General features: G+C 48.0%; 47 protein-coding genes (1 of these 47 running past the window's edge). 34 read left to right on the top strand and 13 right to left on the bottom strand.

Annotated elements, in window-relative coordinates; genetic code table 11:
- Nucleotides 1-201, top strand: the 3' end of a protein-coding gene (locus tag LRL21_RS38395) for a FapA family protein (protein ID WP_240421090.1). Its footprint begins 1,623 nt before the window's first position; the window shows 201 of its 1,824 coding nt (coding positions 1,624-1,824); its start codon lies off the left edge, out of view; its stop codon occupies nucleotides 199-201.
- Between the two features lie 196 nt (nucleotides 202-397).
- Nucleotides 398-1,312, top strand: coding sequence for an HD-GYP domain-containing protein (locus LRL21_RS38390; protein WP_240421089.1), 915 nt, complete (start codon nucleotides 398-400; stop codon nucleotides 1,310-1,312).
- Nucleotides 1,313-1,517: 205 nt separating this feature from the next.
- Here LRL21_RS38390 and LRL21_RS38385 read toward each other — a convergent pair whose 3' ends face one another.
- Nucleotides 1,518-3,776: an FAD-dependent oxidoreductase gene (locus LRL21_RS38385; RefSeq protein WP_240421131.1), complete on the bottom strand. Its 2,259-nt coding sequence runs from the start codon at nucleotides 3,774-3,776 to the stop codon at nucleotides 1,518-1,520.
- A gap of 173 nt (nucleotides 3,777-3,949) precedes the next feature.
- Between LRL21_RS38385 and LRL21_RS38380 the strand changes: the two genes are divergently transcribed.
- From LRL21_RS38380 to LRL21_RS38330, 11 genes are all read left to right on the top strand, one after another.
- Nucleotides 3,950-4,792: an AraC family transcriptional regulator gene (locus LRL21_RS38380; RefSeq protein WP_240421088.1), complete on the top strand. Its 843-nt coding sequence runs from the start codon at nucleotides 3,950-3,952 to the stop codon at nucleotides 4,790-4,792.
- A gap of 110 nt (nucleotides 4,793-4,902) precedes the next feature.
- Complete coding sequence (locus LRL21_RS38375; protein WP_240421087.1) at nucleotides 4,903-5,976, top strand: Gfo/Idh/MocA family protein; 1,074 nt, start codon at nucleotides 4,903-4,905, stop codon at nucleotides 5,974-5,976.
- Nucleotides 5,977-6,192: 216 nt separating this feature from the next.
- On the top strand, nucleotides 6,193-6,522 hold the full coding sequence (locus LRL21_RS38370) for a metal-sensitive transcriptional regulator (RefSeq protein ID WP_240421130.1): 330 nt from the start codon (nucleotides 6,193-6,195) through the stop codon (nucleotides 6,520-6,522).
- A 256-nt stretch (nucleotides 6,523-6,778) separates the two neighbouring features.
- Nucleotides 6,779-9,061 carry a helix-turn-helix domain-containing protein gene (locus tag LRL21_RS46505; RefSeq protein WP_240421086.1) on the top strand — a complete coding sequence of 761 codons (2,283 nt, stop codon included), beginning with the start codon at nucleotides 6,779-6,781 and terminating at the stop codon, nucleotides 9,059-9,061.
- A gap of 301 nt (nucleotides 9,062-9,362) precedes the next feature.
- Nucleotides 9,363-10,331 carry an ABC transporter permease gene (locus LRL21_RS38360; RefSeq protein WP_240421085.1) on the top strand — a complete coding sequence of 323 codons (969 nt, stop codon included), beginning with the start codon at nucleotides 9,363-9,365 and terminating at the stop codon, nucleotides 10,329-10,331.
- 12 nt (nucleotides 10,332-10,343) lie between these two features.
- Nucleotides 10,344-11,231, top strand: coding sequence for a carbohydrate ABC transporter permease (locus tag LRL21_RS38355; protein WP_240421084.1), 888 nt, complete (start codon nucleotides 10,344-10,346; stop codon nucleotides 11,229-11,231).
- 71 nt (nucleotides 11,232-11,302) lie between these two features.
- A complete protein-coding gene (locus LRL21_RS38350) occupies nucleotides 11,303-12,952 on the top strand; it encodes a type 2 periplasmic-binding domain-containing protein (protein ID WP_240421083.1) in 1,650 nt (549 codons plus the stop codon).
- Nucleotides 12,953-13,045: 93 nt separating this feature from the next.
- On the top strand, nucleotides 13,046-13,831 hold the full coding sequence (locus LRL21_RS38345) for a hypothetical protein (protein ID WP_240421082.1): 786 nt from the start codon (nucleotides 13,046-13,048) through the stop codon (nucleotides 13,829-13,831).
- A gap of 65 nt (nucleotides 13,832-13,896) precedes the next feature.
- Nucleotides 13,897-15,942 carry a CBM96 family carbohydrate-binding protein gene (locus tag LRL21_RS38340; RefSeq protein WP_240421081.1) on the top strand — a complete coding sequence of 682 codons (2,046 nt, stop codon included), beginning with the start codon at nucleotides 13,897-13,899 and terminating at the stop codon, nucleotides 15,940-15,942.
- Between the two features lie 117 nt (nucleotides 15,943-16,059).
- A complete protein-coding gene (locus LRL21_RS38335) occupies nucleotides 16,060-17,064 on the top strand; it encodes a zinc-dependent alcohol dehydrogenase family protein (RefSeq protein ID WP_240421080.1) in 1,005 nt (334 codons plus the stop codon).
- 40 nt (nucleotides 17,065-17,104) lie between these two features.
- Nucleotides 17,105-17,998, top strand: a complete 894-nt coding sequence (locus LRL21_RS38330) for an ROK family protein (RefSeq protein ID WP_275901103.1) — start codon at nucleotides 17,105-17,107, stop codon at nucleotides 17,996-17,998.
- Between the two features lie 11 nt (nucleotides 17,999-18,009).
- On the opposite strand, the gene LRL21_RS38325 is transcribed toward LRL21_RS38330, so the two are convergent.
- Nucleotides 18,010-18,705 (bottom strand): FadR/GntR family transcriptional regulator, encoded by a 696-nt coding sequence (locus LRL21_RS38325; protein WP_240421079.1) that lies wholly within the window; start codon nucleotides 18,703-18,705, stop codon nucleotides 18,010-18,012.
- A gap of 156 nt (nucleotides 18,706-18,861) precedes the next feature.
- Between LRL21_RS38325 and LRL21_RS38320 the strand changes: the two genes are divergently transcribed.
- The 3 genes from LRL21_RS38320 to LRL21_RS38310 all read left to right on the top strand — a co-directional run bounded on the left by LRL21_RS38320 (nucleotide 18,862) and on the right by LRL21_RS38310 (nucleotide 22,165).
- Nucleotides 18,862-20,373: an FAD-binding oxidoreductase gene (locus LRL21_RS38320; protein ID WP_240421078.1), complete on the top strand. Its 1,512-nt coding sequence runs from the start codon at nucleotides 18,862-18,864 to the stop codon at nucleotides 20,371-20,373.
- Between the two features lie 3 nt (nucleotides 20,374-20,376).
- A complete protein-coding gene (locus tag LRL21_RS38315; protein ID WP_240421077.1) occupies nucleotides 20,377-21,774 on the top strand; it encodes a (Fe-S)-binding protein in 1,398 nt (465 codons plus the stop codon).
- A gap of 187 nt (nucleotides 21,775-21,961) precedes the next feature.
- Nucleotides 21,962-22,165, top strand: a complete 204-nt coding sequence (locus tag LRL21_RS38310; protein ID WP_240421076.1) for a hypothetical protein — start codon at nucleotides 21,962-21,964, stop codon at nucleotides 22,163-22,165.
- A 104-nt stretch (nucleotides 22,166-22,269) separates the two neighbouring features.
- Here the strand turns inward: LRL21_RS38310 and LRL21_RS38305 are convergent, their stop codons facing one another.
- On the bottom strand, nucleotides 22,270-22,848 hold the full coding sequence (locus LRL21_RS38305) for a thymidine kinase (RefSeq protein ID WP_240421075.1): 579 nt from the start codon (nucleotides 22,846-22,848) through the stop codon (nucleotides 22,270-22,272).
- Between the two features lie 442 nt (nucleotides 22,849-23,290).
- Here LRL21_RS38305 and gltB point away from each other — a divergent pair, with 442 nt between their 5' ends.
- From gltB to LRL21_RS38280, 5 genes are all read left to right on the top strand, one after another.
- Nucleotides 23,291-27,883: a glutamate synthase large subunit gene (gene gltB, locus LRL21_RS38300; protein WP_240421074.1), complete on the top strand. Its 4,593-nt coding sequence runs from the start codon at nucleotides 23,291-23,293 to the stop codon at nucleotides 27,881-27,883.
- A 210-nt stretch (nucleotides 27,884-28,093) separates the two neighbouring features.
- Nucleotides 28,094-29,578 (top strand): glutamate synthase subunit beta, encoded by a 1,485-nt coding sequence (locus LRL21_RS38295; RefSeq protein ID WP_240421073.1) that lies wholly within the window; start codon nucleotides 28,094-28,096, stop codon nucleotides 29,576-29,578.
- Nucleotides 29,579-29,752: 174 nt separating this feature from the next.
- Nucleotides 29,753-30,076: a DUF4870 domain-containing protein gene (locus LRL21_RS38290; RefSeq protein WP_240421072.1), complete on the top strand. Its 324-nt coding sequence runs from the start codon at nucleotides 29,753-29,755 to the stop codon at nucleotides 30,074-30,076.
- 107 nt (nucleotides 30,077-30,183) lie between these two features.
- On the top strand, nucleotides 30,184-30,336 hold the full coding sequence (locus LRL21_RS38285) for an anti-repressor SinI family protein (RefSeq protein ID WP_240421071.1): 153 nt from the start codon (nucleotides 30,184-30,186) through the stop codon (nucleotides 30,334-30,336).
- Between the two features lie 150 nt (nucleotides 30,337-30,486).
- Nucleotides 30,487-30,813 carry a helix-turn-helix domain-containing protein gene (locus LRL21_RS38280; RefSeq protein WP_240421070.1) on the top strand — a complete coding sequence of 109 codons (327 nt, stop codon included), beginning with the start codon at nucleotides 30,487-30,489 and terminating at the stop codon, nucleotides 30,811-30,813.
- A 16-nt stretch (nucleotides 30,814-30,829) separates the two neighbouring features.
- Here LRL21_RS38280 and LRL21_RS38275 read toward each other — a convergent pair whose 3' ends face one another.
- Genes LRL21_RS38275 through LRL21_RS38260 form a run of 4 tightly spaced genes read right to left on the bottom strand, consistent with a single transcriptional unit; the run spans nucleotide 30,830 to nucleotide 36,571 of the window.
- Nucleotides 30,830-33,040: a glycoside hydrolase 5 family protein gene (locus tag LRL21_RS38275; protein ID WP_240421069.1), complete on the bottom strand. Its 2,211-nt coding sequence runs from the start codon at nucleotides 33,038-33,040 to the stop codon at nucleotides 30,830-30,832.
- Between the two features lie 23 nt (nucleotides 33,041-33,063).
- Complete coding sequence (locus LRL21_RS38270) at nucleotides 33,064-33,879, bottom strand: response regulator transcription factor (RefSeq protein WP_240421068.1); 816 nt, start codon at nucleotides 33,877-33,879, stop codon at nucleotides 33,064-33,066.
- Nucleotides 33,880-33,918: 39 nt separating this feature from the next.
- On the bottom strand, nucleotides 33,919-35,388 hold the full coding sequence (locus tag LRL21_RS38265; RefSeq protein ID WP_240421067.1) for a glycosyltransferase family 2 protein: 1,470 nt from the start codon (nucleotides 35,386-35,388) through the stop codon (nucleotides 33,919-33,921).
- A gap of 13 nt (nucleotides 35,389-35,401) precedes the next feature.
- Nucleotides 35,402-36,571 carry a HEAT repeat domain-containing protein gene (locus tag LRL21_RS38260; RefSeq protein WP_240421066.1) on the bottom strand — a complete coding sequence of 390 codons (1,170 nt, stop codon included), beginning with the start codon at nucleotides 36,569-36,571 and terminating at the stop codon, nucleotides 35,402-35,404.
- A 426-nt stretch (nucleotides 36,572-36,997) separates the two neighbouring features.
- On the opposite strand from LRL21_RS38260, the gene LRL21_RS38255 reads away from it, so the two are divergent.
- The 4 genes from LRL21_RS38255 to LRL21_RS38240 are packed head-to-tail and all read left to right on the top strand — an operon-like array spanning nucleotide 36,998 to nucleotide 40,385.
- The gene (locus LRL21_RS38255) at nucleotides 36,998-37,912 is read left to right on the top strand and encodes a decaprenyl-phosphate phosphoribosyltransferase (protein WP_275901101.1); all 915 of its coding nucleotides are present in this window, start codon (nucleotides 36,998-37,000) and stop codon (nucleotides 37,910-37,912) included.
- A gap of 20 nt (nucleotides 37,913-37,932) precedes the next feature.
- A complete protein-coding gene (locus LRL21_RS38250; RefSeq protein WP_240421065.1) occupies nucleotides 37,933-38,289 on the top strand; it encodes an SMR family transporter in 357 nt (118 codons plus the stop codon).
- A gap of 5 nt (nucleotides 38,290-38,294) precedes the next feature.
- Nucleotides 38,295-38,711, top strand: a complete 417-nt coding sequence (locus LRL21_RS38245; protein ID WP_240421064.1) for a divergent PAP2 family protein — start codon at nucleotides 38,295-38,297, stop codon at nucleotides 38,709-38,711.
- Nucleotides 38,712-38,735: 24 nt separating this feature from the next.
- The gene (locus tag LRL21_RS38240) at nucleotides 38,736-40,385 is read left to right on the top strand and encodes a hypothetical protein (RefSeq protein ID WP_240421063.1); all 1,650 of its coding nucleotides are present in this window, start codon (nucleotides 38,736-38,738) and stop codon (nucleotides 40,383-40,385) included.
- Between the two features lie 33 nt (nucleotides 40,386-40,418).
- On the opposite strand, the gene LRL21_RS38235 is transcribed toward LRL21_RS38240, so the two are convergent.
- The gene (locus LRL21_RS38235) at nucleotides 40,419-41,327 is read right to left on the bottom strand and encodes a hypothetical protein (RefSeq protein ID WP_240421062.1); all 909 of its coding nucleotides are present in this window, start codon (nucleotides 41,325-41,327) and stop codon (nucleotides 40,419-40,421) included.
- 167 nt (nucleotides 41,328-41,494) lie between these two features.
- A complete protein-coding gene (locus tag LRL21_RS38230; protein WP_240421061.1) occupies nucleotides 41,495-43,309 on the bottom strand; it encodes an ABC transporter substrate-binding protein in 1,815 nt (604 codons plus the stop codon).
- Nucleotides 43,310-43,504: 195 nt separating this feature from the next.
- Here LRL21_RS38230 and LRL21_RS38225 point away from each other — a divergent pair, with 195 nt between their 5' ends.
- Both LRL21_RS38225 and LRL21_RS38220 read left to right on the top strand, forming a co-directional pair.
- Nucleotides 43,505-43,960 carry a hypothetical protein gene (locus LRL21_RS38225; protein WP_240421060.1) on the top strand — a complete coding sequence of 152 codons (456 nt, stop codon included), beginning with the start codon at nucleotides 43,505-43,507 and terminating at the stop codon, nucleotides 43,958-43,960.
- A 24-nt stretch (nucleotides 43,961-43,984) separates the two neighbouring features.
- Nucleotides 43,985-45,589 carry a DUF4153 domain-containing protein gene (locus tag LRL21_RS38220; RefSeq protein ID WP_240421059.1) on the top strand — a complete coding sequence of 535 codons (1,605 nt, stop codon included), beginning with the start codon at nucleotides 43,985-43,987 and terminating at the stop codon, nucleotides 45,587-45,589.
- An 11-nt stretch (nucleotides 45,590-45,600) separates the two neighbouring features.
- Here the strand turns inward: LRL21_RS38220 and LRL21_RS38215 are convergent, their stop codons facing one another.
- The 4 genes from LRL21_RS38215 to LRL21_RS38200 form a co-directional block, all read right to left on the bottom strand.
- Nucleotides 45,601-46,350, bottom strand: a complete 750-nt coding sequence (locus tag LRL21_RS38215; protein WP_240421058.1) for an HAD family hydrolase — start codon at nucleotides 46,348-46,350, stop codon at nucleotides 45,601-45,603.
- A gap of 103 nt (nucleotides 46,351-46,453) precedes the next feature.
- Nucleotides 46,454-47,821, bottom strand: a complete 1,368-nt coding sequence (locus tag LRL21_RS38210) for a GerAB/ArcD/ProY family transporter (RefSeq protein ID WP_240421057.1) — start codon at nucleotides 47,819-47,821, stop codon at nucleotides 46,454-46,456.
- 269 nt (nucleotides 47,822-48,090) lie between these two features.
- Nucleotides 48,091-49,272: a Ger(x)C family spore germination protein gene (locus LRL21_RS38205; RefSeq protein ID WP_240421056.1), complete on the bottom strand. Its 1,182-nt coding sequence runs from the start codon at nucleotides 49,270-49,272 to the stop codon at nucleotides 48,091-48,093.
- Entirely contained in the window at nucleotides 49,269-50,876 is a 1,608-nt protein-coding gene (locus LRL21_RS38200; RefSeq protein WP_240421055.1) for a spore germination protein, read from the bottom strand. Before LRL21_RS38200 ends, LRL21_RS38205 begins: the two co-directional genes overlap by 4 nt.
- A gap of 216 nt (nucleotides 50,877-51,092) precedes the next feature.
- Here LRL21_RS38200 and cls point away from each other — a divergent pair, with 216 nt between their 5' ends.
- The 7 genes from cls (at nucleotide 51,093) to tsaD (ending at nucleotide 57,248) form a co-directional block, all read left to right on the top strand.
- The gene (cls, locus tag LRL21_RS38195; RefSeq protein WP_240421127.1) at nucleotides 51,093-52,547 is read left to right on the top strand and encodes a cardiolipin synthase; all 1,455 of its coding nucleotides are present in this window, start codon (nucleotides 51,093-51,095) and stop codon (nucleotides 52,545-52,547) included.
- Nucleotides 52,548-52,736: 189 nt separating this feature from the next.
- Nucleotides 52,737-53,024 (top strand): hypothetical protein, encoded by a 288-nt coding sequence (locus tag LRL21_RS38190; protein WP_240421054.1) that lies wholly within the window; start codon nucleotides 52,737-52,739, stop codon nucleotides 53,022-53,024.
- Between the two features lie 294 nt (nucleotides 53,025-53,318).
- Nucleotides 53,319-54,359 (top strand): thiamine-phosphate kinase, encoded by a 1,041-nt coding sequence (gene thiL, locus LRL21_RS38185; protein ID WP_240421053.1) that lies wholly within the window; start codon nucleotides 53,319-53,321, stop codon nucleotides 54,357-54,359.
- Nucleotides 54,360-54,365: 6 nt separating this feature from the next.
- Nucleotides 54,366-54,851 carry a tRNA (adenosine(37)-N6)-threonylcarbamoyltransferase complex ATPase subunit type 1 TsaE gene (gene tsaE, locus LRL21_RS38180; RefSeq protein WP_240421052.1) on the top strand — a complete coding sequence of 162 codons (486 nt, stop codon included), beginning with the start codon at nucleotides 54,366-54,368 and terminating at the stop codon, nucleotides 54,849-54,851.
- A complete protein-coding gene (gene tsaB / locus LRL21_RS38175; RefSeq protein WP_240421051.1) occupies nucleotides 54,848-55,666 on the top strand; it encodes a tRNA (adenosine(37)-N6)-threonylcarbamoyltransferase complex dimerization subunit type 1 TsaB in 819 nt (272 codons plus the stop codon). Before tsaE ends, tsaB begins: the two co-directional genes overlap by 4 nt.
- Before the next feature lie 21 nt (nucleotides 55,667-55,687).
- The gene (gene rimI, locus LRL21_RS38170) at nucleotides 55,688-56,191 is read left to right on the top strand and encodes a ribosomal protein S18-alanine N-acetyltransferase (protein ID WP_240421126.1); all 504 of its coding nucleotides are present in this window, start codon (nucleotides 55,688-55,690) and stop codon (nucleotides 56,189-56,191) included.
- Nucleotides 56,184-57,248: a tRNA (adenosine(37)-N6)-threonylcarbamoyltransferase complex transferase subunit TsaD gene (gene tsaD, locus LRL21_RS38165; protein ID WP_240421050.1), complete on the top strand. Its 1,065-nt coding sequence runs from the start codon at nucleotides 56,184-56,186 to the stop codon at nucleotides 57,246-57,248. The genes rimI and tsaD overlap by 8 nt, the downstream gene beginning before the upstream one ends.
- Nucleotides 57,249-57,671: the final 423 nt, after the last annotated feature.

Below are 57,671 nucleotides of genomic sequence, written 5' to 3'. Positions count from 1 at the left end.
GCGGACGGCATGATATCGGCATCAATTGTTGGAGGCGTCACAGGCTCCTTGTCACAATTAAAAGCGAAAGATAAAATCATGCTTCGCAAAATGTATGCGGGGCGCGTATGTGTCGATAACTTTTGTGTTGATGTAATCGATGTAATCGAGAATCAGACCATAGACAAGGTCTGGATCATGCGGCAGCTTCGAACTTCTTAAGTGATAGAGAAACAGTGAACGCGGAGCGAACGTTATTCTGACCTATGACGGTTAAAGAGGGGGAAAAGTCATATCTAAGAAGAAATCGAATCCATTCGATGAGTATAAGGGGCGGCGAATTAACAAAAATATTTATACCTCCCAAAGTGCCCTGCTGCTTCCCGCATCGACGCTGCTGAATGAGAAGTCAAGCCGTTTGCTGTCGCAACACTGTATTCATCTCAGCCCGGAGGATTTGGAGCCGGCATTGGATGAGATGGAGCAGATCATGGATCAGTCGGTCATGGAAGTGAAGCAGATATTTTCAGAAATTGAGCACAGTGGGTACATTCCATTTGAGAAAATCAAGCAAACCATACTGCCCACGCTTTGTGACCTGTCCAAGGATTTTGGAATTATCGGATTTATGCTTACGCTACAGCGAGTAGACGATTATACGTACCGACACAGTGCGGGCGTAGCGATGATGGCGGCGATGATTGGACGCTGGATGAAGCTGCCCGAGGAAGAAATCCCCCGCCTGGCGATGGCAGGGATGCTGCATGATGTGGGCAAGCTGTTTATTTCACAGGCAATTTTGCAAAAGCCTGGCCGCCTGCTGAGTGAGGAATATGAACAAATGAAGCTTCATCCGGAGCTTGGTTACGCGTGCTTGATGCGTCAGCCGGAAGTGGATGGACGAGCTGCTCTGGTCGCTTTACAGCATCATGAACGGGAAGATGGCAGTGGCTATCCGCTCGGTATCAAGGGCTCAGAGATGGATCCGTGGAGCAAAATTGTAGCTGTTGCGGACGTCTTTCATGCGATGACCTCGAAGAGGGCCTACAGGGAAGAGCTGCCTTTGTACGAGGTATTAAGAAACATGTGGGTACATGCCTATGGGGCCATGGATCCCCTTGTTGTGCACAGCTTTATGGAAAAGCTGATGATTTATTTAATAGGTTGCGAGGTTGTGCTATCGGATGGACAGCTCGGTAAAATCGTGATGTTAAATGATAAAAATCCGGTAAACCCGTTAGTTGAAGTGGAGGGAGGCTTTATTGATCTCAGTCAGGAGCCAACCTTATATATTGAGAAGCTTTTTAAGGTGGAAACAGAGAGCGAGGAGTAAGAGAAAGGATATGGTCAGGAACCAAACTGTGATTTAGACTAATGGTTGCTGATCTATGTATTGAAGAAAAGACTGTCCCCCGGCATTATTTGCAGGGAGGACAGCCTTTTGTGTGTACGGGCCTACTTGATGACTAAGTTGCTATTTGAACCCTCCACATCAGCGGTTACAATTCGCTGATTGCGCCACCGCTACGACTCTGTGGTTACCCGTAGACGCGTATTTCAATTACTTCTGCGTGGAGGCTTCCGTTCGTTGCTTCGATCACCAGGCGCAGCTGATCGGTGTTGACTGCTGCAGGCAGCCGGTGGATTTGCTTGCGTTTGTGATTGGCAGTTTCCTCATGAACCTTGACCCATTGTCCTTGCACATAGGCTTCCAGACGGTAGTCCCGAATCAGCTCTGGGATAACCGGAAACGGAGTATAGTGATGGTGAAGATTGATCAGATCTTCATTCACATCGTCATTGAAGGTCAGATGGATTTCACTAATTTGCACAGTCTCCTGCCACTGCAGCTCAAGGGAAGCGGGCTTAGACACAGCCGGGTCCCGAGCTTCCGACAGCCACATGTGCGGCTCGCCATAGGTTCGGACAAAGCCATCCGTGACATGCCCGACCTCGAAGGCGGTCGTTTCCGGGTACATGCGGAAGCAGAAGGGCTTACGCACCAGCTTCTTCATACTCCACAATATGACCGGTTGATCCGGGTCCTGATTGCTAAAATCAGCAGATACGGTCGCTGATGTGTTTTTCACGAATGAGAGCACACCGGTTTGCGGCTGATGGGATACATACAGCGTCACATGCTCATTGGCTTTGACAATAATAAAGCCATGCTGTGCCGTCGGCGGCTTCCAGGCTAGCGGAATGCTGACCCACTGGCGTTCGCCGGGTGCGAGAGCGGCCAGGCCGCTCACTTCCAGTCGATGCGGGATATAATTTTCCGCGCGGCCGGTGCTCCATACCTCCACCTCAAGCGTTGTTGCCGCCGCGGCGTCGAGCAGCAGCTCAATCCGCTGCAGCTCTGGCGCCACCGGCACCAGCAGGGCGACGTCCCCGCCCTGCAGAGCCACCGGCTCCGCGGCGTCTTCGACCGCCAGCCGTCGCAGTGTGCTCGACGCCGTGAGCTTCGCACGGCGTGCGAGATCCTCGTCATCGCTGCTGCGCAGGCCGATGACCGAGGCATCCTGACGCAGCAGCGTTTGCTGCAGCTGCGTCAGGTGCCGCTCATACACGGCGCGTGGCGTCACGCCGTGCTGCACAGCCAGGGCCGCGCCGGTACCCGCGGCCTCGCCAATGACCGCGCATGTCGCCATCACGCGCGTCGTGCCAAAGGCTACGTGCGAGGCGCTGATATTGCGCCCGGCGAACATCAGGTTCGATACATTAACCGAGTATAACGATCGGAAAGGGATGTGATAGATGCCGTCAGGATGCAGGTGCTTCGAGCCGCTCTCCGTTGCGTACATGCCTCCGGGAGGATGCAAATCAATGGACCATCCGCCGAAGGCGATTCGGTCCTCGAACTCCCGCTGCGCGAGAATATCGTTCTGGTTCAGCACGTAATCGCCGATAAAACGGCGGTATTCGCGTTTGCCGGGAATCGAGCCGACCCATTCCAGTGTCATCGTCTCGGCCTCGAATTTACCGGAGTTTTTGATATAATCCCAAATACCGTATACGACCGACCACAGCTCATCACGAATACGTTCGTTCTCATGCACGGTATCCAGCTCGCCGCCCCATTCGATCCACCAATAGCTGCAGCCGTTGTCGCCGCTACGGATCACCCTTTTAAGCGGGATCGTTGTGGCCGCAATATCCTTGGCAAAGCTGGGCGGTACATATCGAACCGGATGTCCGACATCCTTGGTATAAAATAATAGCGTGCTGCCCAGCGTGATGTTGTCAGCGGCCTCAGGCGCCCAATCCTCATTATATTCATCCTTGGCTTCACGACCGATCCGGTGCTGCGCTCCGGCAAGGAACCCTACCAGTCCATCGCCTGTGCAGTCCACAAACAGCTCACTTTCAAAACGAATCCGCCGCTCGGAGCCCATCATCCAGCCTGTAACTGAAGCAATCCGCCGATCGTCCTCCTCTCCATACGCTTCGACCTCATGCACATCCGTATTCAAAAACAATTGGATATTGGGCTCGGCCAGCACGGATTCCAGCACAACCATATCCCATAAATACGGATTGCCGTCGGGATTGCGGTATTGGTTCTCAACGAACATTTCACCCATAATGCCCGTTTCGCGCGCATAGCGGTTAACGCCATGCGAGGTGGCTCCACATACCCAGACACGGACCTCGCTGCTGGAATTGCCGCCTAGCATAGGGCGGTTCTGAATCAGAGCTACCTTTTGCCCCAAGCGGGCTGCCGCGATCGCCGCATTCACACCCGACAGGCCGCCGCCAACGACGGTAATATCGGTTTGCACAGTTTCATTTTTCATTAGGATCACCTCAGTAGTATAATAGTTGATATCTGTAATTTCATTATAAAATTGGTCATCTGCGATGAACATACACGGATGATACATCAGACATATCCTTTATTTCATTATTCGGGAATCAGGCCGCTGCTGCCTGATCAGACGGGAACAAGTGAATCCAGAGGAGGAGCCGTATGCACGCACCGTTATGGGAATGGAAGCCTTATTTTATTAGCTATGCTTATTGGTACAAGAAGGACAAATTCCAGTTCGTGCAGGACAGCTATGCGGAATGGGTGATGTTTGCTGTCGAGAATGGCTCCTTTCGCTACCGAATCGGAGAGGCGGCTGGAACTGCGATATTTGGCGATGCCATCCTGTGCCCGCCAGGTGTTGTGTTTGAACGGGAGGTGCTGGAGCCGGTTTCGTTCCATTTTATTAGGCTCGGCTGGCTGGCGGACACCTTCCCATCCATGCTGCCAAATGCAGCAACGTTTCGAAACGAGGGGACATCAACATCTGACTTCGCCCCGCCCGTTCACCTTACCTATATGGACCATAATCGGCTGTCTTCCACCTACTACTACATCCACCAATTAACACGTTTGCCGGATGAGCAGCGGCTGCTGCTGTGGGACCATTATTTGAATGATCTGTGGCAGCAGCATGTGGTCGAGAGCGGCTTTTCCCAACAGACGAACGAGCAGCAGGACAAGGACCCCAAAATTGTAGAAGCAACCAGATGGCTGCAGCAGCATGCTTTTGAGCCGGTCAGTCTGAAAGAGCTGAGTGCCAGTCAGGATTTAAGCCCAGTGCAATTTACGAGGAAGTTTTACGCGGCTCACGGGACAACGCCAATCGATTATTTGACGACCCTTCGCATGCAGAAAGCACAGACGCTGCTGCTTGAAACCGAAATGACTCTGGAGCAAATCGCCGAACGCTGCGGGTATGAGAGCGGTTTTTATTTGAGCCGCGTGTTTACGAGGAGGATGAAGGCAAGTCCCTCTCAATATCGTAAAATGCATCGGGTGTAGTCGCAATGTTGAAGCAGTATGTCATCTTTTCGCAGTAGGAAGCCTACCCGGAACATGATAGAATTTGGCTAATCATACAAGCTTGGTTACAAGTACAGGAGGCGACAAGGGTGGCACAGACAATAAAGATTGGTATTATCGGCAGTGGCAACATTGCAGGCGCGCATTTGAAGGCTTATCGACTTATGAATGATGTGGAAATTGTCGGGGTAGCCGATATTATTCCAGGTAAAGCTGAAGAATTTATCGCAAGGCATGAGTTGGAGAATGTGAAGGCGTTTGACGACCATAACAAGCTGCTGGAACTGGAGCTGGATGGAGTCAGTATTTGCACGCCCAACGTCTCGCACCACTCGATCAGCGTGGACTCTTTGCGTGCAGGTAAGCACGTCCTTGTGGAAAAACCGATGGCAGTCACGATGGAGCAGGCTGTAGAAATGGTGCAAACGTCCAAACAAACCGACAAAATGTTATCCATCGCCTTTCAGCCCCGCTACGATCCGAACATGCAAATGATCCGCGATATCGTTCGGTCCGGACAGCTTGGCAACGTATACTATGTACAAACAGGTGGCGGAAGGCGCAGAGGCATGCCGAAGGGCACCTTTATTTCCAAGCAGCTGGCTGGCGCCGGAGCATTGGCCGACATTGGCTGTTATTCACTCGATATGGTGCTTAATGCTCTTGGGTATCCGAAGCCGCTGACGGTTTCAGCGATGACGAGTAACCATTTTGGCACGAATCCTCACTATCATCCGCAGGCCAGCGCGTTCGAGGTCGAAGACTTCGGGATGGCGATGATCCGCTTTGAAGGAGATCTTGTCGTCAATTTCAAAATCGGCTGGGCTATGCATATGGATACGCTTGGACCTACTCTGTTCCTTGGCACTGACGCTGGCTTGAAGGTCACACCTTCCGGTAACGGGGCCTGGGATGGCGGCATTACTTCGGTATCGCTGTTTCATGATATTTTGGGTCACAACACGGAGAGCGCTTTTCCTGTCAAGCAGCACCAGATCAACATTTTTTATGAGAAGATCCGCGATTTTGTCACTGCGATCCAGGAGGGCCGTCCTGCTCCTATTCCAGGATCAGAAATTATTCGTAATCAGGCAATTATTGACGGTATATTGCGCTCGAGCGAGCTGAAGCGGGAAGTCGATATTTTTATTCCTGAACTGTAAGCTGCTTATTAATTTGGTTAACGTTACATCTATCGAGCCTTTCGCGTTATGCGAAAGGTTTTTTGCTGCGGCTGGATCAGGAAATATTGTATAATAAACATACAATTCTGCGGGCGCATGACCCGCATCGTGGAAAGCGAAGTGAGTAATATGAGTGGGAACACACCTGATGATCAGGCCGTTCAACAGCCTCAGGAAGTATCTGTGACCGCTGAGATGGATGTGAGCGATACAGAATCAGAAGCAGTTGGCTGTACAATCCATGGGACACGTCAAAGTCACCATTCCGATCAGGTCAAGAGCAGTCTGACAACGAGGCTGAACCGGATTGAGGGCCAGATTCGTGGCGTTAAGGGAATGATTGAGCGCGACACTTATTGTGATGATGTGCTCAACCAGATCGCAGCGATTCAATCCGCACTTAATGGCGTCGGCAAAATTTTGCTGGAGGGCCATATGAAAAGCTGTCTGGTCGAGCGGCTGGAGCAGGGAGATACGGATGTCATTGATGAGCTGTTGAAAACTATGGGCAAGCTGATGAAATAAGCTATCGATATCCGGTTATTGAACGCTATTAACTTTTAACGCTGTTAAACTATTAAGGGAACGCAAGGAGGAGCCGTCATTAAAGGCGGTTTTCTTTATCGGCCCATGTAGGGATATCGGTTTTGTGATATATTGGAAGTATTCATGATTCCACTTCATGTAAACGCTTTAAATGCGATAATGTTAAGTCTTTTCTGCTGCCTATAGACGTATGTGTTTGTACGGATTAGCAGGTAATAACCTAAGGGGGTGTTCCGTGTTTAATATACGAGCCAAGATAAATACAGTTTATTCACGGATCCTCATCTTCAACATCTTGCTCGTGATCATTATTTCCTTGGTTCCCCAGGTGCTGTATATTCATTACTTTTCAACGGCTTATAATGAGGAGATCATGAGACAAAGCACGCAAGATGTCAACAAGCTCAAGTACGCAGTGGATGAAACCATTCTCGATCGCGTCATCAGATTGGTCAATATTTATTTCTCCGATATACCAAGCAATGAAATTCTAGCCTACCCGCTTACACACGATATTAGTGGCAATGGCTTTAAGATTGCCGAGGTCAGCAACTATTTGACGGATATCCCGTATAAGCTGAACTTCCTGCAGTCCGTTGAAGTCTGGTATACAGCAGGAAATGTATATATTAATGATAAGTACAACTCCTACCTGGATTCCGCAAGCTCCAGAAAAAGTCTGGATGATGCATGGATCGACGTATTAAGGAACCAGGAAACGCCCAATCGTTGGTTGGCTCCACGAATATCGATGCCCTTGAATATGCCGGTTATTACATATTTGTCCAATATCCCGTTAATCGATAATATTTCCAATAGACAAGCAGTCGTTGCCATTAATATTAAAGAAAGTGCGATCCATAATTTGATTCAATCCTCACCTACAGACGGTGAAGTTTTATTTATTCTCGATGAAGCAGGCAATGTGCTCGTTCATAGCGATAAGCAGTGGATCGGCCATAATTTCAATCAAAAGGATTATATTCAAACTCTGCTGCAAACGGACGATGGTACCTTCGAGTCTTCAGTTGAAGGCGTCCAAAGCGTTGTATCCTATTCAAAATCCAAATACAATAATTGGAAATATGTTTCCGTTATTTCGATTGATAAGCTATATCAGAAGTCAAAGCAGCTGACTCATTATTTAATTATTACTACGATCATTCTGCTCACGGTAAGCCTGCTGCTGTCTGTCTACATAACGCATCGGGCGAATAAACCACTGCGCAGAGTCATTCAGACCATTCTCAATCTGGGAAATGCTGAAGGCCAGCTGGAGAAAGGGACGAAAAGCGAATACACGCTACTTCACAATGTAATCGATCGTGTGTCCAAAACCATACATGATTTGCATCATCAAATGGAAGCTAACAAGCCCATTATCCGTGATAAATTTATTATGAGGCTCCTGCAGGGGGATATGGATCAGAATGATCCACAGGTCGAACACATGGAGCAGATGCTAGACATCCAGTTCTGTCATAACAAAACAGCCTGCATGGCCTTAAAGATTTTCGATGTGGAGGGAACAGGTCTTGGGAATGAAATGATTGTTCCTTATAGTATGCTGCACAATTTCGAGGCTCAGGAGGATTACTGGCTCTGCTCAACCATTGATAATGCGGGCAACATAGTGGCCATGCTGAATTACTCCAAAGCTATCGATAAGGAGGAGATTTGCAGCAGTATCGGTGCTCAGATCAAAGGGAAGTTTGTGCTTGGCTTCGGTCAGGAATATGAGCATAGTTATGCCAATATTGCCCGGTCCTATGCGGAAGCCTGCGATTGCTTGAATTATGCCTTCATTATGCCTGACCAATCATTAATCGTATATGAAGAGCTGGCAATAACCAGCCGCAAGGAATACGGCAGTGGCTTGCAGATTATGGAGCAGCTGTCTGCAGCGGTTCGCAGCCGGAATAAAGAAATGGTTGGTTCCATTCTCGATATTTTGCTGAAGGGACTCATCTCCGGCAGGTATCATATTGACTTTTGCCGCAACACGGTGTTTGATGCTATTTCGGTTATACGCACAACGGCGATCGCCATGGACATTGATCTGGAGCGTTTTCTCGGCTACGACATCCGGGATTATGGCAGAAAATTGGATAATGTCGCAAGCTTAACGGATTGGCTGTCTGAAGTAGCGGTGCAAATCATGGACTATCACACAACGGATGTCAATAATGATCCCGGAACTGCGCTGGAACGGCAGATTATGGCCTATATCGAACAAAATATTTACAATGAAATATCGCTTTCCTCCTTAAGCGAGGGCATACATATGAATTCCAGCTATGTGAGCCGGATTTATAAATCCGTAATGGGGTCGAATTTTTCGGAGCACTTGGCTGGGATCAAGATGAAGCATGCGGAAAGTCTGCTCAGGGAATCGGATTTATCGATCAAAGACATTGCCGAGAAGCTTGGTTATACGAGCCCGAGATATTTTGCCAAGCTATTCAAAGAAAAGTTTGGTTTTACACCCAAAAGCTACCGGGATAGCCTGAGTGGTTAATCTTTTAGAACAATCACTATAAAGCTGTGGTGAGCAAGTCGCCGCGGCTTTTTGTTGTTTCAGCTAAGAAACCAGGAATATCAGGCGCTGGAGGTAGGGAGCGAGTGAAAAGTAAAAATAGCAGCACAGGTAAAAAAATTGACAGCTGCACGACTGGAGCAGGGAACAATGCGCTCTTGCAATCAAAGACGTAAAAAAAACAGCACCGGTGTAAAGTTATTGACGCTTGTCGATGGCAGACCCCAGAACGTACGATAAAGGCATCAGGCACAGACAACAGATTGGAACAGGAGGAATGGGCATGGAGAGCAATTCGGTCGCTCCCGCAGCAGAACTGAACAATCGCTTGCAGCGTCAGGCGAAGAGAGAAGGCTTCATCAAGCTGTATTGGAAACAAAAATATTTTTTCTTTATGCTGATTCCGGTCATCGCATATTACCTTATTTTCCACTATGCACCCTTATATGGAATCGTGATCGCTTTTCAAAATTATTACCCGCTCAAGGGGGTTGCGGAAAGCGAATGGGTCGGGCTGGATCATTTCAGGGAGCTGTTCACAGGGCTGTATTTCCTGCCTGTACTGAAGAATACGCTCATCATCAGCACTTATAAATTGATTTTTGGATTCCCCGCACCGATCATCCTGTGTTTGATTTTGAATGAGGTACGGATTGCTGTGTTCAAGAAAGCGGTGCAGACGATCACCTACCTGCCGCACTTCATTTCGTGGGTTATTCTCGGCGGCATTGTCATTGAATTCCTCTCCCCGACCCGAGGGTTGATCAATGCGATCATCATGTCACTCGGCTACAAATCGATTTTTTTCGTGACGAGCGAAGCCTGGTTTCGAACTATTCTCGTGCTCTCCTCGATTTGGAAGGAGGTCGGCTGGTCCACGATCATCTATTTGGCTGCTATTACAAGTGTCGATCCGGAGCTGTACGATGCAGCTGATATGGATGGGGCGGGCAGGCTGCGGAAAATCTGGAATATTACGATGCCATCGATCATGCCTGTGGTTACGATCATGTTTATTTTTGCGGTCGGCGGTATCATCAATGATGATTTTGACCAGGTATACAATTTGTTGAACGCTTCGGTTCTTTCGGTTGGGGACGTCATATCGACGTATACGTATCAGATTGGTTTGGTTAAGGGCGATTACAGCTTTGCGACGACTGTGGGACTATTTAAAAACATCATCGCCTTCCTGTTAATATTGCTAACGAATTATGTAGCCAAGAAAACCAACGACTATTCTCTATGGTAGGTGACGGAAGTAATGGACACAGTGCGTAAGAAAAGAAAACGAACAGTTGAAGATTTTATCGTGGATACGATTGTGTATGTCACGTTGATCCTGCTCAGTATAATGACGATCATCCCCTTCATGCAGGTGGTAACAGTTTCAATGAGTCCGCCGCATGTGGTCAGCAGCTATGGGGTTCATTTAATTCCGTTGGAATTTGACTTTGATGGCTACCGCAAGGTACTCGCCTATCAGCAAATCTGGACGGGATATATGAATACGATCCTGCGGGTGATCATTGGGATTATCATATCCATGACCTTGATGATCCTGGCGGCCTATCCTTTATCGAAGAAAACTCTGGTGCATCGCAAGTTCTGGACGATCTTCATGGTATTCACGATGTTTTTTAGTGGAGGATTAATCCCGACTTATTTGATTGTCAAAGGCATTGGGCTGTACAACAGCATCTGGGCGCTGGTATTGCCTGTAGCGATCAACACGTTTACGATGCTGATCATCCGCAACTACTTTATGTCGCTCCCTGAGGAAATTCAGGAATCAGCCAGAATTGACGGTGCCAACGAGTTCATCATTTTGACGCGGATCATCCTGCCGATTTCGATTCCGATTCTTGCCACAGTCGGCTTATGGACAATGGTCTACCACTGGAACGAATGGTTTAATGCGATGATTTATCTTAAGGATTCCAATAAGGCCGTGCTGCAGCTCGTGCTGCGCAAGATTTTATTCGAGGGCTCCGAGCCGCAGGCGGTTGAGGCTGCCAATACGATCTATGCCAACACCGACACAATGAAAATGGCTGCGCTCATGGTATCTCTGCTGCCCTTGCTGGTCGTGTACCCGTTCCTGCAAAAGTATTTCGTTAAGGGCGTTATGATCGGCTCATTAAAAGGTTAACCCCGTTCCTGTAGAAGTAGATAACTTTTATATCTGGACGGCTTATCATATCCATTATAGGAGGGTCTTAAATGAATCCAAAAATAGTTCGTCATGTAGGCAGTTGGGTGAGCGCTGCCTTGTTAGCAGGAACGATGGCTGCATGCAGCAGTGGTGGCAGCACATCAGCCCCGGCAGCGTCTCCAGCAGCAGCCCCCCCTGCGGCTGCAGATAAAGGAGCGACGGCACAGCCGAAGAATGAGGCACCTGTCACGATCGAATGGGCAGGCTATAACATCAATGACGTAGCTCCCGATCCCAATTCGGAAGTGCTGCAAGAAATCTCCAAACGGTTTAATGCCAAGCTTAATGTATGGACTGCGGATTCCCAGAAATATAGTGAAGTGTTCAATGTGCGAATGGCCTCTGGCGAAATACCGGACATTCTCAGACTGAAGGGCTTTGAGCTTTCCAAACTGGTAGATAGCGGAGTAGCGGCAGAGCTACCGGTTGATATGATCAAACAGAAGGCACCGAATTATTACAAGCTGATATTGGATAACGATACTTCAGGCTCAGCCTTCCGCTCCAGTATGTATAAAGGCAAAAACTACGGCTTATCGGCATTCCAGCTGGATGGCACTTATCCGACCAGTCTTGTATGGCGAATGGATTGGCTGAACAACGTAGGCATTACCAAAGTGCCGGAAACACTGGCCGAGTTTGAGGATGCGATTTACAAGTTCACGAACAATGACCCGGATAAAAATGGCAAAAAGGACACCTACGGTCTTTCAAGCACTGCGATGCAAACCGTTTTAGGTGCCTTCGGCCCAATCCCTACAGATGTGATCAAAGGGACCACACCTTATTCGGCTCTTTGGTATACCGTCAAGGATAACAAAGTGCTGATGGATGCCATTCAGCCGGAGATGAAGGAAGGCTTGAAGCTGCTGGCCAAATGGTATAAGGACGGTGTGATCGATCCTGAATTCGTCACGGGCGAGAATAAAGGCGGCTATTGGGCAACCTCTCATGCTTTTATTAACAACCGGATTGGCGTAACAGGCAATGTGATGTACTACCACTGGACGCCACCTCTTACGGAAGGAGACCTGGGTGGACCCGTCTATCAGGAATTTATGAAAGTCAAACCGGATGCCAAATATGGGGAAACGTGGGCGCTTGGCAAAGCGGTCAAGGGGCCGGACGGAAAAGCATTTGGGGCCAATATTTGGGGTTATAACAACGAAACGCTGGTAATTACCAAAAATGCAGCCAAAGATCCGAAAAAGCTGGATACGATTCTGAAAATGCTTGATACGCTGGTGACCGACAAAGACTACTATATGCTGGTCAATTATGGAGTCAAGGATAAGGATTATACGGTTAACAAGGATGGCTCCATTGCCTCCAAGCTGAAGAATCCGACTGAAACGGCCCAACGCGGCGTTAGTACCTTCGGCATGTACACGAACAACCCTCTGGTTGTTAAGGATATCTTCAAAGCCAAATATGAGCTTGCCGACAAAGTAAAGGGCACAGGTACGCCACCTTCTTACCTGCCAAGCGTAGAAGCCTCAGGGAAATACACGGCCGATATGCAGAAGCTGACCACCGAAAACTATATCAAGATCATTACAGGTGATCAGCCGATCGATTCCTTTGATGAATATGTGAAAAAAGCAAGGGCAGCGGGTGCCAACGAAATCGAGAAGCAATATACAGATGTCATCAAATAAATTCATTGTCCAACCAGGGGCTGTCACAATCGTAGATCAACTACCGATGGGGCAGTCTTTTGGTTCTGTGCCAACAACTATAGGAGGGAGCTCATGAGACCAGCAGGTGGCAGAATTTTGATTTGTGCAATTGCTATCCTTGTATCGGCAATTGCTTGCACTGGCTATATCTCCTGGCACCACACGGAGCTTGGAAATTCAGGCCATTCATCTAATTTATCTAGCCCAACGGTTGCTTATATCAATGGAGCAGTCATAGAGGAACGTGAATTCAATCTGTTTTTGTCCCAGGTAAAGGCCCAGGTTACCAGTTATTTTAAACAAAAATTCGATGCAGACGACTCTTCTACATTTTGGACTACGAGCTTTCAGGGGGAGGTACCTATCATAAAGGCCAAGCAGCTGGCCATGGAGCAAATTAAACAGGTAAAGGTGCAGCAGTTGTTGGCACAGCAATTCGGGCTGCTGGAGGATACCAGCTATTCTTCGTTTCTTGATAAATGGGCAAAGGAGAACCAAAGGAGACAGGAGGCTGTAGCTAACAATCGTGTGATTTATGGTCCACGGCAATACGAGGAATGGGGTTACTATACTTACGTGCAATCAACGATGGTCATCCAATTAAAGGCTGTTATGAGTGAGCGAGAAGAGGCCGTATCTGAACAAGAGCTGATCAATCTTTATGAGCAGCTGAAGGGCAAGCTTTATCAGCAGCCCGGAGAACGAAAAGCTGGTAGTTACATGCTGTACAGTGAGGTCAAGGATAGTGTAAAGCAGCGTCTGATTGACGCCAATTACGATGCTAAAGTGAAGCAGGAGCTAGAGGCAGCAAAGGTGGTGGTGATGGAATCAATTTATGAGCAAATCCAGATGCAATAAGAGAAGTTGTTGCAGCAGATGATTGTTGTAAGCGCTTATATTTTAATTGACGAGGAGAATGATTAATGAAGTTAACCAAGGCAATTCGTCTCTGTGGGTCGCTCGGCTTGATGTTCTTACTCATGTTGGCCTTTGTTGTGTCCATACCCGCCTGGACGACTACCACCTATGCCAACAATACAACCTATTATGTAGATTCTGCTGGCGGCAATGACAGCAACAATGGACTAAGCATGGGGGCACCCTGGAAAACTTTGACCCAAGTCAACGGCACAACCTTTCAGCCGGGTGATAAAATTCTTTTTAAGTCAGGCTCCACATGGTCCGGGCAATTGCATCCGCTGGGGTCTGGTTCTGCTGGCTCTCCGATTATCATAGACAAGTACGGTACGGGGAATAAGCCGATTTTTAACGGGAATGGTTTGACAGGGGCGACCGTCTACTTCTACAACCAGCAATATTGGGAAATTAACAATCTGGAGGTAACCAATACTGCAGCAGCGGAAGGGGACCGATACGGGGTTAAGGTCGAAGCGCACGATGTTGGAACCTATAATCATTTTTATATCAAAAACCTGTACATTCACGATATTAAGGGTACCAATACAGATGAGCTCAAGGTTACCGGAGGTATCTTTGTTACGGTGTCAGGGACTGCTGTGCGCACGAAATGGAACGATGTGCTGATCGACGGCAATACGGTGGAAAGGGCTGACCGTACCGGTATAAGCAATGGCAGCTCATGGGGCAACAATGACGGCAGCGGAAATTTCGAGCCTTATACCAATCTCGTCATCAGCAATAATACACTGAATGATATTGGCGGGGACGGCATTGTGATGCGTGCATCCATTAACGGCCTGATCCAATATAATGTCGTGAACACCGCACATGCGCGGGACACCCATTATAATGTTGCGATATGGGCTATTAACAGCACCAATCCGGTGATGCAATTTAATGAAGCCTATAATACGAAAACAACGAATGACGGCCAAGGCTTCGATTGCGACTATAATCTAACTGGATGCACAGTCCAATACAATTACAGCCATGACAATGAAGGCGGGTTTCTCCTGGTCATGGGTAACGGATCGATCCGCAACGATAATATAGTCGTTCGCTATAATATAAGCCAAAATGACCGCGCACGAATTTTTCAGTTTAACAGCGGCTACACACCGTTGAACGCGAACATTTATAACAACACCTTTTATATTCGCTCAGGATTGGGCACGAGTATTATGACTGGATTAAGCGGCAGCAATCCAATCTATTTCAAAAACAACATCGTATATAATTTGGGCAGTGGCGGGTATACGGTAAAAGCCAATGATGTTTATGATTATAACCTTTTTTACGGCAATCATCCTGCGAGTGAACCTGCCGATGCTCACAAGCTTACCACCGATCCTCTCTTGGCGGGCGCAGGCAGCGGAGGCACAGGCCTCAGCTCGGTTGATGGCTATAAGCTGGGATCGGGTTCACCTGCTATGGGGTCGGGTCTGCTTATAAGCAACAATGGTGGCAAGGACTACTGGGGGAACACCGTGTCTGCTTCGACTGCCCCTAATCGGGGTGCTTACAATGGAGCTGGCGTGACCCTTCCGAATGTATGGACTGCAGTGGATGATGCCACGGTTCGTGATGGAACCTATGCAGGAACCAATCAGGCGGGAACTACTGCAGTTACCATAGATACCAAAAATGATTTGACCAGCTATAAGCGTGACGGATATTTTAAATTTGATTTTGGCAGCTATAGCGGAACCGTATCGGCGGCATCGATTACACTCACTCCTACAGTTACGGCCTCAACCGGCATCCAGAACGAGGTGGCCTTGGTTAGCGACAACACCTGGACAGAAGGGGGCATTACATGGAACACCAAGCCAGCCTCCAGCACAGTTCTTGGTACGTATACCATTACTAGCGGGACACCGATCACGATTAATGTGACCTCTCAGGTGCAAGCGGCTATGACGAGCGGCAAAAAGCTTTCAATTCGGGTTTATAGTACATCACCTGTGAATTCCAACGGGAATGTTTCCTATGCTTCAAAAGAAAGCACCGATATCGGAGGACGGCCGCACCTGAATATCACACCTTAAAAGCGTTGAATAATCAGCCTCGCCATACTATGCAGTCAATGTGACTTGCTTTGTATTGTGGGGCTGTTGTTTTTTTGTTAAGATTTGAGAAGTATAAATTAAAGGAGAGATAGTGACATGCAGGCAGCGGTATTGCAAGGCAAGCATCAAATTGAAGTAGTGGCATGGGAGCCTGCCAAGCTTATGCCCGGAGAGGTCAGAATTCGTGTTCAGGGCTGTGGCATTTGCGGCACGGACCAGCATATTTATCATGGAAATCCGGGTTCGGCAGCCGTTACACCTCCAATCGTGCTGGGACATGAGCTTGCTGGTGAAGTTACGGAATGCGGGGAAGGTGTCACCCAGCTTAAAGTGGGGGATCGGGTATCAGTTGATCCGAATATTTACTGCGGCAGCTGCCGATATTGCCGCAATGGTCAGCTGAACCTGTGTGACCGTCTTCAGGCTGTTGGGGTCACGCGAGATGGTGGGATGGGTGAATATTGTGTAGCGCCTGCAGCCAATTGCTACCTGCTTCCCGATTCAATGAGCTTTGTGGAAGGAGCTATGGTTGAGCCTCTCGGTTGTGTGCTTCATGGTTTTAAGAAGCTCGACATTCGTCCGATTCATACCGTGCTCTTGATCGGTGGCGGATTTATCGGTCAGCTGTTTCTACAGTTGGTCAAGAAGCAGGGAGCAGCCCGAATCATCGTCAGTGACCCAGCAGCTGAGAAGCATGCCGCGCTGCTCGCGTTAGGAGCGGATGAGGTCGTAAGCCCGACAGCGGACGTTGTAGAGCAGTTGAAGAGCCAGGCTGATGTCGTCATTGAATGTGTAGGACGTCCGGAATCGATGGAGCTGGCTTTTGAGGCTGCGGGAAAAGGCGGTCAGGTGCTGCTGTTTGGCGTTGCTTCACCTGCTACTCAAATCAAGGTGTCGCCGTTCGCGATTTTTGCCAAGGAGCTGCGTGTATTAGGTTCATTTATTAATCCGCACACGCACGAGGAAGCCATTGCCCTTATTGAACAGGGAATCGTGAGCATAGAGCCGTTAATCAGCCACAAATTCAAGCTTGCAGATATTCCACAGGTGATGGGCGATTATCTTAAAATGAATGTGAACAAAGGTGTTATTGTATATTAAGAATTAATTCAATCGCTATTGATGAAGGAGACCTACGATTATGATTTTGGGAGCAATAGAAGCAGGAGGCACTAAATTTGTTTGCGGGTTTGGCAACGAGCACGGTGAAATCATGGATCGGATCAGCTTTCCGACAACCACACCGGAAGAGACCTTGGGTCAAGTGATTCGTTATTATGCAGACAAGCAGGTTGAAGCGATAGGAATCGGATCATTTGGTCCGATTGATCTGAACAAAGAAAGTGCTACCTACGGCAGCGTTACAACCACACCAAAGCCATATTGGAGTCAGTATCCGATCCTGAGTGAGCTTCGCAAGCATATTCATGTACCGATGGGGTTCGACACTGATGTGAATGCCGCAGCGCTTGGGGAAGCGGAGTGGGGAGCAGCCAAAGGTCTGGACAGCTGCGTATATGTGACCATTGGTACCGGAATCGGCGCAGGAGCCGTGGTAGAGGGCAAGCTGCTGCATGGCCTAATTCATCCGGAGATGGGACACATTCTGGTAAAACGTCATCCGGAGGATACGTTTGCAGGATCTTGTCCCTACCATAGTGATTGTCTGGAAGGTATGGCTGCAGGACCTGCCATCGAGAAGCGTTGGGGCCGCAAAGGGATTGATCTGGTGGAGAACCAGCAAGTATGGGAATTCGAAGCTTATTATTTAGCGCAGGCTGTAACGAACTTCATTTATATTCTTTCTCCTAAGAAAATCATCCTTGGCGGCGGTGTTATGAAGCAAAAGCAATTATTTCCGTTAATCCACCGTCATGTTATTAGCATATTGAACGGCTATGTCCAGAAGGAAGAGTTGACACCTGAGAAAATCGGCGAATATATTGTACCGCCCGCTTTGGGGGACAATGCCGGTTTGAGTGGTTCTTTAGTTCTGGCAAGGCAGGAGCTGGAGCGGAGCCGAGTTACAGTCTAGTGTTGTGGCTTTCATTCAGCTGGTGTTAAGCCGCTGAGCGTTTGCTCAACTTTGCGCAGATGGGAGGCCATACGGTTTTTGGCGAGTGTGGCAGAGCCTTGTTCTATCGCTTCAACCAGATGAAAATGCTCGTCGGATAGTCTGGACGCTTCGCTCTGCTCGGCGAACAGCCAGAGACGTCGGCTTTCACGCATAATGGGTCCCATGGAGGAAAACAAGGATTCCAGCGTTCCCGCAAGCAGCGGATTTCCTGAGGCTTGAGCAATTGCAACATGAAAGCGGATGTCAGCTTGATCGAGCTGGCTTTCCTCTTGGAGCGTCATCATCTCAAGGATGATTTGTTTGAGCTGGACGAGCTGCTCAGCTGAGCGGCGCCTGGCTGCCAGGCTTGCGCTTTCCGTTTCAAGTATATAACGCAGCTCAAGCCAGGCTTTGAGCTGTTTGATATCCTGAATTTCAGGAGCCTGCCAAATTCCAAGGGCAGGCTCTTTATCTTTGAGCACGAAGGTACCTCCGCCGTGGCGTACGTCCACCCAGCCTTGGGCTTTCAGCGAAGCCAATGCCTCGCGGATCGTAGAGCGGCCAACCTGAAAGAGCTCAGCCAGCTTTTCAACGGAAGGAAGCCGTGAGCCAACGGGCCAATCACCCTTCATCATTTGCTCGCGTAGAGCTTCTGAGACTACAGCAGAAGCTTTTGGAATCAGCATAGAATCGATCCTCTCATTCATAGGTTAATTCGATATTGACACAGGTAAAAGCAACCTCTTATAATTAAAGTCATCAGATGACCTGACTAATTATCACTAACTATTTATGATTGTAAATCAGAACGATTCAATATGCAACGGGGAGGCTTTATATCGATGATATCACCATCCGTACATGAAGAGCTGAAGGCTGCTGTAGGCCCAGGCTGGTACAAATACGATAATGAAACGCTCGTTTCCTACAGCTACGATGCAACCCCGCTTTACCAGGCGATGCCCGATGGCGTCGTATTTCCGGCTTCAACTGCAGAGGTATCGGCTGTGATGAAGATATGCGCCGCCAATCGGATTCCCGTGATTGGACGTGGTGCAGGCAGCAATCTGTGTGCAGGCACCGTTCCGATGCAGGGAGGCCTTGTGATAGTAATGACGCGGATGAACAAGCTGATTGAGATCGATCAGAACAATTTGACCGCTACCTTCCAAACCGGCTTGAATACGAAAAAATTCCATTTGGCGGTCGAAGAAACGGGCTTATTTTATCCACCAGACCCGAGCAGCATGATTATTTGCACGATGGGCGGCAATATTGCGCTGGGAGCAGGGGGCTTGCGCGGACTGAAATATGGAACGACCAAGGATTATGTAATCGGTCTGGAGGCTGTGCTGGCCAATGGCGAGATTTTACGTACGGGTGGCAAGCTGGTCAAGGATGTGGCGGGCTACGATCTGACGAGGCTGCTAGTTGGCTCTGGTGGTACGCTGGCCATCTTGACCGAGGCTACCGTGAAGCTTGTTCCGCGGCCGAACTTCCGACGTTCCATGATTGCAATCTTCAGTGATCTTCAATCGGCAGCCCGAACCGTATCACAGATTGTTGCCAGCCGGATTACACCCTGTACACTGGAATTTATGGATAAAGCGACAATTCGCGTCGTTGAAGACTTTTCCAAGATCGGCTTGCCGGTGGATGCCGAAGCGATTCTGGCCATTGAGCAGGATGGGGACGAAGCCATGGTCGAGCGCGATTTGCTAAAAATCGCCGACATTTGCAAGCAGCAGGGAGCGATCCAGGTTAAGGTTGCAGCTACTCCTGAGGAAGGTGCTAAGGTTATGGAGGCCCGCAGGACGGCGCTTGCCGCGTTGTCCCGCTTGCGTCCGACAACAATTCTCGAGGATGCGACCGTACCGCGTTCAAGGCTTGCCGATATGGTGCTGGAAATACAGCGGATCGCCAGCAAGCATAATGTTCAAATTTGTACCTTCGGGCACGCAGGCGATGGCAATTTGCATCCGACGGCGATGACGGACGCACGAGACGAGGAGGAGCTTCACAGGGTCGAGCTTGCCTTTGAGGAAATTTTTGAAGCGGCTATCGGTATGGGCGGGACGATTACTGGTGAGCATGGTGTTGGTATGGTCAAGGCACCCTTTTTGGAATGGAAGGTAGGTGCTTCCGGTGTTGATATTATGAAACGCCTGAAGGCGGCATTTGATCCGGACAATATCCTCAACCCCGGCAAGCTGTTCGCCGAGACGCGTAAGCGGATTGTATATAAGAATGAAGCAGACGATGCAGCGCCACATGAGCCCCACTCAGAGACCAAGCAGGCCGTCGATCCAATCCATAACGAGCATAATGGTCAAATGAACCATAGGGAGGGGTAAAAGGTGGAAACTACACAACAAGCGCTCAAGGATAAATTGATTGCCACCCTGGATTATGATCAGCTGACGAATTGTATGCGCTGCGGCTTCTGTCAGACTGCCTGTCCGACCTTTAATGAAACCGGACTTGAAGCGGCCTCGCCCCGGGGGAGAATCGCATTGATGAAGGCGGTCGCCGATGGGTTCATGGAGCCTGGTCAGCAGTTCAAGGAGCAGATGGATCTATGCCTCGGCTGTCGTGCTTGCGAGCCGGCCTGTCCATCCGATGTGAAATATGGCCAATTGATTGAGCAGGCCAGAGAATCGATAGCTGCGGAAACCGAGTTCCCTTGGCATGTCAAAGCGGTTCGTACCTTATTCATGGAGCGATTGTTTCCGAATCATGGCCGCATGCGGATGGTGGGCGGATTGCTTAAGCTGTACCAGCGTTCCGGTATGCAGACCCTAACGCAAAAAAGCGGTGTGATGAAGCTGTTCCCCCGGCATATGCGGGAGATGGAGCAGATCCTGCCGCCGGCTTCCTCCGATGGTGTTATTGCAGCGTGGGAGAAGCTGGGACTTCCGGCAGCCTGGGAAACTGCAGCCAATGGCCAGCGGATTCTGGTCATTCCGCAGGTTGGTGACAAGCGAGCTCGCGTCGGCATGTTCCGCGGCTGTATCATGGACGTATTGTTCACTTCTACGAATATTAATACCGTCAAGCTGCTTTGCGAAGCGGGCTTCGAGGTTGCGATTCCTGAGGCCCAAACCTGCTGCGGTGCATTGCATGCCCATGCCGGAGAAGCGGAGAGCGCCCGTCGTCTTGCCCGCACCAATATTGATGTATTTGCTCATGCCCAGGTAGACTATATCGCCAGCAATGCGGGAGGCTGTGGTGCCAGCTTGAAGGAATATGACCATCTGCTGCATGGGGAGGCGTCACTTGTTCCTGCAGCCAAGGATTTTGTGGACCGATTGAAGGATGTATCAGAGCTGTTGATCGACTATGGCCGACCACTGGTATTGAAGCCGACTGCACCTGATGCTCCCGTGAAGCTGGTTACGTATCAGGACTCCTGTCACCTGCGGAATGTGATGCGGGTCAATCGGCAGCCGCGTGACTTATTGAAGTCGATTCCTGGTGTACAGCTTAACGAGCTTCAGGGTGCAGATACGTGCTGTGGATCAGCGGGCATTTATAATCTCACACAGCCGCAAATGTCGACACAGGTGCTTGATCATAAAATGGAGCTGGTCGATCAAACCCAGGCTCAAACGATTGTTACCGCCAATCCGGGCTGCTTACTGCAAATGCAGTGGGGAATTCTGCGTTCCGAGCAAGGCCAGCATAGAAAAGCCGTGCATGTGATCGACTTCTTGGCTGAATCTGTCGAATACGAGGCAAATAAAAGCAATATTTAACAATTTATTTCATTATTACCCCTATAAAATCAGCTTGATCACCGAAATGGTCTATTATAAGTTTATGTTCAAAGAGACTACAACAGTTTTTGTTTCTTATGTCGAATAACAGGGTAATGATTGATGATTATTCGATTACAAGGAAGCTGTTTAGGGTTGATTAAGCTGACATAGGATGTGAGATGTGATGATTCTATCCAATTGCAGCAGCTGTGGGAAGCTGCAGCTCCAACAGGCAGATGCGTTATGTCTGGAATGCTTCAAGCAATTTATCGAGGATACACACACAGTAAAAAACTTTCTGAGTCAAAATCCGTATGCCAATATGATGGACGTGGTTCATCAAACAGGTTTTTCCTTAAAAAAGGTCAAGGAACTGGTCAACAGATAAGCTCTGCTCATGCAGGCGCCTGTAGACCGGTTTTTTTGTTCAAAAAAGAGGACCAGGCAGGTCGAACGCTCCGACTGCCTCATCCCCTTGTGTGGACATCCCTGCTACAGCTTATGAGCTGCCTTACGTTTTGATGCATAGCATTTACGGCACACTGGCAAGTAGCTTTCATTACCGCCAATTTGAATCTGTTCTCCTTCGAACAGGGCAACCCCATCCTTGCAGCGCATATTCATAATCGCTTTTTTATCGCAAAACCAGCAGACGGTTTTGATTTCCTCAATTTTATCGGCGATGGCCAGCAGATGATAGCTGCCTTCGAACAACACACCCATAAAGTCGGCACGCAGGCCGTAGGCAATAACAGGGATGTCCAGCGTATCCACAATGTCCGCCAATTGCTGGACCTGAGCCTTTGTTAAAAACTGTGCCTCATCCAACAAAATACAGTTTGGCTTTTCCTGGGAGGCCAGCTCCACCATATTAATGCGATCATCAATGATAATCGCCTTTTTTTGCATTCCGATTCTTGACGTTACCGTGCCGACCCCATGGCGATCATCGACCGAAGGTGTGAAGAGCAGCACCTTCTTGCCCTGTTCTTCATAGTTATGGACGGTTCTTAGTACTTCTATAGATTTGCCGCTGTTCATGGTGCCGTATCGAAAATAAAGTTTGGCCACTTGAGATAGACAGTCCTCTCCGCTGAAATATGTCCATAATCATAGCACAGGATGCCCTATAAATGTATAGGTCCATGCCTTCATGGGAGCTTTCGTCAATCATTTGGAATTTAATAGGTGTTTGCAGAGAAAAAAAGAAGCGGTTTGATGCATAATTTATGAAAGGGAATTTTTTACTCGCTTGATCGCGGTTTTAAGCATTTTATCTAGCTTTTAGAGGGTCCCATGTTAGCTTTTAGCGGTTTAAGCGCAGCAAAAACCGAATATTAAGTGAAATCGTTGCGAAAAAAGATAGCTTTTTATCGAAAAAATGATATTTTTTAAATTGATATGTTAGGTCTCAGGTGTTAATATAAAACATATTATCATTTATAACGTTCGTAGAATCGGCATGATTTTGCAAGCATGGAAGTTAATCTTACAGGAAGAAAGGTTGTACAACATGAGCAGAAAAGGATTACCAGTTAAACAAGGCCTTTATGATCCACAGTTTGAGCATGATGCGTGCGGCATCGGTTTTGTAGCTAATATTAAAGGGAAGCCATCCCATGAAATTGTGGGTCAGGCGTTGAACGTGCTTTGTAATCTGGATCACCGCGGTGGCCAGGGAAGTGAAAGCAATACGGGGGATGGAGCAGGTATTTTGCTGCAAATTCCACATAGCTTTTTTAAAGCGGAGCTTGCTCTTGAACATATTGAATTACCGGAGCCGGGCCAATATGGTGTCGGCATGGTATTTCTACCTCAGGATGCAGCTCAGCGTGCAGCCTGTGAGCAGGTGCTTGAGGCGCAAATCAAGGAAACCGGCCAGCGTCTGATCGGATGGAGAACGGTTCCTACTGACAACTCGTCCTTGGGCGTTTCCGCCGTATCAGCAGAGCCGTTCGTTCGTCAGGTTTTCATTGGATCGACAGTTGAGGCGTCACAGGAACTGGCATTTGAGCGCAAGCTTTTTGTCATTCGCAAGCTGACGGAAAATGCGGTTCGTGAGCTTGATCAGGAGCAAGTCTTTTATTTTGCAAGCTTGTCCAATCGTACCATCGTATACAAAGGTATGCTTACACCTGAACAGGTCGACAATTATTACCTTGAATTGAAAAATCCGAAGTTTGAGACGGCGCTTGCGCTTGTCCATTCCCGTTTCAGCACGAACACCTTCCCGAGTTGGGAACGCGCCCATCCCTATCGCTATGTGATCCATAACGGCGAAATCAACACACTTCGCGGTAACGTGAACTGGATGCATGCGCGCCAGGCGATGTGCGATACGGATCTGTTCGGTGATGATTTTAAAAAAATTCTGCCGATTATCGATACAGATGGCTCCGACTCCCAAATGTTTGATAACACGCTGGAGTTTTTGATGCTCTCCGGGCGTTCCTTGCCACATGCAGCAATGATGATGATTCCTGAGCCATGGTCCAAGCATGCGACGATGAGCGATGAGAAGAAAGCTTTTTACGAATACCATAGCTGCCTTATGGAGCCATGGGATGGGCCAGCAGCCATTTCCTTTACGGATGGCCGCATGATCGGTGCTGTTCTGGACCGTAACGGCTTGCGACCAGGCCGCTATTATATAACCAAAGATGATTTGATCGTACTTGCTTCCGAGGTAGGGGTACTGAACATTGCACCCGAACGGATTGCCAGCAAAGAACGTCTGCAGCCGGGCAAGATGCTGTTGATCGATACGGTCGCCGGACGTATTATACCGGATGAAGAGGTTAAAGCCGGTATTGTTGCCGAGCAGCCTTACCGTGCTTGGCTGGATGAGCACCTCATTTCATTGGAGGAGCTGCCACAAGCCGAAGATGTCCCTCAGACGGACCATGCTACCGTGCTGCAGCGTCAGCAAGCGTTTGGTTATACCTTTGAGAACATTCGTAAAGTGATTGAGCCCATGGCCAAGACAGGTGTTGATCCACTTGGATCGATGGGCTATGATGCTCCGCTTGCCGTTCTTTCCGACAGACCGCAGCTGCTGTACAGCTACTTCAAACAGCTGTTTGCCCAGGTAACCAACCCGCCGATCGATTCCAACTTTGAGGAGATCATTACGGCACAAGGTACAACGGTAGGTCCTGAACGCAATCTGATTCAGCCAGAACCGGAGAGCTGTCGCCAGATCCGTTTGGCTACACCGATTTTGACCAATGCGGAGCTTGCTCAATTGCGCGAGATCAAGCGTGATGGTTTTAAAACCGTAACGCTGCCGATCTTATTCAATCCAGCTTCCGGAACACAAGCGCTGGAAGAAGCCATGGAAGCTTTGTATACAGCTGCCGACGAGGCTATTGCTGATGGAGCTAACCTGATCATTTTATCCGACCGTGGCGTGGATGCGAATAATGCGGCAATTCCTGCTTTGCTGGCTGTATCGGGTCTGCATCATCACCTGATCCGCGTAGGCACGCGCACCAAGGTGGGCTTGCTGCTGGAATCCGGCGAACCGCGTGAGGTGCATCATTTTGCTCTGCTGCTTGGTTATGGTGTGAGCGCAATTAATCCTTATCTGGCGATGGAAACTCTGATTGATTTGTCCAGCCAGAACAAATTGAAAGATCTCACTATCGAAAAAGCATTGTACAACTATGTGAAGGCTTCAACAAAAGGTGTCGTTAAGGTATTAGCCAAAATGGGGATTTCCACCATTCAAAGCTACCGCGGTGCACAAATTTTTGAAGCTGTCGGCTTGGATCAATCCGTGGTTGATAAATATTTTACATGGACGTATACACCAGTAAGCGGTATTCAGATTGATACGATTGCCCAGGAAGCGATTCTACGCCATGAACGGGCTTACTCCGAGCAGGAGGGTCGTGACCGTGGACTGGATACAGGCGGAGAGCTGCAATGGCGTAAGAATGCCGAGGAGCATCTGTACAATCCGGAAACGATTCATGCGCTGCAAGCGGCAGTAAGAACGAACAATTATGAAATGTACAAAAAATTCGCAGGTTTGGTACAAGGCCAAGATGAGAAGTTTATGTCGCTTCGTGCTTTGTTCTCGTTCAAATCGCACCGTGAACCGATTTCTATTGATGAAGTTGAATCGGTAGAATCCTTGTTCAAGCGTTTTAAAACCGGTGCGATGTCCTATGGTTCGATTTCCAAAGAGACGCATGAGGATATGGCGATTGCGATGAACCGCATCGGCGGCAGATCGAACACGGGTGAAGGCGGAGAGCATTATGATCGCTTCACACCGGACGAGAATGGCGATTCACGCCGCAGTTCGATCAAGCAGGTTGCATCGGGCCGTTTTGGCGTAACGAGCAACTACCTGGTGAATGCGGATGAAATTCAGATCAAAATGGCACAAGGCGCCAAGCCGGGTGAAGGTGGCCAGCTTCCGGGCACGAAGGTTTATCCATGGGTGGCCGAGGTTCGCGGTGTGACACCAGGCGTAGGTCTGATTTCGCCGCCGCCGCATCATGATATTTATTCGATTGAGGATTTGGCTGAGCTTATTCATGACCTGAAAAATGCCAATCCGCGTGCAAGAATCAGCGTCAAGCTCGTATCCGAGGTAGGCGTTGGCACGATTGCTGCCGGTGTAGCCAAAGGTAAAGCTGATGTTGTATTGATCAGCGGTTATGACGGAGGAACGGGTGCTTCACCGCAAACAAGTATTCGTCACGCAGGACTTCCATGGGAGCTTGGTCTGGCCGAAACGCATCAAACGCTGATGCTGAACAACCTGAGAAGTCGGATTGTGGTTGAAACTGACGGTAAGCTGATGACAGGCCGCGATGTTGTGGTTGCTGCTCTGCTCGGTGCCGAGGAGTTTGGATTTGCAACGACACCTTTGATTGCGCTTGGTTGTATCATGATGAGAGTGTGCCATCTGGATACGTGTCCGGTCGGTGTCGCAACCCAGAACCCGCGGCTTCGTGCCAAGTACACGGGGGACCCTGAGCATGTGGTGAATTTCATGAACTTTGTTGCCCAGGATGCTCGTGAGCTGATGGCTGAGCTTGGATTCCGTACCATTGAAGAAATGGTGGGTCACACGGAATATCTGGAAACGAAGCAAGCCATCGACCATTGGAAAGCCAAAGGTGTTGACTTGGCACCACTTCTTCACAAGCCGGAGGTTGGCGAAGATGTGGGCAGCTTCTGCTCTATGGCTCAGGATCATGGACTTGAGAATTCTTTGGATATGAAAGAGCTGCTGAGCATTTGTGAGCCTGCTCTGGAAGAGAAAAAGAACGTGCATGCGATCCTTCCGATTCATAACGTAAACCGTGTTGTCGGAACCATTCTTGGTAGTGAGGTAACGCGCCGCTATGGACGTGAGGGATTACCGAACGATACGATCCGCATTCATTTTAACGGCTCTGCAGGTCAAAGCTTTGGTGCCTTTGTACCTAAGGGCATTACGCTCTCGCTGGAAGGCGATGCTAACGACTACGTGGGCAAAGGCTTATCCGGCGGTAAAGTTATCGTATTCCCATCCGAGCAATCGAGCTTTACAGCGGAAGAGAACATTATTATCGGGAATGTTGCCTTTTACGGAGCAACCGATGGTGATGCTTATATTCGCGGTATGGCAGGGGAGCGCTTCTGTGTACGGAACTCTGGCGTTCGTGCAGTCGTTGAAGGTGTAGGAGACCATGGCTGCGAGTACATGACGGGTGGACGTGTAGTCGTATTGGGACCAACAGGACGTAACTTCGCAGCAGGAATGTCGGGTGGTACGGCTTATGTGCTTGATGAGCATGGCACCTTCAAGGACCAATGTAACCAGGAGATGGTTTACCTGGAGCAGGTTGAAGAGACGTTCGAAGCCGAGGAGCTGCGCAATATGATTCAGCGTCATGCAACCTTTACTGGAAGCTCGATGGCAGAACGTGTCCTGAAAAACTGGGAAGAATACGTATGGAAATTCGTCAAGGTCATTCCGAAGGACTACAAACGGATGTTTGAAGCGATTGAACGCGTCAAACGGTCCGGCTTAAGCCAACAGGAAGCTATGCTAGTGGCGTTTGAAGAAAATATGAAGGACGTATCCCGTGTAGGCGGTAATTAATCCTTTACAATAGTAAGCTTAATAGGGTTCATGTCGTAATTTGCAAATAAAGTTTGCTTGGAGTCAGTTCCACGATCTGTACCTTTAACGCACCTGTGCGGATAAGGGTATAGATGGTGGGCAGCTCTTGGCCTCTCTATTGAAATGACATGAACTCTTAATCATATTAATATTTAAAGCGCTTTCACAATCCAGTATGGAGGTATGGGAATGGGTAAACCAACCGGATTTATTGAATATGAGCGCCAAACACCAAGCGAGATATCACCATTGCTGCGCATTAGTCATTGGAACGAATTTAGTGTTCCGTTGTCAGAAGACAAGCTGCAACAACAAGGTGCACGCTGTATGGATTGCGGAATCCCATTTTGTCACACAGGCACCTTGATTAGTGGTATGGCAGCAGGCTGCCCGGTCAACAACCTGATCCCCGAATGGAATGATCTCGTCTATCAAGGTGAATGGCGTGAAGCGTTGGAGCGTTTGCATAAAACGAACAATTTTCCTGAGTTTACCGGTCGTGTTTGCCCGGCTCCCTGTGAAGGCTCCTGTACCGTGGGCTTGAGCGGATCACCCGTCACCATTAAAAACATTGAAAAGTCGATTATCGATAAAGGCTACGCAGAGGGCTGGGTTGTTCCCGAGCCTCCGACTATTCGAACAGGCAAGAAGGTGGCAGTAATAGGCTCAGGCCCTTCCGGACTGGCATGTGCAGCACAACTTAATAAAGCGGGTCATACCGTAACCGTCTACGAAAGAGCGGATCGGGTTGGTGGCCTCCTGATGTACGGTATTCCGAATATGAAGCTGGATAAAAAGTATGTGCAGCGCAGGGTTGACCTGCTTACGGCAGAAGGCGTTACCTTTATAACCAATACCGAGATCGGCAAGGATATTCCGGCAGCGCAGCTCAAGGAGGAATTTGACGCAATAGTATTGTGCGGCGGTGCGACCAAAGGCCGTGATCTGAACATTGAAGGCCGTGAGCTGAAGGGTGTTCATCTTGCGATGGAATTTCTCTCCAAAAACACGAAAAGCCTGCTCGACTCCAAGCATCAGGATGGACAATTTATATCTGCAGCAGGCAAGGATGTGATTGTGATCGGTGGTGGCGATACAGGTACAGACTGTGTAGGCACCTCAACCCGCCATAAATGCCGCAGCGTTACGCAATTCGAGATCATGCCGCGATCACCGGACAAACGTCCCGCTAACAATCCGTGGCCAGAATGGCCGAAGGTGCTCAAGGTCGATTATGGGCAGGAAGAAGCCACACAGCTTCAGGGACAGGACCCGCGTCATTATTTAATCAATACGAAGAAATTTGTTGGTGATGAGAACGGCCATGTGAAGGAGCTGCATACCGTTCTGATCGAGTGGCAGTTGGATACGCAAGGTCGGTTTGTACCGGTAGAAGTGCCAGGCAGTGAAAAGGTATATCCGGCGCAACTGGTTATGCTTGCGATGGGCTTTATGGGTCCGGAGTCCACGGTGCTTGATCAGCTGGGAGTTGAGAAAGACGCACGCTCCAATGCCAAAACCGATTACGGCAAGTATGCGACCAATGTAGAAGGTGTATTTGCGGCGGGAGACATGCGGCGCGGCCAAAGTCTGGTCGTGTGGGCGATTAATGAAGGACGCGAGGCTGCCCGCGAATGCGATCGGTTCCTGATGGGATCATCGAATTTGCCGTAATGACCATGTTTGATCGAACAGGAACGTTTATCGGTAACGATGAACGTTTCTTTTTTTCATGTCAGCGTAATAGACTAGTTAAAGGACCAGGGCCGGTTTAGTTCCAATGACTCTAGTCCGGAATAAAATAAATGTGCTAAGGTGGATTCAATAAAACATGCAGGAGGTGGATTTGTGTTAACGGATGATGAGAAAACATTTGCGCTGCTATCGCACGTGTTAAGTCTGGTTGTAGGTTTTCTTGCACCGCTGATCATTTGGCTGCTGAAAAAGGATCAATCGGCCTACATAGCCGAGCATGCACAGGAGTCGCTTAATTTTCAAATATCGGTCTTGATTTATTCTGCTGTAGCCGGAGTCTTATGCTTTATTCTTATCGGTCTGGTGCTGCTGCCCTTGATCGGTATTGCCGCTCTGGTTCTTATTATTGTGGCAACGGTTAAAGCTTATAAAGGGGAAATGTACCGTTACCCTTTTACGATTCGTTTGATTAAGTAACTGAGCACGAGAGGCCTGATCCCTTTTATACCCCCTCTAATCGAAGGCTGGCGGCGAATACTATTTTATGCCAAGTTAAGTTTAAGGAATCTGGAGGGATCAGGCAAATGTCTTTTTCACCAACACCTGCACTCAAGAAAAGCCTCGACGAAAACTGGGTCCAACTCATGATCGCGGCTCGCAGCATGGGGATTTCCAAGCAAGAAGTGTTACTTTGCATCCGACAATTACAGAAACAAAATAAACGTAAAGCCAGATGAACACTAGAAAAGCCAAGTCATACCTACCTAGTTAACACGAAGCGTTTATCGCTTGCTGTGTTATTTTTTTTGTCCACACAGCTACAGAGTCGGGGAAATATGGTAAAATAATTAAAAGTGTATCAGTCAGTAGATAGGGGAGTAGCTGCGATGTTAGGCAAAAGAGTCAAGCAATTGCGTCTGGAAAAAGGCTACTCGTTAACCGAGTTAGCTGATAGGGCAGGTGTTGCCAAGTCCTACCTGAGTTCAATTGAAAGGGATATCCAATCTAACCCCTCCATTCAATTTCTTGAGAAAATTTGCGCTGTACTTGAGGTTCCCATGGAAACATTCTTGCATAATAAAACCACTCCCCAGGAAGAACTTGATGAGGAGTGGCTGAAGCTCGTGCGAGAAGCTATGGAATCGGGTATTAGTAAAGAGCAGTTTCTGGAGTTTTTACAATACAATAAATGGCGCAAGGATCAGCAGCAATAAGGATAGGGTGCAGCAGTTACTTTTGACCTAACGATTGATAGGCTTGCTGCATCAGCTTATAGCTTTGCTTGACACGTTCAACATAATTCACTTGATCCCATGGTTTCCAGCTGTAAATCGGCAGTTGGGAAACCGGATAGCGGCCAGCGCCTTCCAAACCGATAATCTTGCCTGTAGCGCGATTGACCAGCCAGGGAACAAGACGAATACCTTCTGTAGGCTGTGCGAACAACCTTTTCTCCTTATCCCCGTAGCTGATGACCTGCAGTGAGCTAGGATCCGTGAAGCCAAGCAGCATCCAGGGAATTCTGACCTCAATCGTATCTCCTTGTGCTTGCCACATGGACAGTGAATTATATTGCGGCGAATCTGGATTCGTTGTGCCGCGTCGCAATGCTCCAACAGCAACCTCTTCAAAAGGACCGTATTTCTTGGAATCGGGTGGACTGAACTCCAGTCCAACAGCCAGCTTCCAAGTATTAAATACCCCCGAATCGTCAACGAATTCCTCTGGTGTCCAAGCCTTCATCCCATATTGCTTTCCATATACCCGAGTATGCATATCATAATTGGAGGCGATCCGCACCTCGGACTCGCCGTCTTTACCTAACACAATCAATGCCTCCAAGCCTTCATCGAGCGTTTTATCGCCTAGCTCCTTGGCATGTTTGTTTCCACCAGGCAGCGTATCTACGCCGAGGTATAATAGCTCGCGCTGCGGATCAAACGGCTGCTCCAATTTGGCATTGATATAGACATACGCTTCGTCATGTGTCATCGTGATTTCTTTCAAGCCGGGATAGGACATATCCAGCTTCTGCTTGTCTGATGCTTTCAAAGCATCCCAGTCACGGGTGGCGCCATCGATAATAAGCGGACCGTCCTTGGAGGATAGCATGGCGAGCAGTCCAAAATGCTGCTCATTAGTCAATACATTGTGCCATAGCTTACGCCGAGCCGCCGGAATTTCAAAATGCATCGTGTTCCAGGTGCGTTTAAACCATTCATCCTGCCAGGAAAAGACCGCTGCTCCCGCCATGCCTTCACTATAAATATCCTGCAGCAAAGAGGCGTCAATTCGGCCTTGCTCCTGTTCGTCATGACCGCCTTGGTCACGCCCCATTGTTCCAAGATGGGCAACGCCCATGGAAGAAGGGACACCAAATTCGCTAATGATCACGGGCATGCCTGCATGATAGGCTTTCAGCTTGCGGAGATAGCTTTTGTAGGGATTAGCCGTACCATCTGCTTCATGAACATCCTGCAGCGTTTCATCCAATCGAAAAAAATCGGGATAATACGGATAGGCGTGAAAAGTGGCAAAGTATCCTGCCGCCCAGTCCTTGACTTGAAGATGTGTCGCATCCACACTGACCATATCCTCTTCGATCAGAACCTCACCGGGGTGGGTCAGCGGATCGGTCGTTACCCAATTCGTAAAAGCAAGCGGGTGCTTCCAACCGAATGGAGCTTCCGTATGGGCAAGATGATCCAGCATTTCTGCCAGCCAGTTCTCGAATGGAGTTGCTTGAGGCTTGGCCGACATGTAAGTACCGATAAAATCTTTTTTATCCTTATGTTGTTCATTCGTATTTTTTACCATCGCCGGGTCCCACTCGGTCCCGATATGCCAGCCCAGCAGGTAAGGACCCGCATTGGACCGATAAATGCCGCTGGCTTGTCCAAATTGCTCAGGGATATCAATGCTTCCATATACCGCCCCAACAGCATCAGTGATCTCACTTTTAAAACGATTGTAGATTTGTTCGATATAGGCATCCTTCTTTTCAATCAGCTCTTCTTCCGGAGTCCATATTCCTTGTATGAAATAGAGTGGTTTCTCGGCATGCTGTTGATTGTACTCGACCAGTGCATCGTAGAAGACAGGCTTCAGAATCGTATACACCCGGATTGTATTAGCACCCATGTCCTGAATCTGAGCGAACCATCGCAGATAGTGATCCTTCGTGATTGGAAGATCCCCGGGGTCATATCCTGGGAGGGCGGCACCCAGATTAACTCCTTTGACAAAGAAGGGGGTCCAGGCTTGCTGATCATACAGTTCGATATGATCCTGCTGTGTACGGAATTTCAAGTGAGTGCCGTCGGCGGCCAGAACAGTCTCCACTTTTTTGGCGGGCCAATAATGCCAGATGAGGTAACCCGCAACAAGTCCTATGAGTATACGGATCAGCCATTTGGCGTATACGGTTGTTTTCGCATCCATATCAGGTGTGCTCCTTTAACTCATTATGCTAGCAGCCGATGAATTCGGGCCTCCAGCTCGATGGGGGAAAATGGCTTTGTAAGGATATCGGAGACACCCAGGTCAAAGCATTTGCCGAACTCCTGCTCGAGTCCGAGATCGGTAAGCACCATGATTTTGCATTGATTTTTTAATGTACGAGATTGGCGAATTGTGTGAATTAACTGATAACCGTCAAGTGCGGGTAGATGGAGCTCTGTGATCACCAGGTCCGGTGGTGTTTCAGTAATTAATTGGAGACCTTCCATACCGTCTTGAGCTGGGCGAACAGCGTAGCCTCGGTGACTAAGTCGTGCTGACAGGAAATCAAGCAGATCGGTATTTTGATCAATCATAACAATAGAGGATGCGGTCTCGACTTGAATATGACGATGAAATACGCGGATTTCGCGATCTACTGTATCCTGATTATTGGTCATAGCGATCATTTCTGACATCGCAGGCGCATTCAGTACTGCACTTTCAGGAAAGCTGGCTGTGGTGATAGGTCCGGTCAAGAGGCCTGACTGCTGCAGGAAATCCTTGATGGACAAGGAAAGGAAGTGTGTATGAGCGAGAGGCTGGCCGGGTAATACAACAACCAGAAGCGACTCTCTGGGTTCATAGCTCATAAGGATGTTAAGCGTCGTATCCTCCATACTGAGGCGTGTCTCCAAATCCTGCAGCTCGATCAATCCTGGATTACTGATATGTGCCAGGATGAGACCGCATTTGCCCTGCCCGGAGGCTGGCAGCTGCTCGGTGACTTGCTCATATAGATGGTAAGATAAATCGTTATGGATGATAGCGGACATATTCATAATGGAAACACTCCTTTTGATTATGATTGGGCATATAGGTTACATAACCGTCGCTTTGGACGATTGTCCTGCTGATAGCTGCGTTGGAGACAGGGGCTGCTCGGTGACATCCTCTTTCCAGCTGCGTCGTACCATGGTGCCCCAGCTGTTGTTACGGCGCAGGAAGTCTGCATGACCGTGCAGCTTCCACAGTGCATTCATTTGGTCATAACCGATGGTCATCAGCATTGAATACCCAATGATTTTCCAAATGTCAGCAGTTTGTGTGCTGCGTTTAAAAGCAATTTCCTCGATAATGAGCGACCCGGTCGTGAACAACAGACTGATAAGCAGATTGATTAATATAAAAGCTAACAAAATGGGCCATTGGGTCATATTCATTACCACATAAGCAAGTAGTGCGACCAAGCCAGAGAGCTTAATGAAAGGACTTAACGTTTCGTACAGGATCGTGTAGGGCAAGGCCAGCCATCCGATGATTTTATATTTGGGAACGAACAGCATCGCTCTAAAATGAATAACATTCCACAAATTACCTCGAATCCAGCGCTTTCGCTGTGATCCAAGTATGCTTAACGTATCAGGCGCCTGTGTCCAGCACACCGCATCAGGGCAAAAAAGTATCCGGTAAGGCAGCCCTTGCTGAAGCATATAACGATGCAGCTTCATGACGATGTTCATGTCTTCACCCGGACAATCCGCCTCATACCCGCCTACTTCTATTAAATAATCTTTACGAAACAAACCAAAAGCTCCAGATACGATCAACAGACCGTTTAAGGCACTCCAGCCGATGCGTCCTCCCAGGAAAGCTCTCATATATTCTACATATTGCATGGCCGGCAATGATTTACGGGACAGTCGGTGCTTGGTCACACGCCCGCCCTGTATGGTACTGCCGTTCGCAATTCTCACATTTCCTCCAATAGCGATGTGCTGCTCCGGATTTTCCATATAGAGCTGGACCAAACGAATCAGCGCATCCTTCTCCAGCATCGAATCCGCGTCAATGGTAGCAACCAATGGATATTGGGCTGCATTGATACCGGCATTAAGCGCGTCAGCCTTGCCACCGTTCTTTTTATTGATGACGACCAGCTTGGGGTACTGCGGATTGTGATAAATCTCTTCTATAGACTTCGATTGCACAAGACTGCGGATGGAGCTTGGACGAATCCTGGTGAGCTGAAATTCATCGACCAGTACCTGCAGGGTGCTATCCTGAGAGCCGTCGTTAATAACGACGACTTCATACTGGGGGAATTCCAGTGCCATCAAGGAACGGACATTATCAATAATGGTTAGTTCCTCATTGTAGGAAGGAACGAGAATAGAAACAGGTGGTACATGCTCCGAGCCGGATAACTCACGAAATCGTGAATACATCGTGCTTTTGATCTGTGTCCGCATCCGTTGTGAGGAAAGTGCCATAATCAAAAAGTACAATAAGCTGGAGCCTGTGATCAGGAGGGTGGCGAACAACCCATATTCTAATAAAAAAGCTCTCATCTCGTTCTCCTTTCTACGAACTGATTCGCAGTTGTGTCACATTGCGGTCAACATAAGATTCATTGAACATTTTTTCGTACAGGTGGGAGCATTCATTGAAATATAAAAGCTGCCTGATGTCTTGGGAAGCTAAAGACTCCGCCGTTTCCATATGTTCATGTAAGGCAGCTTTGGCCATATCACGATGCTGCTCTTCCTCGGCAGCCAGGGCAGCTTCACACATGGCTTGGAAACCTTTGATGCCCAGCTTGGACAAGCTTGCTGTAGCGTAATGACGTACCCACCACTCGGAATCCAACATGGCGTGTTTCAACCTATCGGTGAAATCGTCAACAGGCTGCTGGCCTGCAGCTTTTACTGCTGCGACCCGGATTTCCCAATCCGAATGCTGCATAAAAGCAAGAAGCTGATCGGGTAGCAGCAAATGCGTGTACTGGAGCAGCAGCTTGCAGGCTTTAATGCGTACCTCTTTGTGCTCCGAATGGACAAGGCTATCCAGAAACGGAATGGCCTCGGGAGCATGGCGCCCGGAAAGTCCGACCAAGGCAATGATAATCAGGTCTTCCTCCTGAGTCAGCAGCATTTCCAGAAAGACAGGGGTTGGATCCAAGGTGGATGAACCTATGATGTCCATGATCAAATGATGGCTTTGCGGGTGATGCTTGACTAGTCGCAATATGAGCTTGCGCAGCTCACCTGGCTGTTGTGCGCATTTGGCAGCCGCGCGGCCGATCACAAAAGCAGTGGATTCATCGGTTTCGCGTTCCAGCAGGGTAAGCAATTCGCTCGTGCATGTTTTGGCTCGCATAACACCAAGATGATATACGGCATCTATGCGTTCCCAGTGGATGTGGCTATGCAGGCGTTTGCGATTCAGCTCGACAAGCCCCATTTGCTCGCATAATTCACTTAGCTTATCGCGATGAGAACCTTCAAGCACCTCGATCCATTCCAATAGTTTTTGTTGGATGGCCTTAAGTTCCTTGATGGTAAGTTTACCCGGTGGAGGTAATAATGGCTCAGGGCTGTCCATATTGATGCTGAGATAGTGGAAATATTCCTGATGCTGGAGTAAGCATGCAGCGGTTTGCTGATCTAAGGAAAGGCTCCTTGCACGTAATGTGAACAAAATAGCAAGCATGACCATAATAAGGAATACGAGTATCGATGTTATTACAATCATGGGTTGCAATGAATTCGTGAGCATCCACGCAGCTCCTTTCGCTAGTTAATCATTCAGCTTTATCACATCACCTATTCAACGGTAATACGTATGGCCAAATTTCTCGTTTTATCGACACCATGGTCCCGATCCAAAACTGCCAAGTTCCTTTTGGGCCGCTTTACCTTGTGGTGACAACAAGTACCATTACCCATTATTCTTAATAACGAACAATAAAATGGATTATAACGCAAATTTATCGAAAATAAAAATGTTTGAACTTGGATTGGTTCGGTTTAAAGAACAATATCCTACTTATTTCGCCGATATACTCCACAAATCTCTACACTTTTGTTCTTTATAACAGTATATTCGTTCGTTATAATGAATTTTGGGGCGAATGCGATTGTATTCACTTATCTTGAACGAACAAAGGAGAATTCAGTTATGGCGCCTACCAAAGCAGATATTAAGCTTAAGGAAGAGGTGAACAAACCGTTTCTCGGTATGTTCTTTACGTTAATGAGGCCCAAACAGTGGACCAAAAATGTGCTCGTATTTGCGGCTTTGATCTTTTCGATTAGAATCGCCAATGTAGATATGCTGGGAAAAGCTTTCACTGGATTCATTTTGTTCTGCCTCGTTTCCAGCTGTGTGTATGTACTGAATGACTATGTCGATCGTGACCGGGATCGCATGCATCCCGAGAAGAAGAACCGACCACTGGCTTCAGGTGCTTTGAATCCGCAGATGGCCTTGGTATTTGGACTTGTTTTGTTGGCGGCCAGTTTTTTTGCTGCTTTTCGTTTTCACCCACCTTTCGGATTTGTGCTGCTGCTTTATTTTGTCCTGAATGTCCTGTACTCGTATCGTCTTAAGCATGTCGTTATCCTCGATCTATTGATCGTGGCTTCCGGATTTGTGCTGAGGGCTGTTGGTGGGGGGCTCATCATTGGGGTTCCATTAACACCCTGGTTTCTCATTTGCACGCTTTTGCTCGCGCTTTTCTTGGCGATTAGTAAGCGGAGGCATGAATTGGTTTTGCTGAAATCGGATAAAGGCGACCACCGTCATGTACTGGAGTATTATTCGATGGATTTACTGAATCAGATGAACGCTATCGTTACGACAGCGACAATTATGAGCTATGCCCTTTTTACCTTCAATTCCGGACATACGATCCATCTGATGTGGACGTTGATATTGGTGCTGTATGGAATATTTCGATATTTGTATCTGATTCATGTGGAAGGCAGAGGAGGGAAGCCGGATAAGCTCCTTTTGGAAGATAAGCATATTTTAGTGACGGTTGTGCTGTATGCGATATCGGTGATGTTCATTCTGATGGTTTTCGATAAATAAACGGCAATGGGGGAGCAGGTATGAAGTACATAGAGTTGATAGCCTCCATTGTGCTGGGCGCTGTGGGACAAGTGCTGATGAAGTGGGGGATAGAATCGTTGAAGGCGGGTGATATGACTGCGGTATCGGGGTTCGGCTTGCTTCGTGCTTGGCCTGTGGCAGCGGGCTTGGCTAGTTATGGCCTCAGCTCGATATGCTGGCTGCTTGCGTTAAGAAAGTTTCCGTTAAGTACGGCGTATCCGATGGTTAGCTTGGGTTATATACTCGTGATGCTGATGAGCATCTGGTTGTTTCATGAAACGATATCGATGCAAAAATGGCTTGGGGCAGCCGTTATTTTGGCTGGTGTTGTATTGATTGCCCGTTCAGGAGGGTGATATTGATGAGCTTAGATGCAGGGTACCTGTATCCGGTTTTGCCATTTGCTGCCTGGCTGTGCTCAGGTACACTTAAATATGTGATTAATCGGCTGCGTTATGGTGTTGATGCCAGACAGCATATCGGTAATGGAGGATTTCCAAGTACCCATACCTCGGTGATTTCCTCGATCACGATATTCATCGGCTTTGAGCATGGCTGGGGTACACCGTTATTCGGTTTGGCTGCAGCCATAACCTATATTGTGATGATGGATGCCGTTGGCCTTCGCCGTGCTGTTGGCGAGAATGCACGCTGGATTAATACCTTAGCGGATGGAAAGGTACATTTGCGCGAAAAGCAGGGCCATACACGTATGGAAGTAGCGGGAGGCTTGGCCGTCGGACTGCTGCTGGCATGGGCCGCTTCGAGCATGCTGTAATTCATGTTGAAAGGTGGAAAGTATATGAAAAATCGGTTGGTAGCAATAAGCATGGTTAGCGGATTGACGCTATTGACAGTAACCGTTGGTTCCTTGATCGTACCTTCGCTATTGTTCATGCTCGGTATTTCTATAACGGGTCTACACATTTGGCCTGTTGTGGCACTGTCTGTCGGTATGGCGTGGATGGCAGCGAAGATGCTTCAGGTGGAAAAACCAGGTCGTCTGTTAGGAGAAGCCTTGGCTCTTTCTATTTTATTATTCGCTGTATGCTTTTGGATTAGCGGCAGCTTTTACGATCTATCCTATGATGGTCAAGCCTATCATCAAGAATCGGTAATTTATTTGGCGAACGGCTGGAATCCTGTGTATGACGAAGCATTGAATGTATCAACCGGACATTCCCTATGGATCAATCACTACGGGCGGGCATCGGAGATCGCTTCGGCAGTCATGTATGCAGCAACTGGCTTGATTGAGCATAGCAAGGTATTCAATCTGCTGATGATCGTGACATCCTTTCTGCTCAGTATGTCAGCGCTGCTTGCACTGAGACCGGATCAAGCGAAACGTGCTGTTATCGTTGCCGTATTGCTTGCGTTAAATCCTGTGAGTGTGTATCAAGTATTCAGTTATTATGTGGACGGCTTGTTAGCTTCGGTTTTATTATGTTTAGTGGCTTTGGCTTGCCTGATCTTTGCCAGACCTGGATGGCTGCTGCTCAGCGCTTATTCAGCTCTGATGATTTTTGCAATGAATATTAAATTCACAGGGATAGCCTATGCAGGTGTGCTGACACTCGGTCTGCTGGTAGTATTATACATGAGTGAGCAATTCGTGCGTTTGAAGCAGATGTTTATGATAGCCGCGGTTGGCGGACTGATGGGCATGTTTCTCATTGGGTATAATCCTTATGTCACCAATACCATTGCGCAAGGGAATCCGTTCTATCCGTTGGCGGGTGCAGGGGCTGTCGATGTAATTCAAGACTTTATTCCGCGCAATTTGGAGTCGATGAATCGATTTGAGCAGGCTGTGAATTCTAATTTTTCCGTCATGGCGGGGAATACCTCGGAGAAGACCCCTACGCAGATCAAACTGCCATTTACATTCACAGAACGCGAGTTGGTTGCCTTGAGTGCGCCGGACGCGGCGGTTTCTGGCTTTGGACCGCTATTCAGTGGGGTGCTGCTGCTCGCACTGCTGCTGCTGGCTCTTGGTTTTCACTATCGTAAAGGGGCTGCTATGGCTGCTATTGGGTTGATCAGCATACTGGCCATCTCGGCCTTTGTTAATCCGGTTGCCTGGTGGGCACGCTACGTACCGCAGTTTTGGATCATTCCGCTCATCTGTGTGTGGCTTGGCTTTAGTATTAAAGGGAATCGAGTTGTAACGGGGGCAAGCTGGCTCTTAATAGCGGTTATTTCGATCAATACGGTAATCGTAGGAGGTACCTATACGTATTATCAATATACGTGGAATCAGACGCTGCGCGAGCAGCTCTCAGAAATCCAAGCGGCTCAGCTGCCCGTTAGGGCCGATTTCACGTACAGCTGGTCCAATCGGGAAAGGCTCGCCAAGCTCGGTATCGCGTTCATCGAGGAACGCCCTCTGAAATGCGAGGATAAGCTGACCTTGACTCATTCAGGAACATCGATTTGCATGCATCCGTAATTGACATGTAACGGTACATTATGGATCAAACAGCTAAGGCTTCAGGTTTTTCCAGCCCGTGTAATCATGTACGGCGATACCGGCGTAAGATGCATGGCCCTTCAATGCATCATCGATCAAAGTTAATTGTGTATTCATTGCTGTTCGGCCCTCTTCGTAAAAGGAAACAAAAGCGCCCTCGTAAGAGGGATTGGTTTCGACACCGACAAAAATCTTTTTACCAAGTCGGTCAGCTAAAGCCAGATCGTCAGCAGTAATTTCTATAAGAGCTTCCGCCTTGTCTCGGTAGGACATCAGCGTGACTTCATCTAGCATACTGATGAATTTCGCATTCAACCTGACACTGCTGTCATCAGGAATCGTTATTTGATGAAGCCAGAAGGGCAGGGCGGCACTGACGGTTAATGTGGAATCCTGCCTGGCTTCATTCGTAAACAAAGTCATTGCAGTGATCCAACTGCTCACCGTCACATCCCGCTCATTATGCCATTCGGGAAGCACGTATGGTTCAATATCGACCTGGATCCCGGTAAATCGTTCATTCTCCAGAACGCTGGCATTATAGTCCTTCACCCATTTAACCAAGCTGACGATTTGCTGCTGCTGATCGGAGCGAATCCAGTTCGGCGCACCGTCCAAGGCGTGAATTTGAATTCCTGCTTGTGCAGCTTCCTGGATAAAAGCGCGATAGGTGCTCTTGTCGACGTCTGGATTCACTTGTACATAAATGCGGCCGATCGACTGCTCCTTTGCAAACTGGAGTACAGTCTGCCGATTCTCCACGGTGCTAATTAGCGACGTATCCCACAGCCAGGTTGCTTTCATGGGATTGGGACGCGGCGGTGCAGCCTCACACGCTGTGGAGACCACGCTCAATAGCAATACCGTAACGATTATATAAGTGATCAGAATACGGGAACTGCTTCGGTTGATGAATTTCAAGCTCATTCTCCTTCGATTCATTGTTGTCCATTTTAATCTGTCAGTCGTATCGAAGCTGCTACATGACTCTCATTTTCCTATTTCTTACAATGTTCTCTTATTATAGTTGACTCTCGGGTTGGCTTAAATAGTTCTTATTGCGCAACTTTCGACAAAATTTTCATGAATCATAAGTCCTGTAACCCATGCTTGTCGTTTTGTGGCTTGAACCAAATGTTCTTGAACTGTACCCAATCGAGAGAGTCGAGCGTGATCCCTTTTACGGAGGAATGAAAGGCAGTTTTAAGTCTTTTAAAATAAAGCAGTTGCAGCACATGCTCATCATGCAGGCGCCGCTCGATGCTGTGCAGTAAGCCTGCCCGTCCGTCACGCTGCGGCTCGCGAAGCGTGGCTTGTATGAATTGCTCGACGGCAGCCTTGCAGCTGGGCTCCAAATGATGCTGCATGCTCTTGTACAAGTCGATCAGGCGCAGCTCGGCATCATTGTCGAGCATAATGGAGAACAGTAATAGGTCAGCCTGCAGGCGGCGTTCTCCCTTGAATTCCTCAACAGGAAGCAGAACCACTTCGATATTCAAGCCGGCCTCACGCAGCAGAGTTTGCACAAGCAAGGCATCCCGCTCGTAATGAGGAATCGTGCACAGCACAATACGTTCCCCCACATATCCCGACATTTTGATAGTTCCCCGTACCTGCTCAAGCTCCGTTTCGGCAAGGTGTACAGGTGTATGGCGGATGAAGCTGTCAGCCGCATAGATCGCATCACCGTCAATCAGCTTCAGCAGCTTGGCTTGATCGAAGGCATCGTACACCGCCTCCCGAATCGCGGGGTCCTTCAGAGGACCCTGCTTCAATAAATTGAAGGTAACGAATTTGCAGGTTGTACCCTGCTGCTGTACCTGCATATAATCGCTTTCCTTCGTATCCGGCATTCGGTAATTATGAATAATTTGAAAGCTCTCCAATGTACGGAGCTGATCCTTCTGCTGCTCCTGCATATCCGGCACATGCCACAGCTCAACCCGATCCAAGTGCGCTCTACCCTGAAAATAATCGGGGAAGGCATCGAGAATAGACATCGAAGCATCATGAAAGGTGAGCTTGAATGGCCCTGTACCAATCGGAGCGGACGCAAATGCGGATTCTCCTTCGCGATAAGCATCGGATGGAATAATGGCAGCCCGGTTCGTACTCATAAACTGCGGAAACAGCTCGTTAGGCTCAGTCAAATGAATCGTAATCGTCAACGGATCGACAATCTCAATCCGTTCCATTTGTTGAAATACCCAGCGGTATAACGAACGTGCAGAAGAATGCTTTAAACGCTCCAGCGTAAATCGGATATCCTCGGCAGCCAGCTCCTTGCCATGATGAAAGCGAACACCTTTACGCACATAAAAAGTCCATGCCGTTCTCGCTTTGTTGGCTTCCCAGGCATGAGCCAAATGAGGCTCAATCGTTTGCGTCAGTCGATTGTAGCTTACCAGGCTGTCGAACAGCTGGTTGACCAAATGAGACTCAGCAGAAAAGTTTGTAAAAGCAGGGTCCAGCGTCTGGATTGGTTGAGTCAATGGAAACCGCAGCGTATCAAACCTTTTACTGTCTCGCAGTTCACTGCTGTAACCGAAGTAGCCGTTTAGCCAGCTATGGAAGTTCGCCTTTAGCGAATCGGGTATCGAGGAAATGTTCATTTGCTCCAAAGCGCCACGAAGGTCCTTGCGCTCGACCAGCTCTTTGGCCAAGAGCAGCACGACCTCCTCCACAGGCGTCAGAAACTGTAACAAGGAGCGGTTACCCCGGCCTTTTCTTGGCTTCCATTGGAGCCAGCCCTGCTTGTCCATCTTTTGCATAATCATCGTTACATTCCGATGCGTACAATCCAGAATGGCGGCGATTTCATCTAACATAATCTCCTGCTCCTGATGCTCTTGCGCATAGGGCAGCTTTTCCCGCAGACGTACATAATGACTGGCCAGTTTCATGCTATCACCTCAATCTGTGAATACGGAGTGTTATCCGCCTTGTAAGGGCAATTCTGGGTAGGACTTAAGCATAACCGAACCTGAGTCGGAAAAACAGGAAATTTACAATTGGAAAGTTGCCCTTTTTATTCCTGTTTTAATGCCTACAATAGAATTAGGCTCACGGACTGGGCTATTAATGGAGGGATGACATTCATGAAAAGCATGCGGACCACAGAAGGCTTTACTTTGCACATGCAGTGGATTGAGCAATTTGTGAGGGAGGCGGAGCAAGCTTTGGAATTGGAAAATACGAAGACGACCGCGCAGACTGTTCTCTTCTATGCAGGTATGCACGTACAAATAGAAAAACAACAAGCTGCGGCTTCACAAGTTCATCAGCTGAAAGGTGATCCTCAAGCGTGTCCGGGACAGACGGAAACGATTAGTGATTGGCTGCTGGCTCCAGAGGAAGAGGTCGTGAGGGCAGCTCTTGAGATTACTGTGGAAGCATTTCATCCACTGCTCAAGCTGTCTCTTCAAACAGTAATAGAAGATGAAGAGAGTCTGCTCTCCATCGAAGAACGCACCTATATCCATTCCTATGCAAGCAGGTACATTAGTCAAATTAAAGAAAAGGTTAACCGGTTTGGAACCTATTGGCTGCATTAAAATAGATAGCGGAGGTATAAAGTCATGCAGGTACTCGACGAACAACAAAGCAAGCAGCAAACGATGCTGCTCATAGGTGCTCTGATATGCGGTTGTATTCATCATCTCTTGTTCTATGATCAAGCATGGGGTATTTCCTATCCATTGTTTATCGCTGTTTTTTATATGTATTTTTATTGGGCTTTGAAGGAGCGGATCGTGGTGCGTCTGGATGCTTCCTTTATGCTGCTCATCCCGATAGCCTTACTTTCCTTAACGTATGCGGTTTTTTCAAATACACTGTTCATGGTGCTGAATGCATTTGCGATTCCATGCCTGATCTTTGTGCACACCATATGGACACTGAGACGACCCACAATTCGTTGGTACGATGCTAGTATGGTGCTCGCTGTTCTGGAGCAGCTGTTCGGACATACGATGCGTCATGTCCCGCGGCCTGCTGTCATAGTGATCCAAAGCATCAAAAAAAGAATTCAAACAGGGCGTTCTCAGCGAATGTGGAAAATACTGATCGGCATCGTCATTTCACTGCCAATTGTTTTGCTTGTCGGATCGCTGCTTGCTTCCGCGGATACGATGTTCGATCGTCTGCTTTCTCAGCTTCCCGAGCTTGTGGGTAAGATGCATCCAGGTGAAACGATAGTCAGGTTAATCTGGATTGGTTTCATAACTACCGGGATGTTCGCTTATGTGTGGGGTATGCTGTACCCTTTGAAGAGGAGGCACAGACCGGAGGAGGAGATGTGGGGTAATCAGGCTCAAGCATCACTTGACCATGCAGATCCCTCTGAATTTGGGCCGTCTTATGCTGAAGCGCCTGCTATTCCTAGGCAAAAAGTTGGTCTGGACGCAACAGTAACCATAACCATCCTGCTGATTTTGAACATGATGTATGTGTTATTTGCAGTCGTGCAGTTTTCTTATTTTTTTGGAGGGGGCATGGCTGCGCTGCCTTCGGAAATGACTTACGCTGACTACGCTCATCGCGGTTTTGCTGAGCTGATTGTAGTCACGGTTATTAATTTTACGCTGCTGATGATCACGCTGCACGGGACAGATCGTGCTGTACGATCGAATGACATATTCCTTCGAGTGCTCTTGGCTGTATTGATCGGCTGCACGGGTGTTATGCTTTGCTCGGCATTTTTGCGGATGCTGATGTATGAGGAAGCATATGGTTTTTCGGAGACACGTTTGCTGGTCGATGTATTTATCATCTTCCTGTCAGTGCTGTTCACGATTGCTTTGGTAAAGCTGTGGAAGGATCGCCTCCAACTGATGAAGCCTTATGCAATTCTGGCGTTAGCTGCGTATTTGATCGTTAACTATATGCAGGTGGATGCCATTGTAGCTTCCAACAATATCAAACGTTATGAAGCCTTCGGCAGTATCGATACGGAATATTTGGGTTCTCTAAGCTTTGAGGTCGTGCCCTATCTTTTGGAATTGAAGCAGAAGCATCCGGAGCTGGAAGGAACGGATAAAGCGATCCAGCTCATGAAAAGACGCCTTCCGCTTCCCGGAGAGACGTCGTGGTTTTCCTTCAATTTATCGATGTGGAAGGCTGACAAAGCACTGCAGGCTATCCCGTTGGAACCGTTAGAATCGCTGGAGTACTATTCGAGATAGTCCAATTAAGCTTACATATCGGATGAAGTCGAGGATAGGTAGCTGCGGATTGCTTCCGGAATTTCATATAGTGAGGCTAGTGTTAAGAAAGCACCTTGCGGCTCCGTGTCAATATCAACATGATTATAGATCCATTCCTGAAGTGCTGGCATGAAGATTGTGTTAAGGCCTGCTTTCAGAGCGGGCGTAACATCAGTGCGAAGCGAGTTGCCAATCATCCAGGTTGATTTACGGTCAAACTGCTGCTCAGTAATCAGCTGCTCCAAATATTCGTCTGTTTTGTGGCGGGTGACATGAATATTGCTGCCAAAAAAACGCTCCAAATCGGCTTCCGTTACTTTGCGCATCTGAATCATTCTGTCCCCGCCCGTATAGAGATGAAGCTCGTGTCCTTCAGTTTCCAGCTGGGTTAACGTCTCTTTCATCCCTGGATAAGGCTCGATACTATGCCCATATACGGTTTTGCCGATTTCCGTCAAGCGGGCAATTTCATCGGAATTTTTTGGCCGACCGGTTAGATCGGAGAAATAGTCATAGGTTTCAACAAATGACTCGGGAAAATGGTTAGGGTCAAAGCCAAGCCTCATCACACGATCCAGATCAGCCTCGGCTTGCTTTTTTTTGATTTCCTCGGTAGGGACATGGTAGGTATGAAAATACATCTCCATTAAATCCGCAAACTGCTCAATCACCAGATCAAAATATTTGTTGCAGTGAATTAATGTATCGTCCAGATCAAATAAAATCGTTTGCTTTATCATAGGTTGTCTCCGTTATTTTTTAAGCAGATTATATCACGGCAGTAGGGAAAATCCTATCCTCAGTATGCCCCCTCCCGGTTGCAGCGCCGCTGTAGAGGGCTGGTTATCTTTTGTTGAGTGAATGGATCTCCATGTAAGAGGTGAATATGAGCAGGATGGAGCAGAGTGCATACATACTTCCACAGATAAAGCCAACACTTGCCGAACTGTTGCTTTTCCAGAGACCGATTATTAATGCACCCAGGCTGATGGCCAGCAAAATATAGGTCCATCGTTCCCAGCTCTTCTGGGGTGATCGCTGCAGCGGAGAAGCAGGTTTGGGAGGCGCGGCAGGCTTTGTTGTGCTATTATCCTTGGTGTTGTCGTTCTGCCCTTTTTTGTGATTCTGATCTATCGGATGGCGCAGAGAGAGCAATCCCAGCAATATAAACAAAAGAGGCTGGTAGCTTAGCGTAATCACAGTTGAGCTGTAATTAACAAAGCTGAATACTTCAGTGGTACTCTTAAAAGCGAGCACGGTCGTCAGTAGGAGAAGCAAGGCGACAGGTGTATTCAATTTGCTGTAATCACGCTGATTCACCAGGCTCGCCATTCCCATTTGAAAGGCCAGATAGACGAGGAGCACGCCACAAGCGGTAACCGGGAAACAGATAACCAGAACAAGCAGGTCCAGCCGATCCAGAAAGTCGGTAATATGAATCTGCTGGATCAAGGAATAGTTGGGGTAAACCATATTTCCTGGAATTGTCGGACCCAGTACCAGTATCTCTAGCACGATAAAGTCGAAGAGCATGCAGGCTGCCATCAGGACGCCGTGCCGTATGGCAGAGCCAACCTGACGTGGCCCCCATAACGTATGTAAAAAGGCGCCCATTACAAAAATATCGCCAAACCAGCCCAGGCTCAGTACATTAATTGAGAAAATGGAGCTCCACGGTCTGGTCAGTACGGGCTGCATTAACCGGATGTCCATTTCGTTGGCCAAGGCAAGCGGTGTCAGCACGATAATCAATACAAATAAAGGAAATAACAGGTCATTGACTCGTGCCAATACCTCCACACTCGTTTTGCCATATACGATAAGCAGCACGACAAAAAGCAAGAGGATCATTTCTCCCGGGGTGTTGGGCAGCAAGGTAATCCCGATAAATTTACCGAATGTGGATAAATCGCGTGTAAGAATCAGCCATAAGTGGAACAGCAGTATCAGATTAATGATAGTTCCGATCACAGAGCCGAATACGATTTTATTAATCTCAAAAAGATGCTTGTTGGGAAAACGTTTCACCAGCATAGTGAACAGGGCTGCAACTCCGATCACATACAGAACGGGAAGCATATAAGCGGACCAGGCATCCGAGTAGCCAATGCGTACTAATACCTGTTGGATACTGATTAGACTGCCGCCTGAAAGCAGAGCAGCGGTCAGCCAGGCGAATTGTCGGTAATTAATGATTTGTTTAGAGTCCATCTGCTCATCTGCCTTTGCAAGGTTCTATTCAAGTGTACTATTCGAAGACTTAAGGAGAGAGAACACCCAAGGTGAGACATGGTTGACAAAAAAACGGGTAGGCATCGGGATGTTAATATGAAACACGATGCATAAAAACAGGGTGAACGAGCATGCATATACGATCCGGCAAAGCAACCTGAGCGACAAAGGCTGCTTGCGCATTTTTTTCAGGTTCAACAGGAGATTCAGTACAAGTACAAAAAAAACAACAGTCAGAAATATGAGATTCATTTGCTGATCCGCTCCTTCGTAACATTATCAAAGATGAGCCCCGTATCCGTCAGATGGCTTTGTACCTGTATATTAAATTTGGCGTCCTTCAAACTTTCTGGCCAGTTTTTCTCAAACTGAGATTTCCATTCGCCAGGATATGCTCGCCATAGAAAGTTTCCAAACTCGCAGGAGTCGACATTATTTTTAAGAGATTGATTAATAACATCCTGAACGGCACTTTTGACCTTTTTGGATATGCCATCCTCGACCAATAAGATGTTTTTAGTTTGACTCAAATCATAGTGGGACGTGTCCTCCACTAACGTAGCTTTTATGTTCAATGCTATATCATATTCCAGCTTTTGATTTATCAGCTTTGTGTTAATATTTGTTAATGCTTCGTAGATCCGCGCAGACATAGTTTGGCCGTCTCCCATCGGAAGCGTGATGGAGTGGCTGATCAATTTTTGCCCTTTGATGATACCGAGACCCATTGCTGCATCATTCTCCAACGTTCCCACCATCTTGTCATCGCGAAATTGTGCATAGCCTTTAAGTTCTACTTCCTTGGAGGATTCAACACCCTTTTCCGAATTCTTCACATCCATATACACGGCAACCGGATCAGCTCCAGGTATGCTAAGTGAAATCCCGAAATCCTTGAAGTTGATGTCCATAACTGATTTGGACTTGATTAATTCACGTATGGCTTCAGATGGGAAGTGCTCGAATTTGGGCGTGGAATTCATCATATCGTAAGCTTTTCCATTAGTGACAACAAGAAAGGTGGTCATTCGGCTTTCAGGGCTGCGCGGTACGGTATCGAAAAGCTCGCGAATTCCTTGTCGAGCCATATCCTCTCCGACCAGAATGGTTCTGCGATGAGCCAAAAACATACGCCGTGACATTCGTCTTTGAAGCTTCATGTGGCATTCACGGTACGTTTCCCCGACTTCGGAATCTATATAGTAGCTCTTACCTCCACCTGAACCTCCACCGCCGCCGCCGCCAGTTGCTCCACCCATTTGTCCTGGCAGCGGCAGCATGACCGTGTAACGAATTTTTCCGTCCTTTTCCAAATCTATAGCGGAGGTCAGAATAAAGGCCATATCATTAATTTCTGTACGGTCCCAGCAGCCTGATAGCAGCGTTGAAACCAGCAATAGCAGGAGCAAGCCGATGCTTCGCATGCTCATAGTGTGCCCTCCTCCTTATCATGGCGGATCGTTTCTCCCTTCTGCCCGCCTTGCTCTTTGATTTCAGCAGGTAGATCGTCTCCCAAGCGGGTTGAATCCTGAACGGACATAAAGTAAGACCGGTGCTTGTTGAGCCATAAAGGCGGACGGACCGCGGTATCCATCAAATCACCGACGGATAGAGGACCCAGTGGAGACAGATAGGGAATACCAAATGAACGTAAATTGGCCATATGTCCAATAATGATTAATAGCGAAATCAGGATGCCATACATACCAAAGATCGAAGCGGCGATGATGATCGGAAAACGCAGCATCCGAATTGCGATCGCTCCGTTAAAGCGGGGGATCGTGAAAGAAGCGATTCCCGTTAGCGAAACAACAATGACCATCGGTGCGGAAACAATCCCCGCCTGCACAGCGGCTTGCCCTACGACCAACGCTCCCAGAATACTGACCGCAGAGCCTATGGTTTTGGGAAGCCGAATACCTGCTTCACGCAGACCCTCGAACGTGATCTCCATGATTAATGCTTCTACAACAGCGGGAAAAGGGATCGCTTCTCGGGCTGCAGCTATGGATAGCAGCAAGGAAGTGGGAATCAAATCCTGATGAAAGGTTGTTATCGCTACATATAATCCAGGTGTCAACAAGGAAAGAACCAAAAAAACGTAACGTAATATTCGGATCAAAGACGAAATCTGAAAACGCTCGTAATAATCTTCATTGGATTGCAGGATATCAGTAAAAACGAATGGTACGAGCAGTACGAACGGAGTACCATCGACGATAATGCCAACCTTACCCTGTAATAGAGCTGCAGCAACCGTATCAGGGCGTTCCGTATATTGAAGCTGTGGAAAAGGCGAATAAGCTGAATCCTGAATAAATTCTTCGATATACCCGGATTCGAGCACCGCATCAATGTCAATCTTCTCCAGTCTGCGGAGCACTTCTTTGACAATCTCCGGATCGGCAATATCATCCATATAAGTGATAACAATACTGGTGTTGCTTTCCCGCCCGATGGTCATAGGCTTCATTTTCAAATGCGGAGTTTTCAGCTTACGGCGGATCATCGATGTGTTGGTACGAATATTTTCCACAAAGCCTTCACGAGGACCACGAATGACGGATTCCGTTTCCGGTTCATTAATAGAGCGTTTCTCCATTCCTCGAATACCCATAAGCAGTGCCTGATTGTTGCCCTCAACGATGAGTCCGGCATCACCACTGAGTATAGAAAGGAGCATATCTGAATAGTTGTCGGTTTTCTGCGTTTGACTGATGGGCAGTGTTGCCTCGACAATGGCATCGATCAGCTGCTCATGCCCCTCAAGAATCATCAGCGATTTCATTGCCTCGTTCGCGAATTGCGTATTGACCATACCATCCACGAAAAAAAGGACCGCGGAAATGCCGCCTTCAATGGTGAAATCACGGATGACAAAATCCGAGCAGTCTGCGAATAAACGCATCAAATAATCTTTATTTTCCTCCAGCGTTACGAAGATCGGTACGGATTTTAATTCATCAATAAATTGATAATCAAAATGGTACATTTCTTCTAACGGTTGCTTGTTGGACTTCCGAATACGAAACATGGTGACGGCCTCCTCTAGTTTCCTTTGCTGCCAGCTAATGGCGGAGCGTCTCTCATGTAGGTTGCCTTAAATTGAAAATTTTATGTCTGGTCACAACGAAAAGTTCGAACGATTTCTTTGCAGCGCTGCTTCCCCTTGTATAGCTCCTACGTGATAAGTCAAAGCTAGAGGACGAAAGACCGAAGCATGAATCATGTGAGAAAGGGGCTGCGTTCATTGTTATGGTTGGTGGTTATACTGCTGATCTTTATTTTTCAAATATTAACAATATTGTTGATTGAGTATCGCAAACCCGCCAAAACCCTCGCATGGCTGTTTATTTTATTTGTTTTTCCCATTATTGGATTTGTCATGTATTATTTTTTGGCTACGGAATATTCACGCAGGCAAAAGGTTCGGCGGCATGAGTACAACTACGAATCCTTGCAGCATTCTGCGGGTGACGAACAGGCTTCACCTGATGTTCCTTCTCGGAGTAGGGAGCGCGAGCATGCTCCACAGTTAGAGCCAGATGCCCGGTTTACGAGGGGATGTTTGGATGAGCTGCTGGACCAAATATCAGACGGGCCGCGTTCAAGCAATAATGAAGTCAGGGTACTGACTGACGCAGACGAAGCTTACCCTGCCATGCTGGCGGCCATGGAGGCTGCCCAAAATCATATTCATTTAGAAATCTACACCTTTCGGGGTGACGCTATAGGTCTGACTTTTCTGGAGCTGTTGATTCGAAAAGCGAGGCAAGGTGTTCGTGTCCGCTGCATATTTGACGGCGTGGGCAGCTATCAGCTGAAGCAGCGCTTTCTTGATCAACTCCGGGAGGGAGGGGTGGAGGTGTATTTGTTTCTGCGTCCCTTCATTGCTTTCTTCGATAAGAGGATGAACTACCGTAATCATCGCAGAATACTGGTCATTGATGGGTATAAGGGTTATGTGGGAGGACTCAACATTGGCGCGGAATATATGGGTGCTAACCCCAAGCTCGGTTTTTGGAGAGATACGCATTTGGAGCTTGTGGGCTCAGTTGTACATACCTTGCAAGCTGTTTTTTTGAAGGAATGGATGTTCGTGAGCAATGAGCATGTGACCGGTGATGGCTTATATCCCAATCTCCAAAAGTACGGAAACAAGTCTGCTCAGATCATTAGCAGCGGTCCGGATACGAAGCAGCATAAGATTTTACAACTGTATTTTGGAGCGATTACCAGTGCACGGCAGCAGATTATTTTGATTACTCCATATTTTATACCGGATCCCAGTCTGCGCATGGCTTTGAAAACAGCTGCAATCAGCGGTCTGGATGTGAAGATTGTATATCCGCTTAAATCCGATTCACCAGCTGTAAATTATGCGGCCAGCTCATACTTTGAGGAATTGATGGAGGCTGGAGTTCGCATATATGAATATCAAAAAGGTTTTATGCACGCCAAAGTTTTGATCATTGACGATCATTTCGCTACTGTTGGCAGCGCCAATGCAGATCTTCGCAGCTTTTACAGCAATTTTGAATTAAATGCTGTTTTATTTGACAACAAAACGATCAGCCGTCTTAAAGCTGATTGCGCCATAGACTTACGAAATAGCACAGAATTACAGCTGGAGCAATTCCGTCGTCGTTCTCGCTGGCATAGGACCAAAGAAATTGCAGCACGGTTGCTTTCACCGCTTTTTTAAAAGCATAGGCCAGTTGTGAGAGGTAATGTGAATGATAGCAGATGGTGAATGGACATGCTAAAAGAGCGTGTTCAAACAGCAGGTCGATGCTTGCATGCAGCATGGCAAGGTAAAGCTTCGACGAGCAATCGTTTGAAGTAGACGAATGACGAATCCAACAGAAATGCAAAACTCCAGGGAGGTAATCCAATGAGCAAGTCTTACTCAGAAACGAACAAATCAGAAGAAAAGAAACCGGTCAACGAAATAACAAAAGCGCGCACCGAAGAAGACGCAGCCGCAATGAGCTCGGCCTCACCGGGTACAGGTGTAGATGTTCAAGGGCGAGAGGATTATTTCATGGACATCGATCGTATGGTCAATGAGGGCTTAGGCGGTGGCAATGTCACATTGAGCAACGGCCACATAGGAGAATCCACTACGGATACGATGACGTATCCAGAATCTGTCCTTGATCATAAAGAAGAGGAAAGCTAAGAACATGTAGGCTTTCGTAAAAACCTGTCAAACAAAACCTCCTCTCATATTCGGGCGTATCCGCGCCAGCGCCCGTCCCGTCCGGGACGAAATCGTCCAGAGCTCAACACAGCCTCTCTCATTCCAGCAATCTAGTAAGTATACTCTCCGTATTTCTTATTTTATTCAATCCAACGAAGTTCGGATGACCAAGCTATCGGGGCCCTCCCATTTAGGGAGAGGTCCACCTCTTTGTTGCCACCTTTGATGGAGAGGGATATAATAGGGGGAAACCAATTCGGAGGCGGCTAAACGTTGAGTTCTTTGGACGAATTTGCACTTATACGACGTTTGACAGAAGGAAAACAATCGGCTGCCTTTCAGCAGGCTAGCGGGGTTGACGTAGGTATCGGGGATGACGCGGCAGTTGCCTATTTGGCACCTGGCTGTCAGCTGGTGATGACCTGTGATACGATGACGGAGTCGGTTCATTTCCAATCGCACACGATGCGTGACAGCGATGTGGGCTATAAGGCCATGGCAGCCGCGATCAGTGATATTGCGGCGATGGGGGCGATTCCGCGTTATGCGCTGGTTGCGCTCAGCATTCCACAGGAAACGCCACAGCACACTTTGGAAGCCGTTTATCAAGGGCTGTATGAATGTGCCAATCGTTGGAGTGTCGTCATTGTTGGTGGTGACACCACCTCCTGTATTGGTGGTCTGACTTTGAACGTTACTGTGATCGGCGAAGTTCCTGAAGGTCAGGCATTGCTGCGTTCAACCGCCAAAACAGGTGATGTTGTATTCGCGACGGGTGAGCTTGGCTGCTCTGCTGCGGGACTGGAATACCTGCTGCAGCAAGCACTTCCAAGTGAGCAGTGGCCTCAAGTTGGCCAGGATTCGGCGGAAGCACGATTAATAGCAGCCCATTGCCGTCCTGAGCCTCAGATTGAAATCGGGCAGCTTTTGCAGCAATCCAAGGTTTGTGGGGCTTTAAACGATGTAAGCGATGGACTTGCCAGTGAGGCATGGGAAATTGCCCAGGCATCGGGTGTAGGGATCGACTTGATCGAGGATCGCATTCCCATTGCCGATGAACTTATGGCGTATGCCGAGAAAGCCGAAAAAGATCCGCTCCATTATATTCTTTACGGCGGCGAGGACTACAAGCTTATCGGTACGATGCAGGCCGAGCATGCGATTGAGATGCAGATCAAATTCAGGGAAGCCGGGCATGCGTTATCTATTATTGGCTATGTGAATGCGGAAGATAGCGGTGTGCGTCTTGTGCAAAGCAGCGGATATGTCGTTCCGATTCATAAAAAAGGCTACAATCATTTTCGAAAGGATTGAGTTTGTATGCCGACAGTGCACACTTATACATACGAGGCAGCGGGTCTTGAGCAAACCGCAAGTCTAGCAGCTGCTCTTGCATCCTGCTTTCAACCCGGCACCGTAGTTACACTCGATGGTGATCTGGGGGCGGGCAAAACCGCATTCGCCCAAGCAGTCGCCAAAGCTCTTGGTGTGCGTGGTATTGTGAACAGTCCTACCTTTACTATTATTAAAGAATATGAAGGGGAAAAGCTCCCTTTTTATCATATGGATGTATACCGTCTTTCTTTGGAGGAGGCGGATGATCTTGGACTGGACGATTATTTATATGGATCCGGTGTTACTTTAATTGAATGGTCTTCCTTGATTGAGGAGCTATTGCCTGCAGATCGTTTGTCCGTAACCATCGAGAATTGTGGTGAACAGACCCGCTTATTCAGACTGAGCCCACACGGGAATTCCTATGAACAATGGTGCGAACAGCTTAAGGAGAACGGAGTTTTAATATGAGTAACGATCAAACAGACATACTGGGCACGCTTCTGGCCATAGATACCTCCACGAGCTCCATGTCAGTCGCATTAACGCGCGACGGTGAACTGCTGGGTGAGTTGAATTCAAATGCAGAACGCAATCATTCGATACATTTACTTCCCCATATTCAGCAGGTTCTTGCATCTGCAGGGCTTCATTCACGGGATGTGGATGCATTCGCGGTTGGAATCGGTCCCGGTTCCTACACAGGTGTACGCATAGGCGTTACCGTTGCCAAAACCTTGGCTTGGACGCATAAAAAGGTATTGCTTGCAGTATCGAGTCTGGAAGCACTTGCTCTTGGCGGTGTCCATACAATGAGAGTGTCGCAATCCAGCGCAGGTAAGGCCCCTATAAATGAACTTCAGGAAAAAGTCTGGGTAGTTCCGATGTTCGAGGCTCGGAGAGGTCAGGCTTTTACTGCTCTTTATGCAGCAGCGAATCAGCAATGGACTTGCATGGCGACTGATGGCATTCGTCTTATGTCCAGCTGGTCGGACGAGCTGTTGAAGCTTGCAATGGATGAGAATAGGGCTGCTGAGCGGCCGGATCGTATTATCTTTACAGGCGAGACTGGACTGCATGAAGCGACAATTGAGCAATTTTGTAAAAGCTGGACAGGCAGTGCAGAAATCGTCCATCATGAAATGAGGGCCCGCTATACGGCTGATTTGGGGCGCCAACAATGGAAAAACGGAAATACTCAGGAGCCGCACGGCTTAGTTCCCAATTACACGCAGCTGACAGAGGCAGAGGTCAAATGGAAAGCTCAAGCACAGGAGGCGAAATAACCAGTGAATCCTAATGAACCCATGGATGTCCCTCAAGCTTTGGAGTTTCGCTCTATGTGCCTTGAGGATATTCCGATCATTTGCGAAATTGAGCAGGAAGCATTCACGACACCTTGGACTTCTGCGGCCTTTTATAATGAATTAACGAACAATCAATTTGCCCGTTATATGGTGATGGATTCGGAAGAAGGTGTGCTTGGCTATGGCGGGATGTGGATCATTGTCGACGAAGCGCACATTACCAACATTGCAGTCGGCAAGAAGCATAGAGGCAAAAAGCTGGGCGAAAGACTGCTGAGAGAGATGCAAAAAACAGCTGTTTTTTTGGGAGCCAAGCGGATGACGCTGGAAGTGAGGCCCTCTAACCGGATCGCCCAGGCTTTGTACGAAAAGCTTGGATTTTATGGAGTCGGTGTACGGCGAGGCTACTATACAGACAATCAGGAAGATGCCATCATCATGTGGGCGGATTTGCCTGATTCCAAGCACATGCCAAATAACATACAGGGGTATTACAATGAATAGCAACGATATGCAAGTAAATCAGTCTGCATCCGATCCCAATAAGCCCTTATATATTTTGGCTATAGAGACGAGCTGCGATGAAACCTCGGTAGCCATTGTCGAGAACGGTACGATTATTAAGGCTAATATCGTTTCCAGTCAAATCGAAACCCATGAACGCTTTGGTGGAGTCGTGCCTGAGCTGGCTTCGCGCAAGCATGTGGAAAGCATAACCTGGATCATTGAAGAAGCATTGGAAAAGTCGGGCGTCGCACCAAGCGAGCTTTCGGCCATTGCAGTAACGCAGGGACCCGGGCTTATTGGAGCTTTACTGGTTGGTGTCGTGGCTGCCAAAGCATTGGCTTACGCCTTAGAGCTTCCTTTAATTGCCGTTCATCATATTGCAGGTCATATATATGCTAATCAGCTTGTGCATGAGCTGCAGTATCCCTTGGTCTCGCTCGTTGTATCGGGTGGACATACGGAGCTGGTTTATATTGAATCTGAGGGTAACTTCAAAATTATTGGTCAAACCCGCGATGATGCTGCTGGCGAAGCTTATGATAAAGTGGCGCGTGCTTTAAAGCTTCCATACCCTGGAGGTCCATATATTGACCGTCTGGCTCAGGAAGCGGGTGAGGCGCTGCCTCTTCCTCGTGCGTGGCTGGAGTCGGATTCTTATGATTTTAGTTTTAGCGGACTCAAATCAGCGGTTTTATCTGCATTGAATCAAGCTAATATGAAGGGGCAGCCGCTTGATCCCGGATCTGTAGCCAAAGGCTTTCAAGCATCTGTTGTTGAGGTTCTGGTAGAAAAAGCACTGCGAGCCGTAAAAGCTTACGGAGCGAAGCAGCTGCTGCTGGCAGGAGGAGTAGCTGCGAATCAAGGATTGCGACAGCAATTGGCTGTACGTTGTGCGGAAGCAAATGTGCCTTTGCTTACACCGCCATTTGGATTATGCACGGATAATGCTGCTATGATCGGAGCCGCTGCCTATTTGAAGTTTCAGCGTGGACAGTTTACATCTTTGGATTTTAAGGCTGAGCCTCTTTTGAGTTTGGAAGAGTGGTCCGTATAATCTGCTTCCTGGAGCCGTTCTGCTTATGTGCAGGACGGTTTTTTAGTGGGGTAAACCCGGTATTCATGAACTTCAAAATAAAAATGCAAATAGTGCTTGCATTCTGTATCGGGATTTGTTATATTATTTCTTGTCGCTTCTGAGGCAGTCGAAATTTGAAGGCTTTGAAGAGGACAAGAATATTCAAAAAATCAAAAGCGTTAAAAAATAATGCTTGCAATTGAATGAATGAATGTGGTATATTAATCTGGTCGCTTTTGACGGAATGTCGAAAATGATCGAAATAAATAGTTAAGAATTGTCCTTTGAAAACTGAATCAACGAGTGAGTAAATAGCAGTACAAGAGAATGTAAATTCTCGTCAGCAAGGAATGAGTACAAATCAAAGTTCTACCTTCATGGAGAGTTTGATCCTGGCTCAGG

The sequence above is a fragment of the Paenibacillus periandrae genome (genome assembly GCF_022458865.1).
Classification (GTDB): domain Bacteria; phylum Bacillota; class Bacilli; order Paenibacillales; family NBRC-103111; genus Paenibacillus_S; species Paenibacillus_S periandrae.
Note: the sequence above shows the minus strand (reverse complement) of the source record. Positions and strands in the feature narration are given on the sequence as shown.

What these genes read in the sequence shown, in the direction of transcription:
- tsaE (WP_240421052.1), top strand. Translation starts at nt 54,366, where the DNA reads ATGCCGACAGTGCACACTTATACATACGAGGCAGCGGGTCTTGAGCAA.
- LRL21_RS38285 (WP_240421071.1), top strand. Translation starts at nt 30,184, where the DNA reads ATGTCTTTTTCACCAACACCTGCACTCAAGAAAAGCCTCGACGAAAAC.
- rimI (WP_240421126.1), top strand. Translation starts at nt 55,688, where the DNA reads ATGGATGTCCCTCAAGCTTTGGAGTTTCGCTCTATGTGCCTTGAGGAT.
- LRL21_RS38220 (WP_240421059.1), top strand. Translation starts at nt 43,985, where the DNA reads ATGCAGGTACTCGACGAACAACAAAGCAAGCAGCAAACGATGCTGCTC.
- LRL21_RS38360 (WP_240421085.1), top strand. Translation starts at nt 9,363, where the DNA reads ATGGAGAGCAATTCGGTCGCTCCCGCAGCAGAACTGAACAATCGCTTG.
- LRL21_RS38335 (WP_240421080.1), top strand. Translation starts at nt 16,060, where the DNA reads ATGCAGGCAGCGGTATTGCAAGGCAAGCATCAAATTGAAGTAGTGGCA.
- gltB (WP_240421074.1), top strand. Translation starts at nt 23,291, where the DNA reads ATGAGCAGAAAAGGATTACCAGTTAAACAAGGCCTTTATGATCCACAG.
- LRL21_RS38250 (WP_240421065.1), top strand. Translation starts at nt 37,933, where the DNA reads ATGAAGTACATAGAGTTGATAGCCTCCATTGTGCTGGGCGCTGTGGGA.
- LRL21_RS38245 (WP_240421064.1), top strand. Translation starts at nt 38,295, where the DNA reads ATGAGCTTAGATGCAGGGTACCTGTATCCGGTTTTGCCATTTGCTGCC.
- LRL21_RS38230 (WP_240421061.1), bottom strand. Translation starts at nt 43,309, where the DNA reads ATGAAACTGGCCAGTCATTATGTACGTCTGCGGGAAAAGCTGCCCTAT.
- LRL21_RS38310 (WP_240421076.1), top strand. Translation starts at nt 21,962, where the DNA reads ATGATTCTATCCAATTGCAGCAGCTGTGGGAAGCTGCAGCTCCAACAG.
- LRL21_RS38260 (WP_240421066.1), bottom strand. Translation starts at nt 36,571, where the DNA reads ATGATTGTAATAACATCGATACTCGTATTCCTTATTATGGTCATGCTT.
- LRL21_RS38190 (WP_240421054.1), top strand. Translation starts at nt 52,737, where the DNA reads ATGAGCAAGTCTTACTCAGAAACGAACAAATCAGAAGAAAAGAAACCG.
- LRL21_RS38210 (WP_240421057.1), bottom strand. Translation starts at nt 47,821, where the DNA reads ATGGACTCTAAACAAATCATTAATTACCGACAATTCGCCTGGCTGACC.
- LRL21_RS38350 (WP_240421083.1), top strand. Translation starts at nt 11,303, where the DNA reads ATGAATCCAAAAATAGTTCGTCATGTAGGCAGTTGGGTGAGCGCTGCC.
- tsaB (WP_240421051.1), top strand. Translation starts at nt 54,848, where the DNA reads ATGAGTAACGATCAAACAGACATACTGGGCACGCTTCTGGCCATAGAT.
- LRL21_RS38380 (WP_240421088.1), top strand. Translation starts at nt 3,950, where the DNA reads ATGCACGCACCGTTATGGGAATGGAAGCCTTATTTTATTAGCTATGCT.
- LRL21_RS38355 (WP_240421084.1), top strand. Translation starts at nt 10,344, where the DNA reads ATGGACACAGTGCGTAAGAAAAGAAAACGAACAGTTGAAGATTTTATC.
- LRL21_RS38330 (WP_275901103.1), top strand. Translation starts at nt 17,105, where the DNA reads ATGATTTTGGGAGCAATAGAAGCAGGAGGCACTAAATTTGTTTGCGGG.
- LRL21_RS38385 (WP_240421131.1), bottom strand. Translation starts at nt 3,776, where the DNA reads ATGAAAAATGAAACTGTGCAAACCGATATTACCGTCGTTGGCGGCGGC.
- LRL21_RS38240 (WP_240421063.1), top strand. Translation starts at nt 38,736, where the DNA reads ATGAAAAATCGGTTGGTAGCAATAAGCATGGTTAGCGGATTGACGCTA.
- LRL21_RS38215 (WP_240421058.1), bottom strand. Translation starts at nt 46,350, where the DNA reads ATGATAAAGCAAACGATTTTATTTGATCTGGACGATACATTAATTCAC.
- LRL21_RS38205 (WP_240421056.1), bottom strand. Translation starts at nt 49,272, where the DNA reads ATGAGCATGCGAAGCATCGGCTTGCTCCTGCTATTGCTGGTTTCAACG.
- LRL21_RS38255 (WP_275901101.1), top strand. Translation starts at nt 36,998, where the DNA reads ATGGCGCCTACCAAAGCAGATATTAAGCTTAAGGAAGAGGTGAACAAA.
- LRL21_RS38320 (WP_240421078.1), top strand. Translation starts at nt 18,862, where the DNA reads ATGATATCACCATCCGTACATGAAGAGCTGAAGGCTGCTGTAGGCCCA.
- tsaD (WP_240421050.1), top strand. Translation starts at nt 56,184, where the DNA reads ATGAATAGCAACGATATGCAAGTAAATCAGTCTGCATCCGATCCCAAT.
- LRL21_RS38200 (WP_240421055.1), bottom strand. Translation starts at nt 50,876, where the DNA reads ATGTTTCGTATTCGGAAGTCCAACAAGCAACCGTTAGAAGAAATGTAC.
- LRL21_RS38270 (WP_240421068.1), bottom strand. Translation starts at nt 33,879, where the DNA reads ATGAATATGTCCGCTATCATCCATAACGATTTATCTTACCATCTATAT.
- LRL21_RS38275 (WP_240421069.1), bottom strand. Translation starts at nt 33,040, where the DNA reads ATGGATGCGAAAACAACCGTATACGCCAAATGGCTGATCCGTATACTC.
- LRL21_RS38370 (WP_240421130.1), top strand. Translation starts at nt 6,193, where the DNA reads ATGGATGTGAGCGATACAGAATCAGAAGCAGTTGGCTGTACAATCCAT.
- LRL21_RS38280 (WP_240421070.1), top strand. Translation starts at nt 30,487, where the DNA reads ATGTTAGGCAAAAGAGTCAAGCAATTGCGTCTGGAAAAAGGCTACTCG.
- LRL21_RS38295 (WP_240421073.1), top strand. Translation starts at nt 28,094, where the DNA reads ATGGGTAAACCAACCGGATTTATTGAATATGAGCGCCAAACACCAAGC.
- LRL21_RS38345 (WP_240421082.1), top strand. Translation starts at nt 13,046, where the DNA reads ATGAGACCAGCAGGTGGCAGAATTTTGATTTGTGCAATTGCTATCCTT.
- LRL21_RS38225 (WP_240421060.1), top strand. Translation starts at nt 43,505, where the DNA reads ATGAAAAGCATGCGGACCACAGAAGGCTTTACTTTGCACATGCAGTGG.
- LRL21_RS38340 (WP_240421081.1), top strand. Translation starts at nt 13,897, where the DNA reads ATGAAGTTAACCAAGGCAATTCGTCTCTGTGGGTCGCTCGGCTTGATG.
- LRL21_RS38325 (WP_240421079.1), bottom strand. Translation starts at nt 18,705, where the DNA reads ATGCTGATTCCAAAAGCTTCTGCTGTAGTCTCAGAAGCTCTACGCGAG.
- LRL21_RS38265 (WP_240421067.1), bottom strand. Translation starts at nt 35,388, where the DNA reads ATGAGAGCTTTTTTATTAGAATATGGGTTGTTCGCCACCCTCCTGATC.